The 48,268-nt window shown below is 44.1% G+C and carries 42 protein-coding genes and 1 tRNA gene (1 of these 43 cut by a window edge); 16 read left to right on the top strand and 27 right to left on the bottom strand.

All coding sequences use genetic code 11. The features are described 5' to 3' along the window. The first annotated feature begins 212 nt into the window (after positions 1-212). Positions 213-3,026 (top strand): TonB-dependent receptor, encoded by a 2,814-nt coding sequence (locus ACFSR5_RS11625; protein ID WP_380903903.1) that lies wholly within the window; start codon positions 213-215, stop codon positions 3,024-3,026. 396 nt (positions 3,027-3,422) lie between these two features. Here the strand turns inward: ACFSR5_RS11625 and ACFSR5_RS11620 are convergent, their stop codons facing one another. Next, positions 3,423-4,310 carry an AraC family transcriptional regulator gene (locus tag ACFSR5_RS11620; RefSeq protein ID WP_380903901.1) on the bottom strand — a complete coding sequence of 296 codons (888 nt, stop codon included), beginning with the start codon at positions 4,308-4,310 and terminating at the stop codon, positions 3,423-3,425. A 474-nt stretch (positions 4,311-4,784) separates the two neighbouring features. On the opposite strand from ACFSR5_RS11620, the gene ACFSR5_RS11615 reads away from it, so the two are divergent. From ACFSR5_RS11615 to ACFSR5_RS11595, 5 genes are all read left to right on the top strand, one after another. Continuing rightward, entirely contained in the window at positions 4,785-7,973 is a 3,189-nt protein-coding gene (locus tag ACFSR5_RS11615) for a SusC/RagA family TonB-linked outer membrane protein (protein ID WP_380903899.1), read from the top strand. 18 nt (positions 7,974-7,991) lie between these two features. Beyond that, positions 7,992-9,656, top strand: coding sequence for a RagB/SusD family nutrient uptake outer membrane protein (locus ACFSR5_RS11610; RefSeq protein WP_380903897.1), 1,665 nt, complete (start codon positions 7,992-7,994; stop codon positions 9,654-9,656). Positions 9,657-9,849: 193 nt separating this feature from the next. Then, the gene (locus tag ACFSR5_RS11605; RefSeq protein ID WP_380903895.1) at positions 9,850-10,395 is read left to right on the top strand and encodes a DUF488 domain-containing protein; all 546 of its coding nucleotides are present in this window, start codon (positions 9,850-9,852) and stop codon (positions 10,393-10,395) included. A gap of 30 nt (positions 10,396-10,425) precedes the next feature. Next, complete coding sequence (locus tag ACFSR5_RS11600; RefSeq protein WP_380903893.1) at positions 10,426-10,752, top strand: hypothetical protein; 327 nt, start codon at positions 10,426-10,428, stop codon at positions 10,750-10,752. Between the two features lie 243 nt (positions 10,753-10,995). Next, the gene (locus tag ACFSR5_RS11595) at positions 10,996-12,876 is read left to right on the top strand and encodes a serine hydrolase domain-containing protein (protein ID WP_380903891.1); all 1,881 of its coding nucleotides are present in this window, start codon (positions 10,996-10,998) and stop codon (positions 12,874-12,876) included. A 139-nt stretch (positions 12,877-13,015) separates the two neighbouring features. On the opposite strand, the gene ACFSR5_RS11590 is transcribed toward ACFSR5_RS11595, so the two are convergent. After that, complete coding sequence (locus tag ACFSR5_RS11590; protein WP_380903889.1) at positions 13,016-13,408, bottom strand: VOC family protein; 393 nt, start codon at positions 13,406-13,408, stop codon at positions 13,016-13,018. 200 nt (positions 13,409-13,608) lie between these two features. Next, a tRNA-Met gene (locus ACFSR5_RS11585) sits at positions 13,609-13,682 on the bottom strand. 229 nt (positions 13,683-13,911) lie between these two features. Between ACFSR5_RS11585 and ACFSR5_RS11580 the strand changes: the two genes are divergently transcribed. The 5 genes from ACFSR5_RS11580 to ACFSR5_RS11560 all read left to right on the top strand — a co-directional run bounded on the left by ACFSR5_RS11580 (position 13,912) and on the right by ACFSR5_RS11560 (position 19,189). After that, on the top strand, positions 13,912-14,289 hold the full coding sequence (locus ACFSR5_RS11580; RefSeq protein WP_380903887.1) for an START-like domain-containing protein: 378 nt from the start codon (positions 13,912-13,914) through the stop codon (positions 14,287-14,289). 133 nt (positions 14,290-14,422) lie between these two features. After that, on the top strand, positions 14,423-15,889 hold the full coding sequence (locus ACFSR5_RS11575) for an LptF/LptG family permease (RefSeq protein ID WP_380903885.1): 1,467 nt from the start codon (positions 14,423-14,425) through the stop codon (positions 15,887-15,889). 69 nt (positions 15,890-15,958) lie between these two features. Further along, positions 15,959-17,173 carry a bifunctional 3,4-dihydroxy-2-butanone-4-phosphate synthase/GTP cyclohydrolase II gene (locus tag ACFSR5_RS11570; protein ID WP_380903883.1) on the top strand — a complete coding sequence of 405 codons (1,215 nt, stop codon included), beginning with the start codon at positions 15,959-15,961 and terminating at the stop codon, positions 17,171-17,173. A 115-nt stretch (positions 17,174-17,288) separates the two neighbouring features. Beyond that, positions 17,289-17,723 carry a thiol-disulfide oxidoreductase DCC family protein gene (locus ACFSR5_RS11565; protein ID WP_380903881.1) on the top strand — a complete coding sequence of 145 codons (435 nt, stop codon included), beginning with the start codon at positions 17,289-17,291 and terminating at the stop codon, positions 17,721-17,723. 35 nt (positions 17,724-17,758) lie between these two features. Then, positions 17,759-19,189, top strand: a complete 1,431-nt coding sequence (locus ACFSR5_RS11560) for an NAD-dependent succinate-semialdehyde dehydrogenase (RefSeq protein ID WP_380903879.1) — start codon at positions 17,759-17,761, stop codon at positions 19,187-19,189. Between the two features lie 12 nt (positions 19,190-19,201). On the opposite strand, the gene ACFSR5_RS11555 is transcribed toward ACFSR5_RS11560, so the two are convergent. From ACFSR5_RS11555 to ACFSR5_RS11530, 6 genes are all read right to left on the bottom strand, one after another. Next, positions 19,202-19,705 carry a hypothetical protein gene (locus ACFSR5_RS11555; protein ID WP_380903877.1) on the bottom strand — a complete coding sequence of 168 codons (504 nt, stop codon included), beginning with the start codon at positions 19,703-19,705 and terminating at the stop codon, positions 19,202-19,204. A 16-nt stretch (positions 19,706-19,721) separates the two neighbouring features. After that, complete coding sequence (gene hemJ / locus ACFSR5_RS11550) at positions 19,722-20,273, bottom strand: protoporphyrinogen oxidase HemJ (RefSeq protein WP_380903875.1); 552 nt, start codon at positions 20,271-20,273, stop codon at positions 19,722-19,724. Between the two features lie 219 nt (positions 20,274-20,492). Beyond that, entirely contained in the window at positions 20,493-21,527 is a 1,035-nt protein-coding gene (hemE, locus tag ACFSR5_RS11545; protein WP_380903873.1) for a uroporphyrinogen decarboxylase, read from the bottom strand. Beyond that, positions 21,528-22,025, bottom strand: coding sequence for a hypothetical protein (locus ACFSR5_RS11540; protein ID WP_380903871.1), 498 nt, complete (start codon positions 22,023-22,025; stop codon positions 21,528-21,530). A gap of 25 nt (positions 22,026-22,050) precedes the next feature. Next, the gene (locus ACFSR5_RS11535) at positions 22,051-22,761 is read right to left on the bottom strand and encodes a response regulator transcription factor (RefSeq protein WP_380903869.1); all 711 of its coding nucleotides are present in this window, start codon (positions 22,759-22,761) and stop codon (positions 22,051-22,053) included. Then, on the bottom strand, positions 22,751-23,629 hold the full coding sequence (locus ACFSR5_RS11530) for a sensor histidine kinase (RefSeq protein WP_380903867.1): 879 nt from the start codon (positions 23,627-23,629) through the stop codon (positions 22,751-22,753). Before ACFSR5_RS11530 ends, ACFSR5_RS11535 begins: the two co-directional genes overlap by 11 nt. A 164-nt stretch (positions 23,630-23,793) precedes the next feature. On the opposite strand from ACFSR5_RS11530, the gene ACFSR5_RS11525 reads away from it, so the two are divergent. Next, the gene (locus tag ACFSR5_RS11525) at positions 23,794-24,495 is read left to right on the top strand and encodes a YjjG family noncanonical pyrimidine nucleotidase (protein ID WP_380903865.1); all 702 of its coding nucleotides are present in this window, start codon (positions 23,794-23,796) and stop codon (positions 24,493-24,495) included. Between the two features lie 66 nt (positions 24,496-24,561). Here the strand turns inward: ACFSR5_RS11525 and ACFSR5_RS11520 are convergent, their stop codons facing one another. From ACFSR5_RS11520 to ACFSR5_RS11510, 3 genes are all read right to left on the bottom strand, one after another. Further along, on the bottom strand, positions 24,562-25,371 hold the full coding sequence (locus tag ACFSR5_RS11520; protein ID WP_380903863.1) for a 3-keto-disaccharide hydrolase: 810 nt from the start codon (positions 25,369-25,371) through the stop codon (positions 24,562-24,564). A gap of 54 nt (positions 25,372-25,425) precedes the next feature. After that, entirely contained in the window at positions 25,426-27,879 is a 2,454-nt protein-coding gene (locus tag ACFSR5_RS11515) for an outer membrane beta-barrel protein (RefSeq protein WP_380903861.1), read from the bottom strand. An 81-nt stretch (positions 27,880-27,960) separates the two neighbouring features. Next, positions 27,961-28,242, bottom strand: a complete 282-nt coding sequence (locus ACFSR5_RS11510) for an ATP-dependent Clp protease adaptor ClpS (RefSeq protein ID WP_380903859.1) — start codon at positions 28,240-28,242, stop codon at positions 27,961-27,963. Between the two features lie 64 nt (positions 28,243-28,306). On the opposite strand from ACFSR5_RS11510, the gene ACFSR5_RS11505 reads away from it, so the two are divergent. Beyond that, positions 28,307-29,353 carry a 3-oxoacyl-ACP synthase III family protein gene (locus ACFSR5_RS11505; protein ID WP_380903857.1) on the top strand — a complete coding sequence of 349 codons (1,047 nt, stop codon included), beginning with the start codon at positions 28,307-28,309 and terminating at the stop codon, positions 29,351-29,353. 83 nt (positions 29,354-29,436) lie between these two features. On the opposite strand, the gene ACFSR5_RS11500 is transcribed toward ACFSR5_RS11505, so the two are convergent. The 13 genes from ACFSR5_RS11500 to ACFSR5_RS11440 all read right to left on the bottom strand — a co-directional run bounded on the left by ACFSR5_RS11500 (position 29,437) and on the right by ACFSR5_RS11440 (position 41,082). Then, positions 29,437-30,108: a sterol desaturase family protein gene (locus ACFSR5_RS11500; protein ID WP_380903855.1), complete on the bottom strand. Its 672-nt coding sequence runs from the start codon at positions 30,106-30,108 to the stop codon at positions 29,437-29,439. Positions 30,109-30,225: 117 nt separating this feature from the next. Continuing rightward, positions 30,226-32,127 (bottom strand): RecQ family ATP-dependent DNA helicase, encoded by a 1,902-nt coding sequence (locus ACFSR5_RS11495; RefSeq protein ID WP_380903853.1) that lies wholly within the window; start codon positions 32,125-32,127, stop codon positions 30,226-30,228. Between the two features lie 2 nt (positions 32,128-32,129). After that, on the bottom strand, positions 32,130-32,480 hold the full coding sequence (locus ACFSR5_RS11490; RefSeq protein ID WP_380903851.1) for a hypothetical protein: 351 nt from the start codon (positions 32,478-32,480) through the stop codon (positions 32,130-32,132). Between the two features lie 47 nt (positions 32,481-32,527). Beyond that, positions 32,528-32,683, bottom strand: a complete 156-nt coding sequence (locus tag ACFSR5_RS11485; protein WP_380903849.1) for a hypothetical protein — start codon at positions 32,681-32,683, stop codon at positions 32,528-32,530. 245 nt (positions 32,684-32,928) lie between these two features. Further along, positions 32,929-33,810, bottom strand: a complete 882-nt coding sequence (atpG, locus tag ACFSR5_RS11480) for an ATP synthase F1 subunit gamma (RefSeq protein WP_380903847.1) — start codon at positions 33,808-33,810, stop codon at positions 32,929-32,931. Positions 33,811-33,885: 75 nt separating this feature from the next. Then, the gene (gene atpA / locus ACFSR5_RS11475) at positions 33,886-35,460 is read right to left on the bottom strand and encodes a F0F1 ATP synthase subunit alpha (RefSeq protein WP_380903845.1); all 1,575 of its coding nucleotides are present in this window, start codon (positions 35,458-35,460) and stop codon (positions 33,886-33,888) included. 57 nt (positions 35,461-35,517) lie between these two features. After that, positions 35,518-36,063: a F0F1 ATP synthase subunit delta gene (locus tag ACFSR5_RS11470; RefSeq protein WP_380903843.1), complete on the bottom strand. Its 546-nt coding sequence runs from the start codon at positions 36,061-36,063 to the stop codon at positions 35,518-35,520. Positions 36,064-36,091: 28 nt separating this feature from the next. After that, positions 36,092-36,592, bottom strand: coding sequence for a F0F1 ATP synthase subunit B (locus ACFSR5_RS11465; RefSeq protein ID WP_380903841.1), 501 nt, complete (start codon positions 36,590-36,592; stop codon positions 36,092-36,094). Between the two features lie 95 nt (positions 36,593-36,687). Continuing rightward, entirely contained in the window at positions 36,688-36,876 is a 189-nt protein-coding gene (gene atpE / locus ACFSR5_RS11460) for an ATP synthase F0 subunit C (RefSeq protein ID WP_028070619.1), read from the bottom strand. Between the two features lie 36 nt (positions 36,877-36,912). After that, positions 36,913-38,001, bottom strand: coding sequence for a F0F1 ATP synthase subunit A (gene atpB / locus ACFSR5_RS11455; RefSeq protein WP_380903839.1), 1,089 nt, complete (start codon positions 37,999-38,001; stop codon positions 36,913-36,915). A 91-nt stretch (positions 38,002-38,092) separates the two neighbouring features. Next, positions 38,093-38,497, bottom strand: coding sequence for a hypothetical protein (locus ACFSR5_RS11450; protein WP_380903837.1), 405 nt, complete (start codon positions 38,495-38,497; stop codon positions 38,093-38,095). Beyond that, positions 38,490-38,717: an AtpZ/AtpI family protein gene (locus ACFSR5_RS11445; RefSeq protein ID WP_380903835.1), complete on the bottom strand. Its 228-nt coding sequence runs from the start codon at positions 38,715-38,717 to the stop codon at positions 38,490-38,492. The genes ACFSR5_RS11450 and ACFSR5_RS11445 overlap by 8 nt, the downstream gene beginning before the upstream one ends. A gap of 133 nt (positions 38,718-38,850) precedes the next feature. Then, a complete protein-coding gene (locus ACFSR5_RS11440) occupies positions 38,851-41,082 on the bottom strand; it encodes a helix-turn-helix domain-containing protein (RefSeq protein WP_380903833.1) in 2,232 nt (743 codons plus the stop codon). Positions 41,083-41,295: 213 nt separating this feature from the next. On the opposite strand from ACFSR5_RS11440, the gene ACFSR5_RS11435 reads away from it, so the two are divergent. After that, entirely contained in the window at positions 41,296-41,799 is a 504-nt protein-coding gene (locus ACFSR5_RS11435; RefSeq protein WP_380903831.1) for a phosphoheptose isomerase, read from the top strand. 89 nt (positions 41,800-41,888) lie between these two features. Here the strand turns inward: ACFSR5_RS11435 and ACFSR5_RS11430 are convergent, their stop codons facing one another. Next, complete coding sequence (locus tag ACFSR5_RS11430) at positions 41,889-43,904, bottom strand: hypothetical protein (protein ID WP_380903829.1); 2,016 nt, start codon at positions 43,902-43,904, stop codon at positions 41,889-41,891. Positions 43,905-44,156: 252 nt separating this feature from the next. On the opposite strand from ACFSR5_RS11430, the gene ACFSR5_RS11425 reads away from it, so the two are divergent. Together ACFSR5_RS11425 and purU are read left to right on the top strand one after the other, a co-directional pair. Further along, complete coding sequence (locus tag ACFSR5_RS11425; protein ID WP_380903827.1) at positions 44,157-46,016, top strand: DNA topoisomerase IV subunit B; 1,860 nt, start codon at positions 44,157-44,159, stop codon at positions 46,014-46,016. A gap of 30 nt (positions 46,017-46,046) precedes the next feature. Continuing rightward, positions 46,047-46,889, top strand: coding sequence for a formyltetrahydrofolate deformylase (purU, locus tag ACFSR5_RS11420; RefSeq protein WP_380903825.1), 843 nt, complete (start codon positions 46,047-46,049; stop codon positions 46,887-46,889). A gap of 516 nt (positions 46,890-47,405) precedes the next feature. On the opposite strand, the gene ACFSR5_RS11415 is transcribed toward purU, so the two are convergent. After that, positions 47,406-48,268: the 3' portion of a class I SAM-dependent methyltransferase gene (locus tag ACFSR5_RS11415; protein ID WP_380903823.1), read on the bottom strand. Its footprint extends 40 nt past the window's final position; 863 of the gene's 903 nt are visible here — the last part of the coding sequence; the start codon falls outside the window, past its right edge; it ends in the stop codon at positions 47,406-47,408.

Raw genomic sequence — 48,268 nt, 5'->3', positions numbered from 1 at the left:
ACATAATATTTCGAAAAATTATAAAAAGCCTTTGTTTGACCGATGTCAAACAAAGGCTTTTTTGTTTAATTATCCCATAAAGCGACGTAAAACACGCTTTAACACAATGTTAAGCAGGAACGATCAATATTATCATATTATTAATTATACTAAACAAATATTTACATATACTATACTATACCTATTTTTGTACCATACTTTTAAACATAATTATGAAAACAAACGTATGGTACAGTCTACTTTTTAGTTTGCTTTGCTTTTATGCGCAGGCGCAATCACTAAGTATCTCCGGAAAAATTGTCGACGCCCAAGGGCCGCTCCCGGGTGTTTTGATAAAGCTCGGACAAAATTCGCCAGCTACAAGTACAAACACTAATGGCGAATTCAAAATTCAACAAGTAAAACCCGGCACATATACACTTACCGTTAGCTTTTTAGGGTATCAGACCGAAAAGCGTATCATCGCGCTAAAGCCAAACCTTTCGCTACAGCTCGATACGATCAGATTACAATCTAATCAGCATACACTCGGCACCGTAGAGGTAACTGTACACAATACCCGTCGCGCGACAGAAGCGCGGGCACTGAACATGCAGAAAACATCCAATCGGATTATGCACGTCATTGCTGCGGATGGCATTGGGAAACTTCCGGATCGCAATGCCGGCGAAGCAGTACAGCGCGTCCCCGGTGTGCTCCTGGAACGAGATCAAGGAGAAGGACGTTTTATCTCGCTGCGCGGTCTTCCCGCGGAATGGAGTTCATCGAACATGAACGGAAACCGGATCCCCACGGCCGAAGAACAAACCACATCCCGTTCAACTGCCTTTGATTTCTTTCCGTCGGAATTAATTCAATTTGTTGAAGTGTCCAAAGCCATTACCCCAGACATGGACGGCGACGCCATGGGAGGAACTGTCAATTTCATTACGAAGACCTCTCCAGACCGAAAAGTGCTGGATCTCTCTCTAGGGGGCGGATATAACGATTATGCCCGAGGAGAAGCTTACAGCGCAAGTATCCTTTATGGAACACGAAGCAAGGATCAGCGTTTTGGCTTTATCGTTAATGGAACAATCTGGAATAGGGACTGGGCAACGCACAACTTTGAGCCCCGCTTTTCGGAGAAAAATATCGCCCGCATGGAACTACGCGACTACTTCGGTACGCGGAGAACCTTGGGACTGAATGCCGCCGCAGACTATAAGCTGAACGGCAATGCAAAAATCTTTGTTCGTGGAATCTACGGCTCTTTAAATGACAACGAAAAACACAACAAACTACGTCTACGTTATGAAAAAAATCGCGCGGAAGCACAAAGTATAAATAACGAATTGATCACCCGTCTGTACGGAGGAGATATCGGCGGAGAATTTACCTTAAGCGGTAGAACATCCATGGACGTACAGCTTTCCCACTACAACAATGATTTCAACTACGGAGATATTCCCAACAAAGATTTTCCTTCCTACTTTATAGTGCAATATGACCAGCCAAACATAGGCTACACCGACCTCAATGAAAATAAGCTGACCGCATATGAAGTCGACGGCGGTGCAATCAATGCATCCTCCCCCCAGACATTACTTCCTGCTCACCACACCGTGAACGACAATAGTAAATACAGGTTCAGTTCTGTACAAATGGAGGTTCATCACATTAACGAAACCGACCGGATTATCGCCCAACTCAACTTCAAAACAAAAGTGAGCCATCGATTTGAACTAAAGTATGGGGCAAAATATCGGAATAAGCTTCGGACAGAGCGTTATGAACTGCCTACCTGGGTATGGGACGATAAAGGTGGCACAAAACCCGTTCCCTTGTATACGGATCTTCAGCTTGTTGACAAACCGCATGCAAACAGTTACCTGCGCAACATCGGCGATCACTATGTCGGTATATTCCCGAAATTTATAAAAACGCAAGATATCGGAGGATTCTTTATGAAGTATCGCGATAACTTAAAAGTAGACTCTGCCGGTTCATCGTTACTTGCCAACGGTGTTCAGACCGGTTCAAACTATGATGTATACGAGCAACATACTGCCGCCTACATGATGGGATCACTGTCCCTCTCCGACCAATTGTCGCTGGTGGGCGGGCTACGTGCTGAACACACCAATCTGCAGGTGGATGGTTGGTTGTATGAGGCGCAGGAGGGTCAACCAAATTATAAAGGCACACTTACTCCGCAATCTAAGAAAAATGACTATATCGTGCTGCTGCCGATGTTCCATTTAAAATATACACCGGCGACGAACCTGAATCTCCGGCTTGCCGCCACAAAAACGTTCGCCAGACCGGACTTTGGATCATTAGTTGCCGGCGGATCGTACAAGGTACAGGACAATACCTTCTCGTACGGCAATCCAAACCTGATCCCGATCACGGCGTACAATTTTGATCTGATGAGCGAATATTTTTTCAGCAATGTTGGTATGATCTCGGCTGGAGCATTTTATAAGCTGATTAAAGACCCCATTTTTCAAGGATCCTCTTTTTACGAAACCTTCGAAGGAAAAGACAATGTGCGGGTTTTGCAAGATCAAAACGGAGATGACGCGCATGTGGTCGGTTTTGAACTCGCTTTTCAAAAGAAATTCGATTTTCTCCCAGGGCTGCTCTCTGGCTTTGGTATACACACCAATTATACGTTTATCCGTTCTAAAATGCAGATCCTTCACAGAGACGACCATACCCGGATACCGCGCCAAGCCAATAATCTATTCAATATCGGTTTATTCTACGAAAAAGGAAAGGTGCAAACTCGACTCGCCGTCAATCATAAAGGAGTTAATATGGTGGCCTTCGGAACAGATGCATCAGGCGACGAATATTTCGACAAAAATACGACGATGGATGCCAATCTAACGTACCGCATCCATAGAAAGATCCTTCTTTTTGCCGAAGCAAACAACCTCTTAAATACGCGTTTCAAATATTTTTTAGGCGTTCCGGAACGCCCGACCCAAGTAGAGTACTATGGTGTACGGGGACAGGTGGGCATCAAACTCAGCTTATAGCGCAGATACCTTACGGAAAGAGAGATGTCCAGATGAGGACATCTCTCTTTCTGTATTGCAAAGGGACACGTGTCGCCGTCGTCTTGAAGGCTCTTTTAATACGAACCTAGCTCATAAAAGCTGTCCTGCGCGGCAACCTCATAAGCAACCAACGCAGTAAGCGCTACGGTTAATGTATATGTTTTCATAATTTTCAACATCGTTATCTTCGTGTCACCCTTCTCATTTAAATGTACCCCTTTCCATGTGGAGGAACAACAGGACACAACCCATTAAGTAACCAATTGATTACAACGGTATTAAAAAAAATCCACATCTTTTCCGAAAAGACCAAACTTCGTCCAGATTGAATTTTTCGTTATCAACTTACCTGCCACGAAACGATATCGTTTGCGCTCACTCCTGGTTAAGTGCGTTCTCCGCACGAAATTCAGAAGGCGATAGCCCCATCTGGTCTTTAAAAACCCGGGAAAAATAAAAAGGATCTGTAAAGCCCAGCCCTATCGCTATGTCGCCAATACGTCTGGACGAATACCGTAACAGGTAGCATGCTTTCTGTATCTTGATATGATTCGCATAATCAATGGGCGAATATCCGGTCTTGCGCTTGAATAGCTTCGAAAAATGAGATACCGATAGATGACAGCGGTCTGCCAAATCCTGTAGCGTAACCTTCGCTTCCAAATCCTGTTGCAAATACTGTATAACCGAGGCGATCACATGGTCGTCGTCCGTGTACGCTATTTCCTTCCAAAAGCCAGGATAAAGATAGAAACTAAAGAAATACGGAAGAATGAGGTCTACCGCCTGGTATGTTTCGAGACTGTCGCTTCGCTGCATCGCCTGATACATCTTTTCAAATAATGTGCGCATCTCGTCCGTAAAGGCTCCTTTATTTTGCTTAACGTGTGTCCGCTGCAGCAGATTCGATGCCACCTTATCCGCTTCCGCGCCCTTGAAATGCATCCAGTAAATGGTCCACGGATCGTTTAGATCAGCTTGATACGCATGCGGGGTATGTGCCGGAATGAGTATAAATTCATTCCTTTTGAGCTTATACACGGTATCGCCAAGCCATACCCTCCCTTCCCCATCCACACAATGAATCCATATGTGCTGATCACAGCCCGATCCACGACTACGAAAATGGTTATGCGCACGCGGGAAATAGCCGATATCTGTGATGTAGTACGAAAAGGCACAGTTATAATCGCGCACAGGATCTTTCGATGCAATAAAGAACATCTCCCCGTCAAACCCCTTTCTTACATCCTGTTTGGCCATATTGATTGATACGCGAACTGAATAGGTTTATAAATATCCTTCCAAAATACGTAAAAAAAGAGAAAATTCCTTTAACGAGCGTCCGATTCATGGGGATTCGTTGCAAAGCTAACCAACGCAAACGATTGATTTATTTTACGCAAACGTTTTCGTTATTCTCACTTTTTTTTAATCATCCGCTATACTCTAACTTTCGCTCTCTGGATTGTGGTAATCTACGAAACCTTGACACTATTTTACGATGAAGATATGGACGCACGCTTTATTGCTTTGGCGAATACCTCCTTCAGGTATTTCTGCCTGTTCTCAAACACAGACCTTAACCCGGATCATGTACGAGATCGCTTTCCATCCTTCGGGCCATGACGGAACAGCTGTCATGAACGCCACGCACCAGGTTTAAAAACCGGTGTATAACACACGATATTTCTATTCACAGACTTACGCAAACTACAACTATAAAACAATAATATCATGAACAAGAACACGCAAGGGCATAGCTCCACTATGTCATTACGTAGGGCCTTGACGATTGCCAGTGCTTTGGTTGCCGCACAACTGCAAGCCATGGATACCAATGTCTTCCCTATGCCGTCAACGGAAATTCGTGCCGGGCAAACGGAAATCGAAGTAGTCGGTCAAGTTTCCGACGGACAAAATCCGATACCCGGTTTAACCGTTTTACTTAAAGGTAAGTCTCAGATCGCCGTAAGTACCGACGCCACGGGTAATTTCAGTATCAAAGTGCCTGCCAATGGGATTTTAGTCTTTCAGATGATAGGCTATCAGACCAAAGAAGTGCCGGTCAACAACCAGACCTCGATGCAAGTCACCATGTCTGCCCAGAACACCGGCCTCGAAGAAGTCGTGGTCGTCGCCTACGGGACACAGAAGAAAGCAAACCTAACAGGAGCCGTAGCAACGATCAGCAACAAACAATTGGTTGGCAGACCTGTCAGTTCTACACAAAATGCCTTGCAAGGACTGACTCCGGGCGTAACCGTATTGCAACGTCCGGGAGATGTTAATCGGAAATCTGCCGACGGCACGGCTGGAAATACAGGAGGTGTCACCATACGCGGACGTAGCAATTTAGGAAGCTCCTCGCCGATGTATATTATCGATGGCATACCGGCCAACGCGCAAGAATTTGCATCCATAAATCCGAACGACATTGAAAATATGTCGGTACTAAAAGACGCCGCCTCTGCTGCACTCTATGGTTCGCGTGCTGCTAACGGTGTGATCGTCGTTACCACCAAACGCGGAGGAGGTGATCGCGCCGTCATTAGTCTGAATGCGACTTACGGCCTGCAATCGGCCACTCGACTGCCCCATTTCACCAATTCAGCAGATTACGCCACCTTGTATAACGAAGCCATGCGAAATGCCGGGCGCGCAGAACTGTTTACACCGGAGCAAATACAAAAATTTACGGACGGGTCAGATCCTGACCTATACCCCAATACCGATTGGTATAAAACGGTACTGCGCAAGAACGCGCCGCAAAGCGATGTCAACCTGAACATTGCAGCCCCTGGAAAAATCACGGACTATTATCTCGGTTTGTCCTATTTACAGCAAGAATCATTGATTCCTGACAAGGATCAACAACGGATCGTAGCAAAACTGAATACCACCAGTAAAGTGCTGCCCGACTTACTTAAAGTTGGAACGAATTTCTCCTTTATCAAGCAGGACTACAACCGGTCTGGCGCCGATATGAGCTGGACGGAGTTAAACAGATCATTACCCACCGCTGTGGTTCGACAATCGGATGGTAATTGGGGTTCGATCAACGCAGGTGCCGCAAATGCGGATGTTGCCAAAAGAAACCAGCTGCGTCGTATAGAAGAAGGGGGCAGTTCCTGGGATCGGGACAATTATCTGCAAACGGCGATCAACGCCAGTTTAACACCTTTAGAAGGACTATCCATTAATGGATTGGCATCCTTGAAATATACCTATAGTAATTCCTGGAACTTTGACGCGTTGATTAACCCAATTCCCAATTTTTTAACAGGAGAATTGATGCCTTCCACAGCGTATACGCCGAATGAAATGAAAGAGTATTGGCGAAAACGGCAAGAGCTCTTGCTTCAAAGTACAGTCGATTATGAGCGGACTTTTGGCGCGCATTTCGCTAAAGCGACAGTAGGTGTTTCACAAGAAAGCAATATCTTCCGACAGGCTTTTGTCGGCCGGAAAAACTTCCCGAATAACGATATGACGACGGTCGGAAGTGGATCCACGAACCCTTCAGATATCAGCTCGGATGATGACGGACAGGCAAACAGAAGCCTTCAGGAAGAGTGGGCAATCCGATCCTTTTTCGGACGTGTGAACTATTCATTCGACGATCGTTACCTATTGGAAGCCAATATCCGGATGGATTATTCATCCCGTTTCCGGTCGGATCTCCGCCGTGCCGTATTCCCCTCTTTTTCTGGAGCGTGGCGGATTAGCAACGAGCAATTCATGGAAAATGTCAGCTGGATCGACAATCTTAAATTGCGCGCATCCTGGGGCTCCCTCGGGAACCAAGATGTTGTCAAAATCGGAAACTACTTTGAACTGATTAATACCGGTTATGCGTACAGTTTTGAAGGAACACCGAATGACGGCGCTTGGCAGAATCAAGGCGTAAACGCTCTGGCTCTGTGGGAGAAAGTTTACATGAGCAACGTTGGCGTGGATTTCTCGGTGTGGAAAGGGAAATTAGATATTACAGCAGATTATTTTATCAAAACGACAGATGGGATTTTGATGCAATCGCCCAAATTGCGCACCTACGGTATCCCAGACAATGGAATCCCCTATGAAAATGCCGCCAAGACTAAAAACAAAGGTTTAGAAATTGCGGTCACACACAACGGGACCATAGGTTCAGAGTTTCGGTACAGCATCAATGCCAATGTCTCTGCCATAAAAAATACAATTTTGAGTCTAGGCGACGTAAACGAGCGGACAAACAGTTACTTCATAGAACGTGTAGGCGAGTCGGTAGGGTCTATTTATGGCTACGTCGCCGATGGCCTATTTGTTGACCAAGCCGACATCAACGCGCACGCCACGCAAGCAGCTTCTACAAAACCGGGCGACATAAAGTACCGAGATATCAACGGTGATGGACTAATCAATGCCGACGATCGAACCATAATCGGAAACGATGTCCCTTGGGTAAACTATGGCTTTAATGCATCGGCTGCCTACAAAGGAATAGATTTTAGTGTGATCACCTATGGAGTTCCGGATGTACAAACGTATTTGGAAAATGAAGCCTCCTTTCCTTTCTTCAACGGGGCAGGCATCAAAGAGGAGCTAAAGAACCGCTGGACACCGGAAAACCCAGATGCCAATGCGGATTTCCCTCGATTGTTGGCCTCCGCGAATGGAACCCATAATTACAACAACCGATCGTCTTTTTGGGTATTCAGCGGCTCGTATTTCCGGATCCGTGCTATCACTTTAGGCTATACGTTTGACAAGGACGTAAGCAAAAAGTGGGGTATGTCCAATGTTCGGATTTTTGCAGCAGCAAACAATCCATTTACGATTATGGCAGATAAACGACTGTCCGATTACGATCCCGAAATAGCTTCTGGCCGTGGCGGTTATCCGGGTATTAAAACCTGGTCGGTAGGTCTCAATGCAAGTTTTTAAAAAGAGATAATTAGCATCATGAAAAAGAGAACAATAACGATATATATATCCACGCTATTAGGCATATCATCGGTGCTTAGTAGCTGTAGCAAAGATTTTTTGGAGCGTCCACCGCTCAACCAAATTTCCGAAGATACATTTTGGAAAAAAGAAGCCGACGTCTTTCAGGCCGTCAACGGTGTTTACAATAAATTGGGCGGAGATGGTATCATTTACGACGATGGTGCAACAGACAACGCACACGCACAATATCCATGGGAAAGCTTTGCCACTGAAATTTCATCAGGCAACGTAACGACCGCCCTTACAGGCAGCTGGAATTTCGAAGCTATACGCCGGTGTAACTATTTTCTGGAGAACGCAGATAAGGCGGCAGAAGTAATGGATCAAACGCTTTTGGAACGGTACAAGGCCGAAGTGCGTTTCTTACGTGCTTATTTTTATCACGATCTGACCAACAAATACGGCGCAGTACCGTTGATCACCAAGGTTTTACCATTGGGAGAAGAGAATGTTCCGAGAGACGAGAAGACGGCAATCATCCAATTCATAACGGACGAACTGAGCGCTGTTGCCGCTATCCTGCCGGCCGAATATCCAGGCGGAAAGTCTAACGAAAGAGGGCGGGCAACCAAAGGAGCAGCATGGGCACTACTGGCTCGCGTACAGCTTTATGAAGGGCAATGGGAAGCCGCTGCCGATGCGGCGCAAGATGTCATGGGCTTGGGGTATTCGCTATTTAAAGTAGGCGCCGAAAGCGGCGACGATACGAAAGACGACTATCAAAAATGGGTGGATTTCAATAGTGCAGCAGATGAACAACAATTCAGGCTTGGTTTACGCAGTTATGAAGGCCTATTCCGTCAGGTTCATGAAGGAAATAGCGAGGTCATTCTGGATCGTCAACAGATTAACCAAGTTGATGCCAACTACCTCAACACGTATCTTCCTTCGGGAGATATGGGGGGATGGAGTTCGGTCACGCCTACTCAGGCGCTGGTCGATGCATACGCGAGCTACAAAACTGGCGAACCCGTTTCGCCCACAGATCCGGCACAGCGTGCTACATGGTATAAAAACAACGATGCTCGATTTAGTAACGAGTACCGCAACCGAGATCCAAGATTTTATGCAACCGTTCTTTTTGATGGAGCGCCGTGGAACAGTTTCTCCGACGGTTTTCAATTTAAGTGGACCCCGGGTGCATCCAACATGTCGCAAACGGGATACAATTTTCGAAAACTAGTCGATCCAACTTTCTTCAAAGAGCCTATTGTGGATAATCACGCCAATGTGATCCTTCTCCGTTACGCCGAAGTGCTACTAACTTATGCCGAAGCGAAGAATGAAAGTACGGGGCCGGATGCGTCTGTTTTCGAGGCACTAGACCAGATCCGACAACGGGCAGGCATGGCCAAAGTCGATCGAAGCAAGTACGGATCAAAGGAACTGCTCAGAAGCTTAATCCGCCAAGAGCGACGGGTTGAACTAGCGCTGGAAGGTCAACGTTTCATGGATATACGAAGATGGGACATTGCACCACAAGTCATGAAAAATATCTACGACGTACGCAATACCCTAGCACAGGAAAGAATATGGGACGACAAGCTGAACCTACTCCCAGTTCCACAAAGGGAGATCGATCTAGCTCAAGGTATATTAACGCAAAACCCCGGATATTAGCGGGAGAGTCCCGTGTATATGATCGTACCGGTCAAACAACTGCCATTGGATAGGTTCCAATGGCAGTTGTCTTTCCTAACCTCCGCAAACAACAGGAACATATCGCCCAGCGTTCGATGACCTCCAAAGAACAAAACCGTTTGTAGATTGTTCGATAGGTAGTTCACACACGCTGTCAGAAAACCACGATATCATGCCCGCAAAAAAAACGATCTATACCATCGGACATTCGACACATGCAATGGAAGATTTTATACGTATGCTTCAGGCGTTTGACATAGAGGTTTTAGTTGACATCAGGCGATTTCCAGGCTCCCGTAACTATCCAGCCTACAACAAAGAATCCTTGGCCATCTCGTTGGATAAAGAAGGTATAAGATATATACATCTGCAAGAGCTTGGCGGCCGCCGTCCGGTCCAGCCCGGCTCTAAAAATACACGGTGGCGGAATAAATCATTTCAGGGGTACGCCGACTATATGGAGCGTGTTCCTTTTCAAAAAGCAATTCGCCAGTTGGAGGGTATCGCAGCAGAACAGATCACCGTATACATGTGTTCGGAGGCGGTATGGTGGCGTTGCCATCGATCAATGGTCTCCGATTATCTGAAAGCAAAGGGATGGACTGTTTTACATATCTTATCCGCGAACAAAGCGGACGAACATCCCTACACCGCTCCAGCACAGATCGCCAACGGACAAGTCAGTTACAAAGAGAAAAACTTGTTTTCAGAAGAATAATTTCCATTTCGAAATGTTTCTGAAATCCGTATGGGGGCCTTCCAAGTATCGTCTACACCATTTAAGGCGTATCTCACCTCCAGGAATAATGGCATCAAGGCCATGTATCCAACCTGCACGACACCTCATATCATTTTGGCTCGAACGCTTCGACAGTTGTTTGGGGATTCTTCGAGTCGGCTTCGGAACGGAGTCGACGCGCGTTCCGCGCTTCTTCGACAAGGGTTCGACAGGGCTTCGACAAGGGTTCGGGTACAAGCCGAGTTTCTCCCGGACAGCGGACGACGGCCAATCGACGCCTTCTCGCGGTTGTCTCGAAGTTGTCTCGAAGTTGTGTCACAGTTAAATGCCAGTTAAAACGGACTTCATCGGACTTCATCGGACTTTAACGGACTTTCATCGCTTAACCAGGAATCAAACAGAGGGTGGATAGGCTAACGACACGTAGCCTTACCCAAAGGTAATAATTTTCACAAACAAAAAACAGAACCAAACACAAAAAAATCCGGTTACTATTTTTTTCACATCTCTTCGTCCACTTGGATAGAAACGGATAGACTGCATAATTATCACGACTAAATTAGCAAAAAGAAAACGCATATGGTCACACTGAAAACCTTTTATATCCTCCTCTTCGCATCCGCCTTGTTTTGCCCTTTGAAGGCGCAACAATCCGTTCCCCACTTAGAGAGCTGCACAGAACAGCTCAAGAAACAATTGGATACCGTGATTCGGAACGAGCATATCCCGGGTCTGATGGTTGCCATTGTAAAAAAAGATCGCATCCTATTTGCCGACGGAATCGGCTACGCGGATCTCGAGCAGCATCGCCATGTGAGTCCGCACACCGCGTTTCATCTCGCGTCTATTACCAAGTTCTTTGTTGCCATGGGAGTACAACAATTAGTCGCCAATGGGAAGATTGCACTGACCGATCGCATTCACGACATTGCTCCTGAAATCCCCTTTACGAATCCGTGGGAAGCCACCGATCCTGTCCGCGTCGTTCATTTGCTCGAACATACTGCCGGTTTTAGTGATGTAGAGCTCAACAGCATGGTAAACATCAGCGGAAAACCGCTGACCGGATTAGACGCCCTCGAAGCGGTTAGCAATTCGCTCACCGTACGCTGGAGGCCAGGTATAAAGACCTCCTATTCCAACCCGGGATATAATGTCCTTGGCTATCTGATCGAAAAAGTTACCGGCATGTCCTGGGACGTGTATATAGAACAAACCCTACTTTCGCCCTTAGGAATGGACGAAACACTTTTTGATCGGAATGGACAACGACGCCCTCAATTCGCTACAGGCTACGATTTTCAAAACGGTGTGCATCGTCCCATGCCCTTTTATTTACCAAGTGGAAACGGCGCCGGAAGTGCATTGGTCTCTACGGCAAACGATATGGCTAAATTTTTATATTATTTGCTGAATGGCCGTGCAGACAGTAGCTTGCTACGGCCTGAAGATCTCACGGAGATGGAAACCGTACACAGTACACTGGCCGCAAACGCAGGACTGCAGACAGGTTACGCGCTCGGAAACGACTTATTCCCTAACAACAAAAAGGTAAGTTTTCGCGGACACAACGGCAAAGGAGAAGGTTTCGTATCATGGGTGTTCTTCAACCGTGAAGCAGGTTTGGCGTATGCCATTTCTGCAAACGCGGTAGTAAACCTCTGGCCAGTCTCGCAGGCGATCGAAGAATTATTGACACAGGACATCGAAGCACCAAAGCTAACGACTTTCCCACTCGATAAAGATAGCATAGCGCCCTTATTAGGACATTATCAGTTTACAAATCCAAAAAATGAGCGTTGGGAATTTTTCAAGCGTATCTTTGGGCACATCGAACTACAGCACATTAGCGGTGATAAACTCATTGTTGACAAAGGAAATGGACAAATCGATTCGCTACTCCATATGGGCAATGGGATTTTTCGTCTACAAGGAGACATCCTACCTTATTTTATTTTGGCACGTGACGCGGCAGGACGCCCCTTCTTTCAAGGATATGGCAACGGTTTTTATCGACCAGTTTCCTATAGCTCAGTTTTGATCCGACAAGTCCCCATTTATCTCGGACTTATCGCGCTGGCAGTCTATTTCCTATACAGTTGCGTTGGCATTATCCTCACGCTGCTTCGCAAAATGAAACCCATCGATCTCTTTATCCCCCTGCTACCCGTACTGGGCACCTTCTCTTTTTTATTTGCTTTTCGAACGATGGGTTTAACAGACGCCAGTCATAAAGAACTGTTTGCATCGTTTAATTGGACAAGCTTTTCCATTTTTGCAGGCATGCTCCTATTTGCTATTTTAGTGATCAGCAGTAGCGTCTTGCTTTATCGGCGTTGGACGTATTTCAACGGGCGTTGGTTTGGTGTGTTGCTCGCTTTCAGCCATTTCTTTATTGGTTACCTCGTTGTCTTGCTCGTGATAAATGGCTGGATTGGGGTACCGATTTGGATGATGTAATTTGCCGACGGGTCAATAGAATATTCTGGCTGACCACGCACATTACTCCACGATGCCGTGCAGCAGCGAAAAATCGATGGACGAGCGGCGCAAAGTTAGTCTTCTTTTGGGTCGATGCTAGCAAACAACATGTTCTGTGTCACGCGCAGATTTCGATGCAATTCCCTTCGGGATCGAGCACAATGCTTTCGTAATACCCGTCCCCTGTGGTTCTCGGTTCACCCTGTACGACATACCGATCTTGCCGCAGACGTTCCGTCAGTGTATCAACGGCTTGTTTGCTGCCAACAGAAATGGCGAAATGTGCAATCCCTTTCCGAAAGCCTCGATCTCCGGCCGACGCATCGAGCATATGTATGCTGTGCATCAATTCAATGCGCGTATGCTCTTTGCCAAAAGTCAAAAAGTAAGAAGTAAATCCTTTTCGACTGTTCACATACTTCTCGCCGCTGCTTGCCGCAAAGTATCGTATATAGAAATCCCGGACTTCCTCCAGGTTATCTACCCAAATCGCTATATGTTCTATCTTCATGTTAAAAACAAATATATGTTTTGCCGTCACTCGGAAACAAGCTTTCCTGTCAAATAAATTTCATCGCTTCGTCCAATATGCTAAGATAAGATGGACTCTCCATATTTCAGTTTCTTATAGACAGACGGATACCCAGGAATAGTTGCTGTATAAGTCCATAAAAAAAGGAAAGTTTGAATGCACAAACTTTCCTTTAGATGTAGCGGGGAGCAGGATCGAACTGCCGACCTCAGGGTTATGAATCCTGCGCTCTAACCATCTGAGCTACCCCGCCGTTTTTCGTGATGCAAATATAGCAAATACTCGTGATATGCAAAGGAAAAATTTACTTTCGTATTTTTTTTCCCAGGGCAAAATGCCAAAGAGCTCATTTAGAAACGAATAAATTCCTGTTCTCAAAATCAATAAAATTAATTGATCATTCTATTTTGATTCACAAAATAAAATTGTATTATTACAAACATCAAGAATCGTGGGCTTTAATGTTAACCAAAACAAACTGTATGGAACAGAAAACAGAAATTCATTTAGAATACATTATAAATTCATCTCCTCGAATTTTATTTCCTTTTATTCAGGAGCCCAATGCATTATCCCAATGGTTTGCTGACGATGTCAACTACAAAGATGGGGTTTACGAATTCGTATGGGACGACGAAGTAAACCGTGCCAAATTGGTTTCGACCAAAGAAAATAAATCCGTCCGTTTTAAATGGTTAGATGATGACCCTTACTATTTTGAAATAGAGATCGTACAAGACGAGCTTACAAACGATGTAGCGCTTTCGATTACAGACTTCGTTAAACCGGACAATTTGGATGACCGGAAAAAAATATGGGATAACTCCATCAGTTATTTACAAAGCGTTATCGGCGCCTAAAGCAGGTATAAACAGACGGTTATCGCGCGTAGAAACCGGTCAGGCGTGTCTGTTTTCTGCAGGTAGAAAACAGACAGTTTCAGAAAAAATCGTATCTTTGTAGGGAAATTGCAGCGGGCCAGATGGTGGTGCTATGAAGAAGATACACGTACTCATTTTACAGGCATTTATAAGACCCTTCATGGTATGTTTTTGTATCGTGATGTTTGTTCTTTTAATGCTTTTTTTGTTTAAGTATATCGATGACCTTATCGGAAAAGGTTTTGAGTGGTATGTACTCATGGAACTCATCGGTTACCAATGTGCTGTCCAATTGTCGATGGCACTCCCCTTATCCATGCTGCTATCCTCGATCATGACATTTGGCAATCTCGGCGAAAGCTATGAGCTCGTCGCCATCAAGGCGGCTGGATATTCGCTCCGTAAAGCCATGACACCATTAATTTTTTTGGTGGCCTTTTTTGCCGGAGGCTCTTTTTTGTTTTCGGATTACATCCTTCCTGTTGTTAACTTAAAAATGGGTTCCCTTTTGTGGGATGTTCGGAATAAAAAAGCCGATTTTCTAATTAAGCCTGGCATTTTTAACAGCAGTATCCCTGGATATTCCATCCGCGCAAAGAGCAAAAGTAAAGATGGTACTGTGCTCTATGACCTGATGATCTATGATCACCGATTAGGCAATGCGGCGAATAATGTCTTATTGGCCAAAGAAGGTTTCATGCAAAACTCTGCGGATAACAACTACATGATTCTGCGTCTAAAAGACGGTGTTCGCTATGAAGAGTCCCGTTCCAAAAATGCGAAACGTTACGATCCGCGCCAACAATTTACCCGTTTCCGCTTTAAAGAAACGGAACAAAAATTCGACATGGAGGCTTTCCAGATGAAACGGACCGACGAAAGTCTTTTCAAAACGCACCATTCCATGCTGAATCTCAAACAGCTGAAGCTATATACAGATTCGAATAAGCTGCAACTGGACAGTGTTTCGAGGTCGATTTTCTTAGAAACCAAGAATTATGTCAGCTATCTTTCTACTTACTATCGGGATGGTAACGTTAAACAAGCCTCTGTCAAACATTTTGACAACTTCCTAACCGACTATGTCCCAACCGATCTGCGTCGGGGCGTAATCAGTAACGCACTCGGGCAAGCACAGCAGCTTAATAATATATTCGAGATGAAGGATCCTGAATACAGAGCCTATTTAGATAAAGATATTCGCTATCACATCGAGTTCCATCGCAAGTTTACGTTGGCCGTTTCCTGTCTATTACTGTTTGCTATTGGCGCTCCATTGGGTGCGATCATCCGTAAGGGAGGCCTAGGACTGCCGGTTGTTGTTGCTATTATCTTCTTCTTAATTTACCACATTATCTCCACGATGGCCGAAAAAGCTGCAAAGGACGGCAGTATGGATCCACTTATTGGCATGTGGATGGCTATTATTGTATTATCACCTTTAGCGGCCTTCTTAACCTATAAATCGACGACGGATTCTGCCCTCTTTGATGCCGACCAATACAAGATAAAATTAGAGGCGGCTTGGAAATGGATAACGTCTAAATTCAGAAAACAAACCCCACAGCAGCAGCCTTAGATTTTTGACAAGCGAATTATACAAAAACGTGCAAAGAAATCTACCTTTGCACTGAAAGACTAACACAACATGGAAATAAAATTAAATACGATCGAAGAAGCCATTGAAGACATCAAGGCGGGCAAGGTCATTATCGTTGTCGACGATGAAGACCGCGAGAATGAAGGTGATTTCGTGACTGCCGCCCGCAATGCTACGCCGGAGGTCATCAACTTTATGGCGACACATGGTCGTGGACTGGTATGTGCTCCATTGACACCAGAGCGTTGTAGGGAATTAAATCTTGATCTCATGGTTGGGCAGAATACAGCGGTTTACGAGACGAACTTCACGGTCTCTGTAGATTTGCAAGGATACGGTTGTACGACAGGCATTTCCGCATCTGACCGCTCCAAAACGATTAAAGCACTTATCGATCCCAATATTCGCCCCGAGGAACTCGGTCGCCCAGGACATATTTTTCCGCTTATTGCAAAAGATGGCGGAGTTTTACGACGTACAGGACATACGGAAGCATCTGTTGACTTAGCACGCTTGGCAGGTTTTGAACCGGCAGGTGTCTTGGTCGAAATCCTCAAAGAAGATGGTGAGATGGCTCGCCTTCCGGATCTTATGGAGGTGGCTAAACGGTTCGACTTGAAGATTGTCAGCATCGAAGATCTGATTGAGTACCGCCTCAAGCATGATTCGCTTATTCAAGAGGAAGAAACAGTCAACATGCCTACCCAATGGGGGGATTTCAAGTTAAAAGCATTCACGCAAAAGAATACAGGTGAACAACACCTAGCCCTGTACAAAGGCGAGTGGTCTGAAAACGAACCGGTATTAGTGCGTGTGCATAGCTCTTGTATTACGGGCGATATTTTCGGCTCGTGCCGTTGCGACTGTGGGCCCCAACTACATAAAGCCATGCAAATGATTCAGGAAGAAGGAAAAGGCATTGTGGTCTATATGAATCAAGAGGGCCGCGGCATTGGATTGATCAATAAGCTACATGCATATAAACTCCAAGAACAGGGGATAGACACGGTAGACGCAAATCTACAGCTTGGTTTCAAAGCAGATCTACGTGACTACGGCGTCGGTGCACAAATCTTGCGACAAATGGGGGTATCCAAAATGCGTTTGATGTCGAACAATCCTACCAAACGCGCGGGGCTAGTAGGCTACGGCTTGGAAGTTGTCGAAAATGTACCAATTGAAATCTCTCCTAACCCCTACAACGAGGGCTACCTAAAAACTAAGAGAGACCGCATGGGTCATTCAATCTTAAAAAATACTTAATAGTAAGATATAACATAAGAGCAAGCGCCAGTTCAAGATCATGAACTGGCTCTTGTTTTTACGTGTATATTACGTTTCGTTCGCTATATTCTTCTGAAATTGTCTAATTTTAGATATGGATACTCCCATAGAAATAAAACGGTTGCTCCAGGCTCGACAGGCGAAAGGTATCGTTCTTTTTGATGGTGTATGCAATTTCTGTAACGGCGCGGTCAATTTTTTAATCGACAAAGACAGCGCAAAAAACATACGCTATGCATCCTTGCAATCGGCCATGGGCCAACAGATTCAGTGCAGGCTTCCCGGTGCCGTGGATTCCATTATTTTCGTCAACAAACAATGCGTTTATACCCAATCAGACGCCGTGGTCCAGCTCGCAAAACTTCTGCCCTACCCTTATCGTTTCGTACAGTTTATCGCGATAATTCCCCCTCGCTGGCGCGATAGCTGGTATGCTTATTTCGCCAGACGACGGTATACATGGTTTGGCAAGAGGACACATTGTCGTGTCCCGAAACCGGAAGAGCGTGAGCTCTTCCTAGAACCTTGACTTTTTTAACTATTAGTAACACTAAATGGTAGCTCATGAATAACGACCTTTTTATCCAGAAAGCATATATCAACGGAAAATTCGTCACCGGAAAAAACAGTTTTGATGTCATTAACCCAGCGACACAGAGGTCTTTGGGTACAGTGCCCGATCTATCGGTATCGGATTGTAAAAAGACGGTTTTAGTGGCGGAGAAAGCCTGGATGGCATGGCGCAATGTACCAATTGGGGAGCGATGTGCATCTGTTCGCAGACTGTTTGAACTGATCAACAGGCATGCAGGAGACCTGGCGGAGATTATGACCAAAGAGTGCGGCAAACCCCTTAGCGAATCTCTGGTGGAAGTCGACTATGCAAACTCGTTTATGGAATGGTTCGCAGAGGAAGGCAAGCGCGCTTATGGTGAAACAATCCCCGCACTGAAAGCGGGTACCCGCCTCACAACAATTAAACAAGGTGTTGGTGTCGTCGCAGCCATAACGCCGTGGAACTTTCCGCTGGCTATGATTACGCGTAAAATCGCTCCTGCATTGGTAGCTGGTTGTACGGTGATTCTAAAACCGGCCTCACAAACGCCGTTTTCCGCGATAGCGTTGGCAAAACTGGCCGATATGGCCGGAATTCCAAAGGGTGTTTTCAATGTCCTTACCTCAAAGGACAGCAAAGGTATAGGCAAGGAGTTGGCGACAAATCCGATCGTCCGCAAGATATCGTTTACCGGCTCGACACAAGTTGGCAGCACGTTGATGGCCCAGTCAGCCACTACAGTCAAACGGATATCCATGGAATTGGGGGGCAATGCTCCGTTTATCGTTTTTGATGATGCCGACCTGGAAAAAGCGGTACAAGGTGCTATCGCAGGTAAATTCAGAAATGCTGGACAAACATGTGTCGCGGTAAACCGATTTTATGTGCAAGAAGGTATTTATAAGGAATTTGCGAAACGGCTAACGCAGGAGGTCCAAAAGCTAAAAGTCGGAGATGGGATGAAGAAGAATGTGCAGGTCGGTCCATTAATCAACAAAGCAGGTTTAGAAAAGGTGCAGGAACATGTAGACGACGCGGTCCAAAAAGGTGCTGCACTAGCCACGGGCGGCAAAAGCTTGCATGGGTTATTCTTCCAACCGACGGTGCTCACCCATGTACCACATCACGCCCTGATTGCAACGGAGGAGACATTTGGCCCCGTTTGTGCGCTCTTTCCGTTCAAAACCGAAGAAGAGGCTATTCGCCTAGCGAACGACACGCCTTTCGGACTAGCTGCCTATTTTTATTCCAACAATATATTCCGCTGCCAACGTGTGGCTGAGCAAATCGAATCGGGAATGGTTGGCGTAAATGCGGGTATGGTTTCTAATGCTTCTGCACCGTTTGGAGGCGTCAAACAATCGGGTATCGGCCGGGAAGGATCAACCTATGGCTTAGAAGAATACCTCGAAGTAAAATATATTTGTTATGGGGAGTAACTCCCCATAACATTACCACAAATGGTAACGGATGCCAAACATCAAAAAATTTGCATCGACTTCGTCCCAATCAAAATGATATTTTGCTTTATAACCGGTATATAGCGACAGATTGACAGCGGGAAAATAATAGCTAACGCCGAGCTGCCCATTGGCTACCGTATGGTTGTCCCGTTCTTCTGGAATAATCTGCTCTCCCGCAATTTCGTTATAGCGGTAAAAATCCTGACTTACACCTGCGCCGAGAAATACATTAAAATTGTGCTTCGTTTTATCCAGAAAGGAGAAGAGGTAATCTGCGCCGACAGCAACATATCCGTTTCGCCCATACACCTGCGCTTGTAGAGCAGATCGATTGGCTACATCGTATTTGCCTTGTATACCAAAAGCGCCGTTGTAATTGGGAGACTCCATCTGAACATCACCGTAAAACCCAAAGGCCCATGTGTGATCCTGTGCCTGAAGGCCAAGACCGCTGACACATAAAATAATCAAAAGTATGTACGCGTTTTTCATAAGGTGTATCTATCGTTTACTCTATTTTTTCTCCTTTCGACCGTCGGTAACGTTTATACAATTTAATTAGCATCATGAGCAAAACAGCTAACCCGACAAGGCCGACAACGCCATAGATCCAGTCGACGGCCGACCTAAATATAACTAAAAATACAATGGCAAAAAGAATAATGGTCGACACCTCGTTCCACATCCGGAATTGCGATGAGGTCCACATGGAAGTTCCTGCAGCCAACTTGTGCATCAGTTGTTGACATTTAAAATGATAAACCACTAACCCCAGGACAAAAAGTAACTTCACATGCATCCAGCCCTGATGGAGGAAACCTGGCGAAAGATACAGCATTGTCAGGGCAGAGGCCACCGTAATATACATAGCTGGTGTTGTAATGACCCACCATAGCCGGCTTTCCATGACCTTGAACTGCGCGTGCAACACCTGGTATTCTGCATCCGGCCGTCGCTTTGCCTCCGTATGGTAGACAAAAAGCCGAGGCATATAGAATAGCCCTGCCATCCAGCAGACCATAAAGATAATATGTAGCGATTTCGCGTATAAATACAGCATGTTATACAGGCAATACGAAGTACCTAAAAGGCTCCCTCAGCGTCAAAAAGTAGTACGGCGAACGGGAACAACGACGGCCAATCAACTCGATAGAACGATTCCGATCAGGAACGTGTACCGGATTTCCGATGGTTAAATTTAACTGGCGTCCTGAACTCCCTCCAACGATACGTTTCTCCGATATTTGGACGTGCTTAGGCATCTTAAGAATACTCTATTCTAATATCTAAATTCTTTGACGACGTCAACAGCATATTTTACATGGTCAAACGGAATATCGGGCATAATGCCGTGTCCCAAATTAAATATAAAACCATTTTCGCCACGCATTCGTTCAAACAATTGATGAATTTTTTCTTTTATGACATGTTTTTCCGCATATAACACGAACGGGTCTAGATTTCCTTGCACGGCAATCCCCTGTGGAAGCGACTGCTTGATATTTTTGAGATCAGCATTCCAATCCACAGAGATTACGTCGGGGTTTGCCTCAGCCATCATGGGTGCAAAAACCGAAGAACCTTTACAAAAGGAGATTACAGGAACAGACCGTTTGATATGGGCAAGGATATAGGTATTATAGTAATGCGAAAAATCCCGGTAATCATTCCACGAAAGGGCCAGCGCCCAGCTATCAAATAACTGAACCGCATTGACGCCTGCGTCAATCTGCATGTTCAGGTATTTAATTGTCACGTCGGCGATCTTTTTCAGAATACGATGAGCCAATGCGGGCTCATTATTGAGTAATAATTTCGTTAACTTAAAATCTTTGGAAGATCCTCCCTCCACCAAGTAACTCAGAATCGTAAAAGGTGCACCTGCAAAACCGATCAACGGAATACGTCCTTCTAAACGCTGTTGAATGACACGGATGGCATCCACCACGTACTGCAGCTTGTCCAAACAGTCTACATCCAAGCGTTCAACATCTGCTGCTGACCGAACCGGATTGCTAAATCGAGGACCTACCCCCTGTTCAAACGAAAGATCCCCCCCCATCGCTTCGGCAGTTACCAAAATATCGGAGAACAAGATGGCCGCATCAATATCCAACAGATCCACGGGTAGCATGGTGACATCCGCTGCTATTTCGGGCGTTTTGCACATCTCCAAAAAACTATACTTATTCTTTATTTCCCAATATTGGGGCATAAAGCGTCCTGCTTGACGCATCATCCAAACCGGAGGTCGTTCCGTTTGCTGCGATAAAGCAGCTTTAATTAGTAAATCGTTCTGTAAAATCGTGCTCACTTAATTTTGTTTAGTTAATTCTATTTCAATCTTTTCAATAATTCCCATTTGCCTTTCGGTAAGCTTGAGCTTTTTGGCCAGTTCTAGATACACCGGCACGCGCTCGTAATTGCGCTTTCGCAAATTGATATTCGCCAAGTTGATCAATACGAAGCCTTTTTCTGTATCTCGCTTCCATGGAAGACGAGATGCTAACTGAAAGTGGTATTCAGCCTCATCCACCCGCTCTTCTTTCAATGCGATGTTGCCCATCATGAATTCATAGTAATTCCGACGTCCTTTTCTGAGCTTCTCGGGATCTTTAATCTCCTCCAGTAACGCCTTGGTTTTGTCGTAATCTTGCTTATGGAAAGCTTGAGTGGCCAAAAATACAGTACCTTCCCGATAATGGCTCCACAGTAAATACCCTATTCCGCCTAGGATATAAACGACAGCATTATAGTGCTTCTCATAAACCGCATAAAGAAGAAATGTCACCGCCACAGCGATGACAATCATTCTAGATCTTGTATTCATCCGCTACCTAAACCGTTGGTGTATCTGTAAATTTATAACCTACCCCCCGAATGGAATGGAAATATACCGGATGCTTTTGATCCGGTTCAAAGTATTTTCTGAACGTAAGAATGAAGTTATCAATAGTACGTGTGGATGGATAGACGTCATAGTTCCAAACCGTCTCCAAAATCTGCTCCCGGGATACTGCTTCATTCTTGCGCTCGATCAACAGCTTTAACAACATCGTTTCCTTCTTTGTTAAGGAGGTAATGGAGCCATCTGCGTGATGCAGTTCGTAGGAGTTAAAATAAATGGTCTTATCGCCGATCGTGTACGAATTAAACTCTTTCAGATCGTCTGATTTCAGTCCCCTTCGGATGAGGTTTCCCACGCGCAAAATCAACTCTTCCAGATTGAAAGGCTTAACCAAATAATCATCGGCGCCTTTTTTTAGTCCTGTAATCCGGTCTTCGCTGCTGTTTTTGGCTGTCAGGAACATAATGGGAACCTCGGTATTCTGCAAACGAATGGTTTCCGCCACCTGGAAGCCATCGATCTCAGGAATCATTACATCTAAAATGATCAGGTTAAAGCGCTCTTCCTTAAATATTTTAAGCGCTTTTTTACCATCGGTTGCTGTGGTTACACGATAACCTTCCAGTTCGAGATTCAATTTAATGGCTTCCAACAAATGTTCCTCGTCTTCTACCAAAAGTATACGCTGTTTAGCTTGCATAGTTTTCAAATGTTACTTCAAAAATACTCCCTGATGGAGCGTTATCTTTTACCCTTATAGAGGCATTGTGCTTTTGCAATACGGTCTTCACAATATACAACCCTAAACCCGTGCCTTTGGTTTTCCGAGTGGATTCATTGCCTACTCGATAAAACTTATTGAATACATGCTTCTTTTCTTCATCCGAAATTCCTTGCCCGTGATCTGCCACCGAAAAGATCAGCCTCCCCTCGTCTTTCTTTTTCAGACTGACCACGACATTCGCACACGGCGGGGAATATTTAATGGCATTTTCGATTAAATTATTCACTACATTTGTAATTGCGAACTTATCCGCGTGGATAACGACGCCTTGCTCCAGGTCGGGTTTGATAATCTGGGAACTGCAGACATTTTTTTGCAAACGATCCACTACCCCGTTGACCACCTCTGTAAAGTTAAAATCTTCTTTGGGAAGATTGAAACTTCGGCTCTCTAATTTTGTAGTTAATAACACATTCTCCACCAAATCGTCCAAACGTTCAATGTCTTTCAACGAATTCGACAAAAACATTTTCTGCTGTTCCCTATCCAGATCGCGTTTCAGGATGGTCTGAATATACAATTTGACCGAGGCCAAGGGCGATTTTAATTCATGTGTCACAGACAGCAAAAAGTTCTGCTGCTGCTGCTGGAGCTTATGCTCCCGGCTAAAGAGCTTTTTAAGGCGTAATGCGCCCCAAATAAAAATAAGTAGAAAGAAAATCCCTTCACCGATGATCATGCCTTTGCGCTCTGGCTCATAGCTTACCAACAGATAGCCCCACCAGACCAATTGCATAACCGCATAGAAAACTAAGAAATAAAATAATACGAGGGCTCTCTTCATATTAGAAACATCAATACATACAAAAGTAACCATTTGTTGTTCCTAAAGGAAATTGTACACGTATTTTGACACTAATACGAAAAACGCATCACGGCTTCACGAAACTCCAACAAGTATCCGTATGTAAAATCAGGCAATACGCTCGTTTTTTTCTAATTTTGCATATGTTTTTTCATAAGAAAGATATCTTTTTCGATCTGGATCATACCATCTGGGATTTTGACCGGAATGCCCAGGAAACTTTACACGAATTGTATTACAAGTATACATTCGACGAGCTTACAGGAAGACAAAGCAGCGACGAGTTTATTGAAGCGTATACGTTAAACAATCATCGGCTTTGGGATTTATACCATCATGGCAAAATTGATAAAGCGACATTGCGTAAGGAACGTTTCGAAGCGACGTTTCGGCAATTGGGTGTGGATCCGGCCTTATTCCCGTGGATGTTTGAAGAAGAATACCTTGCCGTATGCCCCACGAAAACGAACTTGTTCCCAAATGCCCACGAAACGCTGGCGTACCTACAGGCGAAGTACAGGCTGCATCTGATATCTAACGGATTTAAGGAAGCCTGTGAGAAAAAACTCGCACACAGTAACCTCGAACGCTATTTTGAAACGATCGTGATTTCTGAAAACGTGGGCGTAAACAAACCGCACCCGGATATCTTCCATTATGCCCTAAAAAACGGTGGCACAGCGGTAGCGCATTCCGTTATGATTGGAGATAATTTGGACGCAGATGTGCGCGGTGCACAAAATGTCGGAATAGATGCTATTTTCTTCAATGTTGTCGGTGCGGCGAAACCAACGGACGTTAAACACATGATCCACGACTTACGGGACCTACAGTCGTATTTCTAATAAAAACGAGTGTCTCCTGCATTTGCTTTCAACAAACACAGGAGACACCTCCTTTGCCTATGGCTATTACAACACTTTTACGGTGATATTCTTCAACCACACATCATCGCCATGATCCTGAAAACCAATAACGCCCGACTTGGATTTCCCTCCTACGTTATTCAGCAGTTCAAATGCCAACGGCCATTTAGCCTGACTAAATTTACTCGCTTGTAAAAGTTCGGTCCAGGCTGCTGTCCATAACTCATATTCCACGACCTTGACGTCATTTTGATAATGGGTCACTTTGCCGTTGTTTACGACTATTTTCGCTTTATTCCACTGTCCGGCGGGATTTCCGTTCTGTGGTTTAGCCGGGATCATATCGTATAACGAGCCTGATTTACGGTTTCCATCGACGCCCATTTTTGCATCGGGATGATTCTCATTATCCAAAAGTTGATATTCCGGACTCGAGATGTATATCGGCTGGTCTTTAACTTCCTTGGCTAAAACAAACACGCCCGAATTCCCGGCCTGCGAGATCTTCCATTCGAATTCTAATTCGAAGTTTTTGAAATCATGCGCAAAGATAAGGTCGCCACCATCGGCATTTGCAATGCCAGCAGGATTCTTTGAAAATTTTAACGCGCCATCCTCTATCGCCCATTTTGCCGGTACTTTATCCTTATTGTACCCTCTCCATCCGTTCAAGGAAGAGCCATCAAAAATAACATATGCACCTTGCGCGTTTTTCTTGAAGCCTTTCAAGTCTACCTTGGGAAGATTATTGATTTCATATTTTGGCACCATATTATCGCCCGTTTTTTGTGCATGGCACGCCGTAGTGGATAACAATACAGCCATCCCGACTGCATAGATAAAATTTCTTTTCATATTAATTACACATAAGTTTAGTTGCAGACTAAAGGTAGAAAAATATGCGGACTTTTAAAAGCCTCCTCCCATATCTTCTTCCATGGCCCCTCCTTCGTTCTTATCGCGTTTCTTACTTAAATCTTGCACACCAAAACGGTAAGAGAAAGATAGGGTGAACATACGCTTCATCCATCGGTGCTCAAATTCAGAATTGATCTGCGGCGTCACGGTCGTCGCTCCGAAACGACGCGTATTAAATACATCACGCACGTTAAAGGACACATTTGCTTTTTTATTTAAGAACTCTTTCTTGACAGCAAAATCAACACCGGTCATATACTTCATTTTTCCCTGTGCCATGACACGGGGTGCGGAATAGTCGCCACGAACCTGTGCAGACCAATTTTTCGGAAACTTCACGTTCGTATTCAGGTTCATGTTCCAATTGGTACCTTGTTGTTCTGCAATATCAAAAGCTGCATTCCCTTCAAACTTATTATAAAATAAATTACCATTCCACGTCGCATCCCACCAATTGGTTAAGTTCACTTTCGTGACCAATTCCAAACCAGCCACATTGGAACTGGTTAAGTTTTCCCACCTGCTGTAAGTCACGCTATTGGCATCCACCTCATAAATAAACGGTTGCATCACATCATTCATCCTTCTGTAGTAGGCTGTAGAAATAAAATTCCACTTGCTATAGAATTTTGCAAAACTAGCTTCAAAGGAATGAATATCCTCCGGCAATAAATTAGGATTGCCCTGACGTCGGTTCATTTCGTCGGAGACATCTGGGAAGGGATTAACCTGCCAGCCACGCGGCCGTTGCACACGTCGCGAGTAACTCAACTGTACTTTATCGCCGCTATCATTCACGTCGTACGTTAAAAACAGGGTAGGATATAGTCTAAAATAATTCTGTCCTCCATCCGTAGTACTCTCACCTATGGGCAAGGTCGGATCCTTTGCGACATACGTGGTATTCAGATCAACTTGCTCCGCACGAACCCCAACCTGATAGCCTATTTTCTGTGTTAACTTATCCTGATAATTTACGTACCATGCGTGCACAGCATTCGTCATATCAAAATCGTTGCTAATGGAATAATCGGGATAATATCGATTGTCCATAACGTTCAACGTATCGGAAAATTGTGTATCAAAGGATTTACGGATAACGGTTCGGTACCCCGCCTCAAACTTTCGGGTCTCGCCCAATGGCAACGTGTAATCCAATTGAATATTCAGCATCTTTCCATCTTCGCTGGTCTCATTGATCCGACCATCAGTGGGCATGCCCGACGTATACGTTTGGGTAAAACTGTTTGTGCCATCCTCGGTGTCCCGACCGTAATTGAAGTTTGCCACGAATTCCTCTCCCTCCCTTTTGAACTTACGAATGAAATCCAAATTAAACTCATAGCCCAAGTCACTTTCATTTTGACGCGACAGCCGAGTGCTATTGCCCGCCAATGTAGGGTGATTCATGTATTCGTAAAACAAATCGGCATCCCGATCATTGTCCCGGATGCTCAGGTTCCCGGATACGCCAATCGTTGTTTTGTCGTTCAAAAAATAATCGGCACCAAGCCTTACGGTATTGTTTATCCCTTTTCGGGATGTTTCTTCGGTATTGTTGATCTGGCTGTTATTATCCAAATAGGTGTTATTTCGTAATCCAGATCCTACGTTATTTCGTCTATTGAAGTTATAACTCCCGTAATAGTTGAATTTCTTATCTCTATAATTTAAGGTTACGCCAGCCATATAGTTGTGGTATGAGCCACCGGATGCTGTAACGGTGCCGTTCAACCCTGAACGCACATTTTTCTTCAGGATAATATTAATAATACCGGACTGCCCTTCTGCATCATACCGCGACGATGGATTAGTAATAATTTCGACTTTATCGATGGCGTTGGCCGGTAAGGATTGCAGAAAAGCCGTTACATCACTCCCCGCTAAAGCTGACTCGCGTCCGTCGATTAAGATCTTGACGCTACTGGATCCCCTTAGGGAGACCGCTCCATCCATATCCACTTGTAAGGTGGGTACGTTTTGCAAAAGATCGGTCGCCGATCCGCCCACACTGACTAAGCTTTGCGATACATCGAATATTTTACGGTCGATTCCAAGACGCATTTCGGGCGCTTTTCCCTCGACAACCACCTCCTGAATAACCTTACCATCGTCCGTCAGGAGGATTTTTCCCAAATTCAACGACTGCGCTGCAGTAATCTGTATGCTTTCCCGAATAATGTCTTGCTTTCCTACATAGGTGACGCGTAGTGCGTAGGTTCCTGCATCAACGGAGCTGAAAATCAAACGCCCGTTCACGTCAGATTGTGCCCCCAGCACATAGGCCTTATCTGCCTGACGCAAAAGGGATGCGCTAGCGCCGATGATCGGTTCATTGTTTTCCGCATCCACGACAATGGCCTCGATCTTTCCTTGCTGTGCCAACAGAAACAGCGGTGAGAAAAAACAAAGAAAAAAGAGCTTACAGTTTTTAGTTGATATCATGTGAAAAATTATCATTCCCACAAAAAAACGAAATAAAAGCTGCTATCGTTCTATCGTAACCGTATTATTACGATGTATAGCTTACTCCACAGAGACGGTCAAGCCTTCGGATTTCAATATTTTTCGATAAACTTCCATCTCCGTAAATGAGCCTTCCAGAATGGCGCATTTACCTTCATTGTGCACTTTCCATGCAATCTGCTCGGCTTGAGGCTCCGAGTATTGCAAGTGTTTCATGAGGCAGTCGATCACGTGGTCAAATGTATTGATTTCGTCGTTCCAAAGGATTAAGCGGTTCGAACTCTTTACAGCCGCTAAAATCTCGTCAAGCGTGAAGGTTTCCTGTTCAGTCTGTACACTCATACCACAAAAGTAGTTATTTTTTAAAAATTACGTAATTTTACAAGCTAATCAAATGATATAACTTATGTTTCAGTCTCGGATTGCAGGAATAGGCTATTATGTGCCAAAAAACGTATATACCAACAATGACCTCACACGATTTATGGATACCAGCGACGAATGGATTCAGGAACGAACGGGCATCAAAGAACGCCGATATGCAGATCGTATCGGGGAAACGACGACGACTATGGGGGTCGAGGCGGCGAAGATAGCTATCGAACGAGCGAACACGACGGCTGAAGAGATCGACTTTATTATTTTTGCGACGCTCTCGCCGGATTATTATTTCCCGGGATGTGGTGTGCTCCTACAACGGGAAATGGGCATGAAAGAAATCGGCGCATTGGACATTCGAAATCAATGTTCAGGTTTTGTATACGCGCTGTCGATTGCCGACCAATTTATAAAGACCGGTATGTATAAGAATATCCTCGTCGTGGGATCAGAAAAGCATTCGTTCGCACTGGATTTTTCCACGCGAGGACGAGCTGTTTCCGTCATTTTTGGAGACGGTGCTGGCGCGATTGTGCTGCAGCCCACCGCAACGCCCGAAAAAGGAATTTTAAGCACACACCTACATTCGGACGGTGCAGATGCAGAAAAACTGGCCATGTACTATCCGGGAGCCTCTGGAGGGGTATGGCTGGATAGCAAACCAACTTGGCCTGACCAAGAACTCGGCGGGATGTTGATGACTGCAGAGATGTTGGAAGACGGCACAGCTTTTCCGTATATGGACGGGCAGGCGGTATTTAAGAAAGCCGTCGTTAAGTTTCCAGAAGTCATCCAAGAATCGCTTGCTAAAAATAACTTAAGCGCTTCAGACATCGACTTATTAATTCCACATCAAGCGAACCTACGCATTTCACAATTTGTACAAAAAACACTTGGTTTATCCGACGAACAGGTGTTCAACAATATTCAGAAATACGGTAATACCACAGCGGCCTCCGTTCCAATAGCACTTTGCGAAGCTTGGGAGCAAGGAAAGATAAAAGAAGGAGATTTGGTCTGTTTGGCGGCGTTCGGCGCCGGTTTCACGTGGGGATCGGCCTTAATTAGATGGTAAAAAGGCCTATATAACTAATTTTAAGCGTGCCCCAGCGTTAAATACGAGCGGAGGCACGCTAATTCTGGTTTCGGCTTACGGGTTTATTCCGTCTTTTCCGTATTGTTCTTTTGATCCTCTTTGGCCCCTTTCGTTTTTTTCCGAAACCCCGAATCAAAAATCACGTCCCAAATCGCGGAGCTAACGCCGAAACCGCGTTCGGGATCCGAGTAGTGATGCAGCATATGGTGGTCCTTGATTTTCTTGAACAAACCGGATTTGAAATTAGCGTGGTGCATAGCATAATGACACTCGTCGTAAATGAGATAGCCGAACAGAAAGCCCGGGAAGAATGCCGCGAGCGTAAATTCCTGAAAAAACAGGCTAAAAATAAGATAGATCACGGTGGCCATGGGAATACTTGCCGAAAGCGGCATAACGAGTCGTAGGCGATCCTTAGGAAAGTCGTGGTGTACCCCATGAAAAATAAAATGTATCCGTTGACCCCAAGCGGAGGTCGGGTGGTAGTGAAAAACCCATCGGTGCAGCACATACTCTGCCAAGGTCCAAAATGCTAATCCAGATAAGAAATAAAGCACAATTGTGCCAACAGACATTTCGCCAATAGCGTAGGCCTTATAGATAAAGTAGCAGATGACCGGAACCCAAAATATTAACGGCACGCTATAGTGTATTTTTGTCAACGATTCTAGAAAATCATTTTTAAACATCCTCGTCGATTCGGTAGAATTAGAAATGTACAACTTTTTTGCCATGATGAGAACGATTTTTACAAATGGTAAAATTAGGAAGTATAGTTTCCCCATCAAAATTTTACTTTTTGAACTTTCTCACACTTTTGTCAAATAACACGTTTTTGTCTGGTTTGCTCGCTAAAATGGGGCATTCCAACGGTATAAATCCCCCTCCAAACATATTTTTTCCTTATCCAATAGCAATCGGATCACGTATAGTCTAGTCTCATCGTCTCCCATGGTCAAGTCATCGACAAGCTCTTTAACGGTCTTCGCAGACTGCAATAAGGAGTTTTTGATTTCTACCATTAGCTTTTCTTCAAGTTTTTCCTGGTGTTGGCGCAACAAACATAGATCACAAGCGCCACATGCCGTCTGTTCGTCTTCACCGAAGTAGGCTTGTAAAGCGATGCTCCTACACCTTTTGGTATCTAAGTAGGCATATATCGCCTTAATCTGCGTTTCTTTTACGCGCTTTCGTTCTGCTCGAAACGGCGCGTCAATGAATAGATTTTTATAGTCAACGCGGGGTTGTAAAAATTCCAATTGCGGTGCATCGGTCTTGGGTAAATAGGATGCCACCTGCAATTTCTGTAAACCAAGTAGCAACTCGGTAACAGCCGTGTAGGACGTCTTCAACTTCTTTGCAAATTCGAACTCGTTGAGCGGTACATAATAGTCGAACACGCCGCCGTAATGACGGAGGATAAGTTTAATCAATGGATCATATTTGGCCGCTTGTACCTGAAATTTATAAAGTTCTTGATAGGAGATCTCAAATTTAAACCGGGATGGGATAAATACAGCTTCAGAGACAGTTAACCAACCGTCCCGCTCCAAGAATTTTAGTGCGCTCATGCTGGGAAGTATGTCCAACTGGTATCGCTTACAGAAATCAACGATATCAAAGTCGAAAGAGACACCTTTTCCCGCACCGTAGGCTATTTGATAATAGTTGCCCAAATGATGATAAACCTGCTGAATATACGATATCTCGGGAAAACTAGCTTCAAAATTCTCCCATAACTTATCCCGATCCGACTGTTGGTACATGAGCACCGGAAAGGCCTTTTTTCCATCACGTCCCGCCCGGCCGGCCTCTTGATAATACGCTTCTAAAGAATCCGGTAGATCGAGGTGGAGGACGAAGCGTACATCGGACTTGTCGATACCCATTCCGAAGGCATTCGTAGCGACAATCACGCGTATCCGATTATCCATCCAGGCATCCTGTTTTTGGGAACGGGTCTGATTATCTAGCCCCGCGTGGTAGAAGTCTGCCGACACCCCATGGTTAACCAGATACTGGGCGACTTCTTGCGTTTCTCTTCTGTTTCGAACATATACCACTCCGGAACCACCCAGTTTGTGGATCATGCGTAGCATTCTACCCATCTTGTCTTCTTCCTTCAACGCCATGTATGCCAGATTTTCCCTACGGAAACTCATGCGAAATACCTGACGGTCGACAAAACCAAGTTTATCCTGTATGTCTTCAACAACCTCGGGCGTGGCTGTAGCCGTCAGTGCTAAAAATGGAACCGAAGGATGCAATTCACGCAATTTGGCCAGCTGCAGATAAGGTGGTCGAAAATCGTATCCCCATTGCGAAATACAATGTGCTTCATCGATGGCGAAGAGATTTACCTTCATATAGCGTAGCCGTTCCCGCACGAGATCACTATACAAACGTTCGGGAGCAAGGTATAAAAATTTGATCCGCCCATAGATACAATTATCTAATGCAATATCGACCTCACGAGGCGACATTCCTGAGAAAATTGCTACGGATTCAATCCCTTTTTTACGTAGGTTTTCTACTTGGTCTTTCATGAGGGCGACTAGCGGACTGATAACGATACAGATACCAGCCTGCAGTAGAGAAGGCACTTGAAAACAGATCGATTTCCCTCCGCCCGTGGGTAAGAGAGCGAGGGTGTCTCTTCCGTCTAAGACGGAATTGATGACTTCTTCTTGTAAGGGACGAAACGTGTCGTACCCCCAATATTGTTTTAAAATGGTCAAAGTTTTATTTTCCATCCTCAATCTGTCTTCTCCCAAACATAAGCAAAATTATCCTTCAATATATAATGCGATATACGCAATGCTTCCGCTTTTTGACGAAAATACGGCACAACGGAAGGAAAGGTCGAACCATCTATGAATAGCATATGGTGAGGAGTGCCCTGAAATATATGGAGTTCTTTTTGCCTTACATTACGCCACAGGACCATATCGCAGTCTGCAGAATAACCAGGCTGCCGCTCATAGCCGCGTAATGCAGATTGATAATAATATTCCGTCAACAATACAGAAAAACGGGACCCAAAAGAGAGGGCAACGGATAAACCGCTTTTCATCAAACTGTTCACGTCGAAAATTCCGTAGTTCACCAATGACAAACCGATGGCGCCGCGACCGCCCCACGGTTCTGCAACGGTTAACGCTTGTGTAGCATATCCACGCCTTCAACATGCTGCTGATGAGCCATTCCCATTTCGACCGCACGCCCTTGCGCTATCCTTGTGGGATTAGCCAGTAAAGCGAATGCCCCTTCTTGTCCAAATGCGGCCCCTTCCATCTTAAAACGGAGCATGAAAAAATTTCTTTGCGGATAATTGATACGACAGTAGGATTAATAAAAACACACGAACTATCATAACTCATTTATAATTGATCTATTGAAGATAATTTTTTATTCCTTAGTAAGATATATAGATTTTAAAAATAGGAATAAATGCATAGGTTGATCAGATATTTACAGGCGCACTTTGCTTATTGGGTAGGCAAAAAAAAGAGGAAAACAATATGTTCTCCTCTTTTTCATTCTGCTAATACAGCTTATCCATTGGACAGCGCCGCAGCACCCGACACAATTTCCGTTAATTCTGTTGTAATTGCTGCTTGCCGTGCTTGATTATACGATAATTTCAGCGATTTCAATAAATCCCCAGCATTTTCTGTTGCTTTATCCATTGCTGTCATTCGCGCGCCGTGTTCTGATGCATTGGAGTCCAATACTGCTTTATACAATTGAGTTTTGATGGCTTTTGGAATCAACTCCTCAATAATCTTTTCCTTCGACGGCTCAATAATGTAATCTACTTCGGATGTTGCCTCATCGTCCTTCTCTTCCGGCAACAGCGGTAACAGCTGTTCGGCTGTCAGGACTTGCACTGCAGCATTGCGGAATTGGTTATATACCACTTCTACACGATCTATATTGCCAGCTTTAAATTCTTCCATCACAAAATCTGTAACGGCAGATACGTTTAAGAAATTTAGATCGCTATACAAATCGTTATAGTTACCGATCACGTTGAACCCACGCTTCTGAAAAAAGTCATGTCCGCGTTTTCCGATCGCAATAATACTTAGATTACCGCGTGCATGCTGTTCTGCATATTTACTAAAAATAAGATGGTTAGCCGCTTTTATAGCATTCGCATTGAAAGCTCCAGCCAGCCCTCTATTGGATGTTAAAACAATGACAAGCACTTTCGTTGGAAGGCGATCCTGTGTAAACGGAGAGTCGTTTCCTTCAACGGAAGCAGAAACTTGCGCCAAAATATCTTTTAGTTTATTGGCATAAGGACGTAATTGTACAATAGCATTTGTCGCACGCTTTAATTTCGCTGCTGCCACCATCTTCATGGCTTTAGTGATCTGTTGCGTTGACGTTACCGAGCTAATCCGGTTTCTTACTTCTTTTAAATTTGCCATATACTAGCGTAGATTGAGTATGGAGTAGTGTGTATTGAGTATCTCGATACTCAATACTCTATACTCACATCTGGATTAATATTTTGCGGCTAATTCCTTAGCTACCTTATCTAACACATCTGTCAACTCGTCGCTGAACTTTCCAGCTTTCAAGCTAGCCAAAACTTCGGGATGGCGTTGCTCCAACTGTGTTAAATATTCTTCTTCAAATTGACGAACTTTGTTTACGGGTACAGAACGGAAAAGACCTTTTGTACCTGCGTAAATAATAGCGACCTGCTTTTCAACAGCTACTGGTGAATATTGCCCCTGTTTCAAGATCTCTACGTTACGGATACCTTTATCCAATACCGCTTTTGTTGCTGCATCTAAGTCCGATCCAAATTTCGCAAATGCTTCCAATTCACGGAACTGCGCCTGATCCAATTTTAAAGTACCGGAAACTTTCTTCATGGATTTGATCTGTGCATTACCACCAACACGGGATACGGAGATACCCACGTTAATCGCTGGACGGATACCGGCGTTGAACAGGTTTGATTCCAAGAAAATTTGTCCATCGGTAATGGAAATCACGTTTGTCGGAATATAAGCCGAAACGTCTCCTGCTTGCGTTTCGATAATAGGAAGCGCTGTTAAAGAACCTCCACCTTTTACCAGATGCTTAATGGATTCAGGTAAGTCATTCATATTTCGCGCGATATCATCAGAAGCATTGATTTTCGCTGCGCGTTCCAACAAACGGGAGTGTAGATAGAAAACGTCTCCAGGGTATGCTTCACGTCCAGGAGGACGACGTAATAACAACGAAACTTCACGATAGGCGACAGCTTGTTTCGACAAGTCGTCGTATACAATTAACGCGGGACGGCCTGTATCGCGGAAGAATTCACCGATTGCGGCTCCGGCCATTGGCGCATAGAACTGCATTGGGGCAGGATCAGAAGCCGACGCAGCTACTACTACTGTGTAAGCCAACGCACCTTTTTCTTCCAATACCCGTACAATGTTTGCTACGGTAGAATTTTTTTGACCTACTGCCACATATATACAGAATACAGGCTGGCCTGCATCATAAAACTCTTTCTGATTTAAAATGGTATCGATACAAACAGCTGTTTTCCCTGTCTGACGGTCACCGATTACCAATTCCCGTTGTCCACGTCCTACAGGGATCATCGCGTCAATCGCTTTGATACCAGTTTGCAAAGGCTCGGTTACAGGCTGACGGTAAATAACACCAGGTGCTTTACGCTCGATCGGCATCTCATAGGTTTCGCCAGCGATCGGTCCTTTACCATCTATTGGTTGACCTAACGTGTTCACCACCCGGCCCAACATACCTTCACCCACTTTAATCGAAGCAATACGATTAGTACGCTTTGCTGTATCGCCTTCTTTAATTTCATCCGAAGGCCCTAAAAGAACGACACCGACGTTGTCTTCTTCTAAGTTCAAAACAATACCTTCTAATCCGTTATCAAATTCAACCAACTCACCGGACTGAACTTTAGTTAAGCCGTAAATACGAGCAATACCGTCGCCCACAGCGAGTACGGTACCCACTTCTTCGAGTTCGGCTTCTGATTTAAAGCCTGACAATTGCTCTCTTAGAATTGCCGAAACTTCATCTGGTCTTACCTCTATCATTGTTATTATTATAAGGGGTTTTTGATTCTATTTTATCATCTAAAAAGCCAAGGTCGATTATACAGCCTGACTTACGAAATACTTTTCTAACTTATTCAATTTGCCTGCGATACTCGCATCAATCTGTCTATCACCTACGCGCACAACAAACCCTCCGATAAGCGAAGTATCGACGGTGTTAGTTAACACCACTTGTGCATTAATTTCCTGTGCAATTTTTGATGCCAGTGCTTGTAGATTTTGCTCCGACAACGCAGTCGCTGACACGACAGACGCTTTTACAATACCTTTCACCTCGTTATATTCGCGAACAAATTCTTGTGCGATTTCCAACAGGATGTTTGCGCGACCTTTCCTAACTAAAATACCGAAAAAGGAAAGGATTAACGGATTGATCTTCCCTTCAAACAAAGACGTTAAAATGTTTTGTTTTTTGTCTACACTAATAATGGGATTCTTCAACACACGAAGCAAATCACTATTCGACTTCAATACAGCGATGAGTTGATCGATATCCGTCTTAACGACATCAACATTCCCCTGTTCCCGAGCAAGTTCAAGCAGCGACTTGGCGTATCTGGATGCAACCGTAAAAATTGACATATACTACATTTAAAATTTGATCAACCAATTAGTTTAATTTCACGTCATTCAACAAGTCTGCTACAAAAGCATCTTGCTTCCCTTGGTCTTCAAATTCTTTCGTTAATACTTTACGAGCAATATCCAAAGATAAAGAAGATACTTGGTTTTTAACTTCTGCTAATGCTTTATTTTTCTGATCCTCAATCTCTCTTTTCGCCTGTTCTAGTATTTTTTGCCCCGACTCTTGTGCTTCTTGTTTTGCTTCCGCAACGATTTTGTCTTTTAATTCTTTGGCTTCTTTCAAGATTTCATCGCGCTCGGCACGAGCATCCTTCAACAACTGCTCATTTTCGTTTGTCAAGCGGGCCATTTCCAATTTCGCTTTTTCGGCAGATGCCAACGCATCGGAGATGCCTTTCTCACGCTCTTCCAAGGCATTTACGATAGGCTTCCAAGCGAACTTGCCCAAAATAAAGATTACAATCAATAAGATGATAAGTTGCCAAAAGAACAAACCATACGAAAACTGATTAATTAATGCATCCATTGTATATAGTCTATAATATTATGTTTATTTTTTGTTCTTTAAAAAGCACCGCTTGCAACCAACCGTTGCAAAGGTGCTTTGTACCGTACATTGGATTATTTACCTAAGATTAAAGCACCGAATGCTAAACCTTCTACTAAGGCACCAATGATGATCATCGCAGTCTGAATTTTAGATGCTGCTTCTGGTTGACGAGCGATAGCTTCCATTGCTGAGCCACCGATTTTACCTAAACCTAAACCTGCACCGATTACGATTAGACCTGCTCCAATTAAGTTGTACATAGTAATTAATTTATAAAATTTAACAAAAAATTCGAATTAATGATGGACGTGTTCTTCCACGGCCATTCCAATAAACAAAGAGGAAAGCATGGTAAAAATGAACGCCTGTAAAAACGCTACTAAAAGTTCCAAAAAGGTTAAAATGAGCGTTAAGACCAATGACACCCCTATACTACCCGGCACGGTTAGTTGCTGTTGAAACAAATAAACGATAGCGATAAGTCCCATCACCACGGAGTGTCCAGCAGTGATATTCGCAAATAAACGCAGCATCAAGGAGAAGGGCTTGGTAAACATACCCAACACTTCGATTGGAGCCAACACAAACTTAAATGGAACAGGCACGCCCGGCATCCAAAAAATGTGTTTCCAGTAATCTTTATTCGCTTTAACGTTAGTAATTACAAAAGTAAACAGAGCCAAACACAACGTAACCGTAATATTTCCAGTTACATTGAAGCCAAGCGGTGTTAGCCCCAATAAGTTTAAAACAAAAATAAGGAAGAACACCGAGAGTAAATACGGCATAAACTCCTTGTAACGATGACCGATATTAGGGACAGCCATTTCGTCACGAACATATAAGACAAGTGGTTCCAATACGCGGCCCAATCCTTTTGGAAGTGCATTCGCCCCCTTTTTGTAAGTCTTCGCCAAACTTAAAAACCCCCAGAACAATAATACGGTAGCCAATAACAGCCCTACAACATTCTTTGTGATAGAAAAATCTAAGGGTTTAGTGTTTGTCGGATGTTGGTGTTCGTCATAGGTCAATGTACCGGCTGCATCGGTCTTGTAGATCTTTCCATGGTATAGCTTATAATGCTGCCCACCTTTTTCTACAACTGTTTCTCCGTGGTGAAATTCACCGGACGAGAATATCTTTAATCCGTTATCGATTAAGATAACCGGTAGAGGGAAACCATAATGCTTACCTGCTTTTTTATCCGTATACAATGAAAAATAGTGATCGTCCTGCAAGTGATGCTGACTGTACTCTTGAATTTCTTCCGCTTGTGTTTTTGGTGTTTCCGCATGACTTCCCTCCGCAGCAGCTAAGGTAAAAGGGGCAACAGCAAACAAGACTACTGCAAATAATAAAAGCGTTCTCTTAAGACTCACCATGTTTCGATTTACTATTGAATGATAAAAAATTTTGCGCAAAAATACAACTTTATTTGTCATTTATTAACATTTGTTAGAACTTTTTATAAAATTACTTTTCAACACCCTTTACCTCTTGATTTACAAGTCGATAGGCCACGAAAACATCATACAATAAAAAGATAAAAAACGTCACTAAAAAGTTCAATTCCAAAAAGTCATTTTCGAATGTATTTAGCCCTGCTTGAATAAAGAGATAACTCCCCACCGACTTGATCAAGACACAGCCTAAAAAAACGAAACTCAGGTATTTTGGCATGGCAAAATCCGTGAGATACAACAGCACACCTACGGCCAAGGAAGCGAATACTCCAAACAGGTACAAACTAGATAACGTGTAGTCGGTTTGCGCCCAAAATTTCTGCAAATCAAACACATACAAGATCGCCCAATGCGCACCATAACCCACCCCTGCTATCAGAACCAACGAAATCACTAACCTCACGTACTTATTCATCCTTATTTAAATAATTGACTTGTCGTATAAATTGATACATGGAAACCAGCACCCCAAGCATGGTAAGCCCCTTCATCCACCACTCTCCTTCCACGGCATACCGTTCGTCTAACCATGCGCCCAGCCTATAAAAAACGTAAATCGTAACGCCCATCTGAATCGGCATAGACGTAAAGACCAACCATTTATTTTTGCGGTCACTTCCCTTGTTCCCTCTCATCGGCATTCTTAAAAGGATTCAAAGATAGGTTTTTATCTGCAGAATATCGCACGTATATACACGCGCCCGGTACAAAAGATTCAAAGTCTTATCGGTCGAAGCGGATCCTCTGAGTTTCCTCTGCCAGACTAAACTAGGACGGCTCAATCTCTTGTATTTCGACAACTTTTTGTCCGATTTTAATATCGGGATAATCAAAATCTGCTCCCAGCATCATTTTCAATTCTGAGGACGACTTGCCCGGATTGGCACGAATAACAGACACGATCTTTTCTAATTTCTCCTGTTCGATTAAATCTGTGGCTTCCACTTCTGCACCCACATAGTGGATGAGATGCCCGTAGATTGTTCCAGCTACCATATTCCGCTTTTGCGCGATTTCTTCAATATTAAACCCGTCTAAAAACAGGTCCAATGTCATAGCCTTGGTATCCTTTGCCACATTTTCCTCGTCAATTTCTTTAATCGTGCTATCTTTCGCTTTTTCGGGTTGGCTAGCTGCCTGAACCAATTGTGACAGATCGCCCTCGTGTGTCAAGATGTCCGCTATTGTTAAACAATGGGTCAGCTGTTCTTTTTTTCGTTTGAAATCCAACAGTAGGGAACGCAGCTCTTCGATGTACTTTTTGGTACGTTTTTTTACTTTCCACTCGTCAATATGTTGCTGTGTTGGACTAAGAACATGGTCGTTAAACCTTGGCAAAAACCACGCAACAGCGGACTTCGTACGGTCGCAAATTTTACCGTAATCCAATAGAGCCTTATCCCGCAACAAAGCATACAATTGGGTCACAAACTTATTCGCTACCATTTCTTGGTCTTTCAAGTGATTGGACAAGGCTGTCAAATACTGTATAGCCAAATCCTTACCATCAATATTCCGTTTTATTAAAGATTCTCTCAGTTCATCTACCCCCTCCACCAGGGTAGCCCAACGAAAGCTCTGCATAAGAATCTGACCAAGGTATTGCCTTTGGCTCCCTTCTAGAATCTTGGCGACTTCCGCGTTGCTGCCTATGCGTTGCATGAATTCGACTACCTGAAAATCTGTGCGGATGGAATGCAGCGGTATTTTTGACTTGAGCACTAAGCCTTCCAAACCGGTCAGCCGGCTTAAAGCCACATACACTTGTCCGGCAGCGAACGAGGTACCCGCATCGATTACCGCTTTATCAAACGTGAGCCCTTGACTTTTGTGAATGGTTATTGCCCAAGCCAAACGCAATGGAAACTGGGAGAAAGTTCCCAACACCTCTTCTTCAATTTTATCTTCTCCTTTGTTGTATTTGTATCGAATATTTTCCCATGTTTCCCGTCGAACCGTGACATCTTCTGATCCATCGGTAAAACCGACCACTATTTGATGCCGATCGAGATGCAACTCCTTTACGACACCGATCTTCCCATTGAAAAACTTCCGATCCTCCCCCGTATCATTTTTTATGAACATCACCTGAGCTCCAATCTTCAGCGGCAGTGTTTCCTCCGCCGGAAACGACGACTGCTGAAACTCGTCCTTAACGACTGCTTTTAAATTGTGCAGGGTACCGGCCAGCTTCATCAACTGATCATGGTTGATCGCATCAGCCAACTTGTTGTGCGAAGTTAGGGTAATATATTGTTCACCAGACTCAGGTACAAAATTCTCCCGATAGTGAAGGTTGAGGTTATCTAGATCTTTTTGACTACATTGATTATTCCGTATGTTATTCAACAGCTCGATAAAGTCGCCATCGCTTTGTCGATATATCTTATTCAGTTCCAGCAATACCGGTGGATGTTCGCGCAGCACTTTGGCGTCGAAGAAAAACGGACTGCGATAGTGTGCACGTAGTACCTGCCATTCATGCTCCCGGACAACAGGAGGCAACTGATAGAGGTCGCCGATAAATAACATTTGTACACCACCGAATGGTCGCATGTCTCTCCGCACCGATTTGAGTATAACATCAATGGCATCAAGTGTATCCGCTCGAACCATAGATACCTCGTCTATCACCAATAACTCCAATTCTTGCAGGATAGCTCTTCGTTGTTTGGTCAGCTTGATAGTCGAAAAAAGACGACTTTTATTGTAGATTTGACTATCCTGCTCATCCCATTTCAGGGCGTAATCTTCAATAAATACACCAAAAGGCAACCAAAATAAGGCGTGCAAAGTGGTCCCTCCGGCGTTCATCGCGGCCACGCCTGTTGGAGCTGTGATTGCCATTTTTTTGTAAGAGTTCTCACGGATATATTTCAAAAAGGTCGTTTTTCCTGTCCCCGCTTTTCCTGTTAAAAACAATTGCTGATTCGTCTGATTAACAAATGAAACAGCCTGCATAAAGGCTACGTTTTTATCGTCAACTTTTGGTTCTCCCATGAATATTCCTTTGCTTGTTGGTGAACAACAAAGATAAGAATATCTTATTTGGGTATGGCGTAAAATCACAGAGGAAACCTTTTTAATAGATGCGGGAATACCCGTAAACGGCGACATATCTTGATAAGCCCAGATCCCTCTATGATTCCTAAACGCCATTTTTTTTAGCAAAAATTAAAGAAAAACAGCTAACTTCACTGCAAATAAAAAGATATGACAGCATACATAGATAAAGGCGAATTATTTAGCCAAATTGAAGAGCAACTCAAGGGACAGGGCTTTCAAATTGACAATGTGGACCAAACCCGGCCATGGGGGGGATTCTTTGTCATCAATGAGGAGCAAGCTCAAAAATTTGCGGACCAATACTTCGATGGTTTAGATGTGCAGGGCCTCAAAATCTCGGGCAAATTGAGCCCTAAGATATTGATTGTAGCGCCAAACAAAAGGTTATCTTGGCAATATCATCACCGCCGTGCCGAAATCTGGCGCGTAACACAAGGGGAGGTAGGTGTTGTTACGAGTTCTACGGATGAGGAAAACGAGCTTAAACGACTAAAAGAAGGAGAGTTCATCCGTCTGTCTCAAGGAGAGCGGCATCGTTTGATCGGTCTCGACGGCTATGGCGTCGTAGCGGAGATCTGGCAACACACTGATGCAAGCAACCCGTCTGACGAGAGCGATATTGTACGGGTACAGGATGATTTCGGCAGATAGGCCGCCCACGATTATACAAATGAAACAGGCTGTCTTAATAGACAGCCTGTTTCGCATATAACACCCGAATTTCCCGTATCGCCCGCATGCTATTTTTTGCCAAACAACGATTTCAGAGCATCCAAGAACCCGGGCTTCGCGATTGCCACACCTAATCCATACGCACTCTTTCCTACCGCTGTATATTTATCCCGCAGACCGGGGATATCCGCAATAGCTATCTCTACATTGGATAGTGGGATAAATTCTATGCTCGCCGTCGCGCCGAATTTATCCACTTTCTTTTTCAGCGTGTATTTGAACTGCTCGTAGTCCACCTCCATTTGTTTATTGGTGTACTCATCCTGCACATCAATGGCCTTATCTGATCGGATCGTGACTTCGTACCGCTCCGAATCGAAAGCTTGCCAAAAACAGACGTCCTTCTGCACATAATCCTTCAGATGTTGCTTGACAATATTGGCATCATAAAACTTTAGATATTTACGGCCGTCATTCGTTACGTAATAAGGTTTATCAATAGTCGCCTTGTATTCTGTGATAAAAATATTATTGACTTTATCATCGTGAACAACAGAGATGGTTGCATCCTTAAAAATCTGCCGCTTATCATTCCCGTTTTCATCTTCCACAAAATCCAAACACCCGAAAACAAAATTATTAGTGTGGTCTACAATCGCTTTCTTATTTGTATTCTTAAAATAACGGCGCATGGAATTTGCACGACCATACCGGTAGGTTGTTTTCATATTAATCGTACCGATATCGTTTGAAACGTCCAGCAGTATTTCATCAGAAATAGCAAAATCAGGATAGGTATAACCACCCCGTCGTTGCAATGCATTGTGAGGTTTTAATGTTAAATAGTTCAGAAAACTAATAAACGATCGATTTTCCAACGTCCCGTATTCGTCACGGTATGTGGCATCCACAAAATGCTCTTGCCCCGCATGCTGTATCTTTAAAATGACATGATTGAAATTAAAGAGCGAAGGCAAATAATGACTTAAATAAAAGTCGGCATTATAGTTCACCAATATAATGGAGGAGTCCACTCCTAAAAAGTCGAGCACACACTTCAGCAATACTGTTTTTGCCTTGCAATCACCTTGTTTAAATTCATACGTAATCCAAGGGTCTTGCGGTTTGTGACCATGCATTTCTTCCTCATTATAGATATAACGGACGTGATTTTGGACAAACTCGATGGCCAATTGAATTTTTGCCTCCAAATCTGCTCCCAACGCGTCGAGTTTCGCGACGAGATCGGGTGCGTATTCAACCAAACGTTTTGCAGACAACGCATTTTCATAATGAGGCCATATGAAATCTAATAGCTCCTCGTAACTATGTTTTGTCACAAAATCAATAAATGGAAAAACCTCCCTATTCACGTCGACCGGATTAAGATATTCCGTATAACGCAGTGAAAAAACATCTCCTGGCTCAACTACACCTTCCTCTATAGGCAACAGTTCGCCGGCATCATCACGAAAAAACTGCTTTTTGTAAACGATGGGTTTAGATCGTTTATTGATCAAATCGAATTCGTACTTTCCGTACCCCCAATACACATCCGGACTAAACCACATGTATTTGATGAGCTCCTTGCGTAAAAACTCTTTTTCGGTAAACGTGAGCACACGAGTATCTTCAACGATGAGTATATCATGCAAGCGGACGTCCTTCAGGCGCACATTAACCTTTTTCGAACTATTTATCACACCATCCCCACTTTGATTTTCATTATCTAATACCGTGAATTTCGCATCAGCTAATTTATCGATTAACACCCCATCCCGAAGTACCGAAATGCGATGGAAAATGACCTGTTCAGCGGAATAAAGCACAAACTCATTCACCGCGGCAAATTCTAATGTACCCGGTTGCTGTACGCTATAGGCCATGCAATTGTATTCGGCATTTTGCATATCATCCGTGTACTCAATTTTACGCAGGAAATAACAGTAGTCTTTACCTTCATCGTATTGTTGTTGAGAAAAATCGCTTTCAACGATCCAAGACAACAGCTGCTCATCTGAAATGGACGGAGCCCAATCTGCCGGCGCCCCAATTCTATATTTTTCTTCTAGTTCTTGCTCCATAAAACATTTTGGCTTTCGTTAAATATAATTAAAAAACAATTCTTCACTTGGAAAAAGTGCGTTTGAAACGCTATTTTTTTGAAAAATCCCCAGTTTCGGGGACGCTTCACGGTACATGGCCCCCGCCTACTTCCGAAACGACGACCGATTCCATTATGTGCGCCACAGCGTTTTTCAAATCCCCAATGCAATTCTTGAATCAACAGGTTTTTTTATATTTTTGTTAGCAAACGAAAACAATACACAAACGGTATGACGGCATATAATGAAGACAGTATACGCTCGCTAGATTGGAAGGAGCATATCCGCTTACGGCCCGGGATGTACATCGGTAAGTTAGGGGATGGCTCTGCTTACGATGACGGGATATATGTGTTACTGAAGGAAATTGTTGACAACTCGATAGATGAGTTTGTCATGGGCGCCGGAAAAACTATTGACATTACTGTACACGACAATAAAGTTTCAGTGCGTGATTATGGACGGGGAATTCCTATCGGATCAGTTGTTGATGTTGTCTCGAAGATTAACACAGGCGGGAAATACGACAGTAAAGCGTTTCAAAAGTCGGTTGGCCTGAATGGTGTGGGTACAAAAGCGGTGAACGCATTGTCCAACCAATTCACCGTCCAATCTTACCGTCAGGGAGTGACCCGAATTGCGCAGTTCAGTAAAGGCGAACTGATGAGTGATGAGCAAAAAGAGACGTCCCAACGAAATGGCACAGCCACTAGCTTTTATCCAGATGATACAATTTTTCGACATTATAAATTCCGAATGGAATTTGTCGAGAACATGATCTGGAACTACGTCTTTTTAAATGCTGGACTAACAATCAATTTCAACGGGCAAAAATTCGTCTCGGAGAACGGGCTAAAAGATCTTCTTGAACGCAATATTGATACGGAGGCGATGCGTTATCCAATCATTCACCTGCGCGGAGACGACATTGAGATCGCCTTGACCCATGGTCAACAGTATGGAGAAGAATATTACTCATTCGTCAATGGCCAACATACTACGCAAGGCGGAACCCACCAGGCTGCTTTTCGGGAGGCTCTTGTCAAAACCGTACGGGAGTTCTACAAAAAGGAATATGATGCATCAGACATACGTTCCTCTATTATTGGTGCTATAGCGATAAAGGTACAGGAACCTGTGTTTGAATCACAAACGAAGACCAAACTGGGTTCGCAGAGTATCGGTCCAGACGGCCCTACCGTCCGAACGTTTATCAACGACTTCGTAAAAAAAGCATTAGACGATTATTTGCATAGAAACCCGGGTACTGCCGACGCCCTTCTAAAGCGTATCCTTCAATCTGAGCGCGAGCGCAAAGACATTGCCGGTATAAAAAAATTGGCAAACGAACGAGCAAAGAAAGCGTCGCTGCACAACAGGAAGCTAAGAGATTGCAAAGTGCATTTCAACGATAAAAACGAACGCAACCAGGAAACTACTCTTTTCATTACTGAGGGGGACTCGGCCAGCGGATCGATTACTAAATCGCGCGACGTACAAACACAAGCGGTTTTCAGTTTGAAAGGAAAACCCTTGAATTCCTTCGGCATGTCTAAAAAAATCGTGTACGAAAATGAAGAATTTAACTTGTTGCAGCACGCGCTGAATATTGAAGATGGCATAGATGGACTTCGTTATAACAATATTGTTATCGCAACCGATGCCGATGTGGATGGGATGCACATCCGTTTGCTCTTGCTAACATTCTTTCTTCAGTTCTTTCCCGATCTAGTTAAAGCGGGTCACGTTTCGATTCTGCAAACTCCCCTTTTCCGGGTAAGGAACAAAAAAGAAACTATTTATTGTTACTCAGATGAAGAACGCCAACGTGCCATAACGAAATTGGGAGGCAAACCTGAAATCACACGTTTCAAAGGCTTGGGAGAAATTTCTCCATCCGAATTTGGCTTGTTTATCGGAAAAGATATACGCTTGGATCCAGTCATTCTCTCCAAGGAAAACAAGCTGCCCCAGTTAATGGAGTATTACATGGGCAAAAACACACCTGAGAGACAACGTCATATTGTCGAAAATCTACGTATTGAAGTTGATCTAGAGGAAGAACTAGCAAAAGCAGCTGCCGCCTCATAGGAAGCGGCGGCTTAACACCAACAATTACCTATGCACAACCAAACGTTAATCCTTATACAGTGCCAAGATGCGGTCGGACTTGTGGCAAGCATTGCGCAAGTTATTGCTCAACACGAATTGAATATTGTAACTATGCGGGAGTTTGTAGACGAAGAAAACCGCAAGTTCTTTCTACGCGTTGTATGCAGTGGCGTTCCCAAGGAGGTCACCCTGCTTCAATACGATCTTTTAGCACATTTGCCCGCCCAAGCTGTAGTCAATATTAATCCCGCACGCCAAAAAAAGCTTGTTGTTTTGGTAACGAAAGAACATCACTGTCTCGCAGACATTCTCGTGCGCCACTTCTTCCAAACACTCAATGCAACAGTAGAAGCCGTTATCGGAAACTACGATATCCTCCAAGATTTCACGGAGAAATTCGATATCCCCTATCATTTCATTTCACACGAGAATAAAACAAAGGAAGTATTCGAAGAGGAACTGGCCACCAGAATCGCACCTTACCAACCCGATTACATTGTCCTGGCAAAATTCATGCGTATACTGTCGCCCACATTCGTGGCACGTTTCCGAGGGAAGCTGATTAACATTCATCACTCCTTTTTACCCGCCTTTATCGGGGCTAATCCTTATCGACAAGCACACAAACGCGGAGTAAAAATCATTGGTGCGACTGCACATTTTGTTACGAACGATCTGGATGAAGGGCCAATCATTGTCCAGCGTACCAAATCCATTAACCATAGTTACGATGTTCCTAATATGGTGACTGCTGGTAAAGAGATCGAAAAGGCTGTGTTAAGCCACGCCATCCACCTTCTAATGGAAGATCGCGTCATGCTGCAAGGAAACAAAACAATTGTTTTTGAGTAGGATTTTGGTCATTATGCCCGGTAATCGAGGCATAATGATTATCCGTTGATTCTTGCTCGCGGCGGTAAATGCGTGCCATCCCCAACATGCGCTGCGCACTACTTACTCAACGATACGATATGTGCCGTTAGGCTGATAAATGATAGAAATCATATTCTTAACCGGACAGCGCATACTTAGCTTCTACCCCTTCTTTCCGTATTTCGTAGTGGTATGGCTTCACAATGATATGTGATCGGAAAAGAGTTCAAAAAATTCCAACGAGAAAAACTGGAATACCACAACAGCTATCTCAAATAGAATGGTTGACTTCTAGTGCGCCCCAAAACAAGATAAGGTTAGCTAAACAATGGGGCACCGTCATTTCCGCGAACCGGAGGCCGACGGCGAGGCAACTTGACGAATGTCAGAAATAAGGAAGCTTTGTCAGACGTCTACTTCTTGGTATAGAGTTGTTTTTGGTTTCCCTCAATCTTTCTAGTATGCCTACCAGTGGGACTAAGCATGCCGTACAACTTACGGCTGTACTTTGCGAAATTTACCGAAGACACCCAAGGGCAGCTTTGGACCGGCAGAAGCTTGTAGATACAATTCACCAATTTCTAGGTTTTCTACCGATGGGAAGGCTGTTTTTATCAGATTTTCGACAATAACCGAAGAGAAACCCAACGAATAGGTATTTAAAATTAGAAAATGTTCTTGCGGATCTAACAATTGAACAACGTCGCGCATCATTTCCATGATGTGGTCTTCCAACTTCCACTTTTCGCCTTTCGGCCCGTGTCCATAGGCCGGAGGATCCAAGATGATCCCGTTATATGTGTTTCCGCGCTTCAATTCGCGTTTTACAAATTTCAAAGCGTCCTCGACCACCCAACGAATATTATTCAACCCTGAAATTTCTTGATTTTCATTCGCCCAGGTTACCACCTGTTTGATAGAATCTACATGTGTCGTATCTGCACCTGCGGCTTTTGCTATAAGGGACGCTCCCCCGGTATAGGCAAACAGATTCAAAACCTTGGGCTGTGGTGTTTTAAAAGACCGCACAGATTGAGAGATATAATCCCAATTGACGGCTTGCTCGGGAAATATCCCAACGTGTTTAAAGGAAGTCAATCCAAGCCTAAACTTAATGGCTACATCGTCGTTTGCATAGGTGATATGCCAACGATCCTGCATTTTTGGATTCTTTTTAAGCCAGTCGCCCGAGGTTGCCGATCGGCCCTTAAAACGGATATGATGCTTCTTTGTCCACTCAGACTCCGCCAGTGTTTTTGGCCAGACAGCCTGCGGCTCCGGCCGGATCAGTACAAACTCGCCAAAGCGTTCCAATTTTTCAAAATCGCCGCAGTCAATTAATTCGTAGTCTTCCCAAT

This window comes from Sphingobacterium suaedae (genome assembly GCF_042684625.1).
Lineage (GTDB): Bacteria > Bacteroidota > Bacteroidia > Sphingobacteriales > Sphingobacteriaceae > Sphingobacterium > Sphingobacterium suaedae.
Note: the sequence above shows the minus strand (reverse complement) of the source record. Positions and strands in the feature narration are given on the sequence as shown.

Coding starts and splice junctions, on each gene's coding strand:
- ACFSR5_RS11625 (WP_380903903.1), top strand. CDS start 213: ATGAAAACAAACGTATGGTACAGTCTACTTTTTAGTTTGCTTTGCTTT.
- ACFSR5_RS11620 (WP_380903901.1), bottom strand. CDS start 4,310: ATGGCCAAACAGGATGTAAGAAAGGGGTTTGACGGGGAGATGTTCTTT.
- ACFSR5_RS11615 (WP_380903899.1), top strand. CDS start 4,785: ATGAACAAGAACACGCAAGGGCATAGCTCCACTATGTCATTACGTAGG.
- ACFSR5_RS11610 (WP_380903897.1), top strand. CDS start 7,992: ATGAAAAAGAGAACAATAACGATATATATATCCACGCTATTAGGCATA.
- ACFSR5_RS11605 (WP_380903895.1), top strand. CDS start 9,850: ATGCCCGCAAAAAAAACGATCTATACCATCGGACATTCGACACATGCA.
- ACFSR5_RS11600 (WP_380903893.1), top strand. CDS start 10,426: ATGGGGGCCTTCCAAGTATCGTCTACACCATTTAAGGCGTATCTCACC.
- ACFSR5_RS11595 (WP_380903891.1), top strand. CDS start 10,996: ATGGTCACACTGAAAACCTTTTATATCCTCCTCTTCGCATCCGCCTTG.
- ACFSR5_RS11590 (WP_380903889.1), bottom strand. CDS start 13,408: ATGAAGATAGAACATATAGCGATTTGGGTAGATAACCTGGAGGAAGTC.
- ACFSR5_RS11580 (WP_380903887.1), top strand. CDS start 13,912: ATGGAACAGAAAACAGAAATTCATTTAGAATACATTATAAATTCATCT.
- ACFSR5_RS11575 (WP_380903885.1), top strand. CDS start 14,423: ATGAAGAAGATACACGTACTCATTTTACAGGCATTTATAAGACCCTTC.
- ACFSR5_RS11570 (WP_380903883.1), top strand. CDS start 15,959: ATGGAAATAAAATTAAATACGATCGAAGAAGCCATTGAAGACATCAAG.
- ACFSR5_RS11565 (WP_380903881.1), top strand. CDS start 17,289: ATGGATACTCCCATAGAAATAAAACGGTTGCTCCAGGCTCGACAGGCG.
- ACFSR5_RS11560 (WP_380903879.1), top strand. CDS start 17,759: ATGAATAACGACCTTTTTATCCAGAAAGCATATATCAACGGAAAATTC.
- ACFSR5_RS11555 (WP_380903877.1), bottom strand. CDS start 19,705: ATGAAAAACGCGTACATACTTTTGATTATTTTATGTGTCAGCGGTCTT.
- hemJ (WP_380903875.1), bottom strand. CDS start 20,273: ATGCTGTATTTATACGCGAAATCGCTACATATTATCTTTATGGTCTGC.
- ACFSR5_RS11540 (WP_380903871.1), bottom strand. CDS start 22,025: ATGATTGTCATCGCTGTGGCGGTGACATTTCTTCTTTATGCGGTTTAT.
- ACFSR5_RS11535 (WP_380903869.1), bottom strand. CDS start 22,761: ATGCAAGCTAAACAGCGTATACTTTTGGTAGAAGACGAGGAACATTTG.
- ACFSR5_RS11530 (WP_380903867.1), bottom strand. CDS start 23,629: ATGAAGAGAGCCCTCGTATTATTTTATTTCTTAGTTTTCTATGCGGTT.
- ACFSR5_RS11525 (WP_380903865.1), top strand. CDS start 23,794: ATGTTTTTTCATAAGAAAGATATCTTTTTCGATCTGGATCATACCATC.
- ACFSR5_RS11520 (WP_380903863.1), bottom strand. CDS start 25,371: ATGAAAAGAAATTTTATCTATGCAGTCGGGATGGCTGTATTGTTATCC.
- ACFSR5_RS11515 (WP_380903861.1), bottom strand. CDS start 27,879: ATGATATCAACTAAAAACTGTAAGCTCTTTTTTCTTTGTTTTTTCTCA.
- ACFSR5_RS11510 (WP_380903859.1), bottom strand. CDS start 28,242: ATGAGTGTACAGACTGAACAGGAAACCTTCACGCTTGACGAGATTTTA.
- ACFSR5_RS11505 (WP_380903857.1), top strand. CDS start 28,307: ATGTTTCAGTCTCGGATTGCAGGAATAGGCTATTATGTGCCAAAAAAC.
- ACFSR5_RS11500 (WP_380903855.1), bottom strand. CDS start 30,108: ATGGCAAAAAAGTTGTACATTTCTAATTCTACCGAATCGACGAGGATG.
- ACFSR5_RS11495 (WP_380903853.1), bottom strand. CDS start 32,127: ATGGAAAATAAAACTTTGACCATTTTAAAACAATATTGGGGGTACGAC.
- ACFSR5_RS11485 (WP_380903849.1), bottom strand. CDS start 32,683: ATGCTCCGTTTTAAGATGGAAGGGGCCGCATTTGGACAAGAAGGGGCA.
- atpG (WP_380903847.1), bottom strand. CDS start 33,810: ATGGCAAATTTAAAAGAAGTAAGAAACCGGATTAGCTCGGTAACGTCA.
- atpA (WP_380903845.1), bottom strand. CDS start 35,460: ATGATAGAGGTAAGACCAGATGAAGTTTCGGCAATTCTAAGAGAGCAA.
- ACFSR5_RS11470 (WP_380903843.1), bottom strand. CDS start 36,063: ATGTCAATTTTTACGGTTGCATCCAGATACGCCAAGTCGCTGCTTGAA.
- ACFSR5_RS11465 (WP_380903841.1), bottom strand. CDS start 36,592: ATGGATGCATTAATTAATCAGTTTTCGTATGGTTTGTTCTTTTGGCAA.
- atpE (WP_028070619.1), bottom strand. CDS start 36,876: ATGTACAACTTAATTGGAGCAGGTCTAATCGTAATCGGTGCAGGTTTA.
- atpB (WP_380903839.1), bottom strand. CDS start 38,001: ATGGTGAGTCTTAAGAGAACGCTTTTATTATTTGCAGTAGTCTTGTTT.
- ACFSR5_RS11450 (WP_380903837.1), bottom strand. CDS start 38,497: ATGAATAAGTACGTGAGGTTAGTGATTTCGTTGGTTCTGATAGCAGGG.
- ACFSR5_RS11445 (WP_380903835.1), bottom strand. CDS start 38,717: ATGAGAGGGAACAAGGGAAGTGACCGCAAAAATAAATGGTTGGTCTTT.
- ACFSR5_RS11440 (WP_380903833.1), bottom strand. CDS start 41,082: ATGGGAGAACCAAAAGTTGACGATAAAAACGTAGCCTTTATGCAGGCT.
- ACFSR5_RS11435 (WP_380903831.1), top strand. CDS start 41,296: ATGACAGCATACATAGATAAAGGCGAATTATTTAGCCAAATTGAAGAG.
- ACFSR5_RS11430 (WP_380903829.1), bottom strand. CDS start 43,904: ATGGAGCAAGAACTAGAAGAAAAATATAGAATTGGGGCGCCGGCAGAT.
- ACFSR5_RS11425 (WP_380903827.1), top strand. CDS start 44,157: ATGACGGCATATAATGAAGACAGTATACGCTCGCTAGATTGGAAGGAG.
- purU (WP_380903825.1), top strand. CDS start 46,047: ATGCACAACCAAACGTTAATCCTTATACAGTGCCAAGATGCGGTCGGA.